We start from the raw sequence: 55,405 nt of genomic DNA on the forward strand, positions 1-55,405 counted from the left end.
CCGAACTCTCCAAGAGGTCGCGGTCGTGGCTGATCACGATCACCGTGCGCGGATAATGGGCGAGGTGATCCTCCAGCCACAGCGTGCCCTCGAGATCGAGATAGTTGGTGGGCTCGTCGAGCAGCAGCAAATCGGGGGCCGCGAACAGCGTCGCGGCGAGCGCGACGCGCATGCGCCAGCCGCCGGAGAATTCGGCGCAGGGGCGGAGCTGGTCGGCGGCGGAGAAGCCGAGGCCGGAGAGGATCGCGGCGGCACGGCTCGGCGCCGAATGCGCATCGATGTCGACGAGGCGGGTCTGGATTTCGGCGATCCGGTGCGGGTCAGTCGCGCTCTCGGCTTCGGTGAGCAGCGCGTCGCGCTCGAGATCGGCCTTGAGCACGACGGAGATCAGGCTTTCGGGTCCGTTCGGGGCTTCCTGTGCGAGGCTGCCGACTCGCCAACGCGGCGGCAAGGTCACCGAGCCGTGCTCGGCCGCGAGCTCACCGCGGATCACCTTGAACAGCGTCGACTTGCCGGTGCCGTTGCGTCCGACCATGCCGACGCGCGATCCGGGCGTGATCTGCACGGAACTCTGGTCAATCAGAAGGCGTCCGGCGAGGCGGATGGAGAGGTCGGTAATGGACAGCATGCGGCCTTGTCACCGCAGCCGGGATCAAACGCAACCCGTTTTTCCGGGCCCGCTGCTCAGTGTGGGTCGCGGTCGCGCCGCTGCAGCTCGTTCAGGAGCTGCTCGAGATGTGTGGGAAGTCGGGGCTCGGGCCGCAGGCTCTGCTGGAGCCGTTCGCCCACGGCATCGCAAATCGAGCGGCTGGTGCGCCGGTCAATCTGTTCGCTGTCATTGGCAAAAGGCCCAGCCATCGTGCGGTTCCGTGTGTTCAAAGCAATCACGGTACCAAGTCATTGACCCCCAAAATGGTTTCGCCATTCTTCGGGATCACCGGCATTCTCGTCAAAATTGTATGAATCCCGCCATGTCCGCCCAAAATGCGGAGCCCCGGCGGGGGGATCGCCGGGGCTCCTCTTGGAAGGTACCTGTGGGGGCGCAGATACCTGTCGGACTTTAGGAAGGTGCTGTCGGGCTCAGTAGCAGCGGTTGATCATCCGCCAGCGAGGTCCCCAGGGGGTCGGAACCAGCCGGCGCACGTAGCAGCCGCCATAACCGTGGGAGACGGGGCCGGCGGCATAGAAGCGCGGTCCGCCCCAGCGGTGGCCGTGGCCGTGGTGCCAGCCACCGCCGCCGCCGCCGTGCCAGCCCCCACCGTGCCAATGGGCGGAAGCCGAGGTCGGTGCCAGCGCGGCGCCCAGCGCAACCGCGGCGACAGCGGCAAGCGAAAGTTTCCTCAACATGGTGATCTCCTCAAAACTGCCGGCGCGGGGGCTATCCGCGTCGATGGAAAGGCCGCCGAAACGGTCCGCCTGCAGGTCAGGCTTTGGTTTCGATGGAAGGAGCTTAAGCCGGCGGGCTGAACCAAAGCCTGAATGGGGGTGTCAGAATGGGTTCATCTGGGTGAAATTGTCGTAATCCATGCTGATATCGCCGGCCCGGTCCTGCGGCGAACGTCTGTGACGTCGTCCTGGCGGTCGCTTGCCGGATCGCAAAGGCGCCGATATAAGCCCCGCAACTCCACAACCACCGCTTCTTTCCAGGGACAAGATTATGGCCATCGAACGCACTTTCTCGATCATCAAGCCCGATGCGACCGCGCGTAACCTGACCGGCGCCGTCAATGCCGTGATCGAAAAGGCGGGGCTGCGCATCGTCGCACAGAAGCGCATCCGCATGACCAAGGAGCAGGCCGAGACCTTCTATGCCGTCCACAAGGCGCGGCCGTTCTTCGGCGAGCTCGTCGAGTTCATGACCTCGGGTCCGGTCGTGGTCCAGGTGCTGGAAGGCGAGGGCGCCGTCGCCAAGTATCGTGACGTGATGGGCGCGACCGATCCGTCCAAGGCCGCCGACGGCACCATCCGCAAGCTCTACGCCAAGTCGATCGGCGAAAATTCCGCGCACGGCTCGGATGCGCCGGAGACCGCCGCGGTCGAGATCGCGCAGTTCTTCTCGGGCAACGAGATCGTCGGCTGATCCATCAGCCGATGAACTAGGTCGACACGCGCGAAAGGACGTATTGTGAGCTGGCTCTGGCAGATCTTCGATCCCGCTACGATCGGGGTATTCTTCACCCAGTTTCGCAACGAGATGGCCGAACCGACCTTCTGGATCGCGGTCGGCAAGATCATCTGGATCAACATCCTGCTCTCCGGCGACAACGCGCTGGTGATCGCGCTCGCGTGCCGCGGCCTCTCGCCGCGACACCGGATGTGGGGCATGATCTTCGGTGCCGGCGCAGCCGTGACGCTGCGGATCATCTTCACCGGCATCGTCGCCTCCCTGATGGAGCTGCCGTATCTCAAGCTGATCGGCGGACTTGCACTGATCGTGATCGCGGCCAAGCTCCTGGTGCCGGAAAACGAGGACGAGGACGACGTCGAGTCCGCCTCGCATCTGTGGCATGCCATCCAGATCGTCGTGGTCGCCGACATCGTCATGAGTCTCGACAACGTCATTGCGGTGGCCGCGGCCGCCAATGGCAGCGTGCCGCTCCTGATCCTCGGCCTTGCCATCAGCGTGCCGCTGATCGTCGCCGGTGCGGCGCTGATCATGGCGCTGCTCGAAAAGCTGCCGGTGCTGGTCTGGGCGGGTGCGGCGCTGCTCGGCTGGGTCGCCGGCGAGGTGATCTCGACCGATCCCGGCGTCGCGCCGAAGCTCCACACGCTGTTCGACGGTCCGTTCGGCGCTTCGCTCGACGCGATGCTCGGAGCCTTGCGCATCCCGCCGCAATTCGGCCATGGCGGTGCCGGCGGCGAATATCTCTGCGCGATGCTCGGCGTCGTCGTCGTGCTGGTGGTCGGCACCATCTGGCGCCGCCGCAGCCTGAGTGCCGCCGCACTGCAATCGTCTGAGCGGCACGCCAGGGCGTCGCTGGAGTAGGCTCCTCAGTCGATCGTGCCGAGTTCCGTCACCGGTATCGTCCAATAGACCAGCTTGGTTCCGGCGAACGAAACCCGCAAGCGGTCGAGCAGGCGGCTGGCGTCTTTCCCTGCCAGCGCCACCTGCACGATGGTCTGGTCGGCATGGCCTTTCACGCGTTCGGCAGCCGTATGCAATCGGACGTCGGCGCCGTGACCGGCTCCCTGGGAGGCCGTGAATCCGGAAACCAGATCGCTCTGTTCGGCGAGATAGTCGAACACCTCGTCGCGGAGCTGATGCGGCACGATCAGCGTGAGACAGACGGGCTGGTCAATCATTTCGCCACCTTCGAGGTCCCGCCATAGCGGCGATACAGGATCGGCAGCAGAATCAGCGTGAGCAGGGTGGAGGACAGAAGTCCTCCGATCACGACGATGGCGAGCGGACGCTGCACTTCGGACCCGGGGCCGGAGGCGAACAGCAGGGGGATCAAGCCAAGCGCCGTGATGCTCGCAGTCATCAGCACCGGCCGCAGCCTGCGCATGGCGCCTTCGACGACGATACGATCCTCGCTAACGCCGTGAGCGCGGAGCTGATTGAAGTAGGAGACCAGGACGACGCCATTGAGGACGGCGATGCCGAGCAGCGCGATGAATCCGACCGAGGCCGGCACCGACAGATACTCACCCGTCACGACCAGGGCGAAGACGCCGCCGATCAGGGCAAAGGGAATGTTGACGAGCACCAGCAACGCCTGACGGATGGCACCGAAGGTGGTGAACAGCAGCACGAAGATCAGGCCGATCGCGACGGGGACCACGACGGACAGGCGTGCCGCGGCGCGTTGCTGGTTCTCGAACTGTCCACCCCAGGTCAGCCGGTAGCCGTTCGGAAGCGGGAGTTCGGTCGCCACCTTCTGCCGCGCGGCTTCGACGAAGCCGACCATGTCGCGACCGCGAATGTTGGCGCGAACCACGCTCATGCGAGCGCCGTCCTCGCGGTCGATCTTCACCGGTCCATCCACCCGCTGGATTCGGGCGACCTGCGACAGAGCGACATGCTGTCCGGAACCGAGCGTCAGCGGCAGGCTGGCCAGCAGCGTCGGTGCTTCCCGCGTCGTCTCGCTGCCGCGGACGAGAATCGGCGTGCGGCGTCCCTCCTCAAGAGCTGTGCCGATCGTTCGGCCCTCGATCTGGGTACGGAGCGAATTGACGATCGAATCCACGGTCAAGCCCAGGCGGCCGGCCTCCATGCGATTGACCGCTACGGTGTAATATTGGGCGCCCTCGTTCAGTGTGGTGTAGACGTCCTCGGCACCGTCGATGCTGGACAGGATCGCCGACAATTTCGCCGCGGTTTCGTTCAGCCTGGCGATGTCGGGACCAAATATCTTGACGGCGACATCGCCGCGCACGCCGCTGATCATTTCCTGCACGCGCATGTCGATGGGCTGGGTGAAGCTGAGCGAGATGCCGGGAAAGCCGGTCAGGACCTCGCGAAGCTTCTGCAGCAGGGCCTCGCGATTGTCGGTCTGCCTCTCGGCAGCCGGCTTGAGCACGAGGAACGTGTCGGTCTGGTTGGGGCCCATGGGATCGAGGCCGAGCTCGTCCGATCCGGTCCGGGCCACGATGCCGGCGATATCAGGTAGGGCCAGAAGCGCAGTCTGGAGCCTTGCATTCATGGCAAGCGACTCGTCGAGGTTGACCGACGGAAGCGTCTCCACGCTGACGATGACGTCGCCTTCGTCCATCGTCGGCATGAAGGTCTTGCCGAGCTTCGTATAGGCGAAGCCCGCCGCGACCAGGCCGATCAGCGCCGCAGCCATTACCTTGCGCTCGTTGTTCAAGGCCCAGTCCAATGCCGGCGCGTAGACCCGCTGGGCCGCACGCACCAGCAGGGGATCGCGATGCGACGCCGATTTGAGCACGAAGGACGTTGTGACCGGGATCACGGTGAGCGCCAGCAGCAACGAGGCGGCCAGCGCGAAAATGATGGCCAGCGCGACGGGAATGAAGAGCTTGCCCTCCAACCCCTGCAGCGTCAGCAAGGGGACGAACACGATGATGATGATGAGCACGCCCGAGGCCACCGGCTCCAGGACTTCGCAAACCGAACGGTAAACCAAGTGGGTCAGCGGGAGACCCTTGCCCGGCTCGTGCTTGCCGAGGTTGCCGACGATGTTCTCGACAACGACGACCAGCGCGTCGATCAGCATGCCGATCGCGATCGCAAGTCCGCCGAGGCTCATCAGGTTGGCCGACATTCCCACCACGCGCATGATGATCAATGCGATGACGATGGCGAGCGGCAGGCTGAGCGCGATCACCAGCGAGGCCCGCCAATTGCCGAGGAAAAGTAGCAGGAGAACGATGACGAGGGCGGTGGCCTCGCCGAGGGCCCGCACCACGGTGCCGACGGCGCGGTTGACTAGGCGGCTGCGGTCATAGAACACGTTGATCGAAACGCTCTTCGGCAGCGAGCCTTGCAGCTCGGCGAGCCGAGCACGTACGTCGCGAATGAGCTGACCTGCGTTGGCGCCGCGCAAGCCGAGAACCAACCCCTCGACGGTTTCGCCGCGGCCGTCCGCCGTGACTGCGCCATAGCGCGTCAGCGTCCCGACTTTGACGGTGGCGACGTCGTTGACCAGGATCGGCACGCCCTCGCGGGTGTCGACGACGATGGCCTTGATGTCCTCGATCGAACGGATGCTGCCTTCGATGCGCACCAGAGCGCTGTCCTCGCCCTGGTTCACCCGCCCGGCGCCGTCGTTGCGGCTGTTGGCCTCGATGGCCCGGCGAAACAGGTCGTAGGAAATGCCACGCGCGGCAAGCGCATCGTTACGCGGCACGATCTCGAAGGCACGGACATAGCCGCCGAGGGCGTTGACGTCGGCAACGCCGGCGACCGTGCGCAGGGCGGGACGGATCACCCAATCGAGCAGGGTCCGGCGCTCGGCCAGCGATAGCTCGGGACTGTCGATCGTGAACATGAACATCTCGCCGAGGGGGCTCGTGATCGGCGCAAGACCTCCGCTCACCCCGTCCGGAAAATCGCGCGAGATGTTCGACAGCCGCTCCGAGACCTGGTTGCGCGCCCAGTAGATGTCGGTGCCGTCCTCGAAATCGACGGTGATGTCGGCCAGCGCATATTTCGTGGTCGAACGAAGCACCTTCTTGTTCGGCAATCCGAGCAGCTCGAGCTCGACCGGGACGGTGATGCGCTGCTCGACCTCTTCGGGGGTGAGGCCCGGCGCCTTCATGATGATCTTTACCTGCACCGGCGAGACATCAGGAAAGGCGTCGATCGGCAGGCCGGGCAGGAGGACGGCGCCGGCGCCGATCACCAACAGCACGCCCAGCAGGACGAAGAGCCGCTGTGACAACGCGAACGCAACCAGGCGCCGGAGCATCTATTGCCCCAGTCCCGACAGAATGCCGCGAAGCGCCGAGATGCCGCCGATCGCGATCGCGTCCTTGTCCACGATGGGGCCCGATACCACGACGTGGTCCTGATCTTCCGCAAGCAGCTTGACCGGAACCAGGCGGAAGCCGCCGTCGAAGGCGACGAAGACCGACGTCTGCTCGCCCCGCCGTATCAGCCCGCTGTAGGGAATCTCCCAGGCGCTTTCGCTCGCCGAGAGAAAGCCGATGCGGGCCGCGGTGGTCTGGCCGGGATGAAGCTCGCCGTCGTTGGGGACTTCCGCGCGCACCAGAATGGTCTGGGTGGCAGTGTCGATGGTCTCAGAGACCAGCACGACCTTGCCGGGGGTGGCGTAGCCTTCGATCTCGACTTTCGCTCCGGTGCGGATCGCTCGAATATTGGCGGCAGGAACCGCGATTTCGGCCCATAGCGGCGACAGCCGCGCCAGCTTGACGAGCGGGGCGGATTGTTCGAGCCGCTGTCCTGGCGACACCGCGATCTCGACCACGGACGCGGTTTGTGGCGCATTGACCGTGAGCGTCGCGCTGATCGCCGCTTCCTTGGCCAGCCGGGAAATGGCATCGTCGGACATCCCGCTCAGGTGCAGCATCTGACGCCGTTCGGCGACGACGAGAGCAGCTTGGCGCTCTTCGGCCTGGCTGGCCTCCAGCACGCGTTGCGGCACGGCCTTGCCCTCGAACAGATCGACGTTCCGCTTGAGTTGCTGGCTGGCGAGGTGCTCTTGCGCGATCGCCTGCAAGTAGTCGCGCTGCTGGGAGACGAAGCTCGGACTCTCCAGGGTGACCAGCGGCTGGCCGGCCGAGACGCGGTCGCCGCGTCCGACCAGAAGATTGGCGACCATGCCGGCTACCGGCGCGCTGACGACCCGCAATTGCTGCGTGGGGATCACGATCTGGACGGGATAGGGCAGCGTTAGATCGGTTCGGCTCGCGACCGGATGGGTCACGCGGACGCCGAGATTGCGCGCCTGCGCATCGCTGAGCTTGACCTCGTCCTGCGCCATCGAGACCGAGGGCAACAAAATCGATACGATCGCAAGAAGGGTACGCGCGAGCGCGCCCCCGGAAGAGGTGAGACGGAGATTTCCGTGGCGGACCCGCATGAGGAATGTCCCGCGCTCACCGGCGAGCGAAACGCTTCTCGATTTCAAGTTTCGCTTACTCCAGTTGCGCGCGGGTGAGTTGATTTGCCTCAATCGGCTGTCTTCGCCCCTCTCGGTGAGGCGGCGGCTGGGCCAAGCAGTCTCGCTCACAATGGACGCTTCCTGCCGGTGATCATCGCCTTCGCCAGGCTCTCTCGGTGCTCGAAGCTTGCCACCAGGACGCCAAGCACATGGACGACCACGAGGCCGATCGTGAGGTTGGCGAAGGTCTCATGGACCTCCTCCACCCATTTCGCTCCCCAGAAGCTGGCGGTCGTCATCATGTAACCGGTGGTGCAGGTGCCGATCAGTGTGACGATCAGCGTCACGACCATCATGCCGCCGGCTGGATTGTGGCCGAGATAGCGTGGCGCCCTGAGTAGCGCCACGTCGCGCATATACGCGAGCACTGTGCGCGGCGAGCGCACGAAGTCGCTGAAGCGCGCATGGCGCGGTCCCACGAAGCCCCACACGATCCGGAGCGCAAGCAAGCCGGCAATCGTGTAGCCGGCGGCGATATGGATATTTTCTATCTCATCACCGGTGCCATAAGCGAGCAGGAACAGCCCGGCCAGCGACCAATGGAACACGCGCACGAAAGGGTCCCAGACCCTGATTGAAGCCGGCGGCTTCGCGCCGCCGGCTTCGACCGTATCGTGAATGGCGCTCATGGTGCAGCTCTTTACAGCTGACCGATGATCTGGCCGTTGGTCGGGTCGACGAACAATTCGACCCGGCTGCCGGACTTGTCGATCGTGTAGAGTTCGCCACAGGCGTTCTTGAGCTTGGCCTTCTGAACCTTGTAGCCCTGGGCTTCGATCTTGGCCTGCAATTGCTCGAGCGGCAGCCAACTTGCCTGTGGCGCCGTAGTGCAAGGACGCCCGAGGCTACCGGCATGAGCGGTCGTGGTGGCGGCGAGCAAGGCGGCAGTGGCGGCGATGACAGTGATCTTGCGCATGGTTCTCTCCAGCTTTTGGCGTCCGGCCGCGTCATGCGGCGAGGCGATGAGCGGACATTGCCGGAAGAGCCCTGACCGGCGCCTGTTGATCCACGTCAGCATTTTGTCAGGTTGATTGGGGCATTCTCCACTGATGCGATCACCTGGCCTTCTGGAATTCCTTGCGGTGCCGCTGCTGGCCGGCGTCCTGCTCACGCCGATGCCTGCGGCCGCAGGCGACCACGATAAAGGCGCGCCCGACGCGGTTCGCCGCGCGGTCGAGGCAGGCGAGATCAAGTCACTTGCCGACATTCTCGCGTCGCTTCGTGGCAAGCTGCCGGGCGAGGTTGCCGGGGTCGAGATAGAGCGTGAGCGCGGCCGCTGGATCTACGAGTTTCGCCTCGTCGACAACAAGGGCCGCCTCTACGAAGCGCACGTGGACGCGCGCAGCGGCGAGATTGAACGCATCAAGGAGAAGTGATGCGCCTGCTGCTCGTGGAGGACGACCGACGGATCGCGGCCGATGTGGAAAGGGCGCTACGCGCGGCTGGTTACGTAGTCGAGACCGTCCGCAACGGCCAGGAAGCCTGGTTCCGCGGTGACACCGAGGATTACGGCGCGATCGTCCTCGATCTCGGTTTGCCCGGCATGGACGGTCTGGCGGTACTCAAGCGCTGGCGTGCGAATGGGCGGTCCATGCCGGTGCTGATCCTGACGGCGCGCGGCAGCTGGGCCGAGCGCGTCGATGGCATCGACGCGGGCGCCGACGACTACCTGCCCAAGCCATTCCGCATGGAGGAGTTGCTGGCGCGGTTGCGCTCGATCGTGCGCCGCTCGGCGGGGCATGCCTCCCCACGGATTGTCGCCGGCGACGTCGAGCTCGACGAGCGTCAGATGAGGGTGACGCTGCGCGGCGTACCCGTTGCGTTGTCGCCATTGGAATATCGCCTGATCGCCTTTCTGCTGCACCATCGCGGCCGCGTGGTGTCGCAGCAGGAGCTCGATGAAAACGTCTATGGCCACGGCGAGGACCACGAATCGAACGCGCTCGAAGTGCTGGTTGGCCGCGTGCGCAGGAAACTGGGCGCCGATCTGATCGAGACCCGGCGCGGCTTCGGCTATCTGGTACCGGAGACGGCGCCATGAGCTGGGGCTCGCTGCGGCTGCGACTGGTCGCTGGCGGACTCGTAGCTATCCTGATCGCGCTCACGATTGCCGGCGCCGGGCTGACGCTGCTGTTCGAACGCCACGTCACGCGCACCATCGGCGACGATCTCGACGTCTATCTGAAGCAGCTCGTCGCGGGTATCGACGTCGATGCGCAGGGCAGGCTGGTGGTGGGCCGGCCGCCGACCGATCCTCGTTTTGCCGACCCTCTTTCGGGCTTGTACTGGCAGGTATCGGACGATGGCGGTCAAGTGGTGCGTTCACGTTCGCTGTGGGACACGGCGTTGGACCTGCCGCAGGATGAGCCGTCGCCTGGCGAATTGCACCGTCACGTCATCCCTGGGCCCGCAGACGCACGGCTCCTGGTCAGTGAACGCCGCGTGCTGCTCACCCTAGGCGGCCGCCGCGCGCCGGTGCGGGTTGCCGTGGCGGCCGATTTCGCCCGCGTATCGGTCGCCGCCGCGCACTTCGCCAGGGATCTGGTGCTGGCACTCGGCGTGCTGGGCTTGGCGCTGGCGGCGGCCACCTCGATCCAGGTCGGGCTGGGCCTGCGTCCGCTGGACGCACTTCGCCGCGGCGTCGCGGACGTCCGTTCCGGGCAACGCAGGCATCTCCCCGCCGATGTCCCGACCGAGGTGAAGCCCCTGGTGGAAGAGGTGAACAGCCTGATCGACGCCCAAGAGCGCGAGATCGAGCGGTCGCGCAGCCGCGCCGCTGATTTGGCGCATGGTCTGAAGACGCCGCTTGCCGCACTCGCGGCCGATGTCGCGCTGTTGCGTCTGCGCGGTGAGCAGGACGTCGCGCAGGCAATCGAAGCCGTCGGCGAGACGATGAGTCGTCACGTCGACCGCGAGCTGGCGCGCGCCCGGGCGCGGGGGACGGCGCGACAGCGCGGCGGTGTTTCAACGCCCCTCAGACCACTGGTCCAATCCCTGATGCGGATGCTGGAGCGCACGCCCGCTGTACAGCGGCTTGAACTCGAGACCTGCATAACAGGCGAGCCGAGCGTGCCGCTCGATCGCACGGATCTGGCCGAAGTGCTGGGAAATCTCCTGGAAAATGCTGCCCGTCACGCCAGGAGCCAGGTGCGCATCAGCTCCGATGCCGCGAAACCGGCAATCACGGTCGAGGACGATGGTCCGGGCATCGCGCCCGCCGAACGTTCACGCGTGCTCGAACGCGGGGTCAGGCTGGATGAGCGTGGCGAAGGGGCCGGCCTCGGTCTCGCCATCGTTCAGGACGTGCTCAGTGCCTACGGATGGCAGCTTGTTCTTGCGGATTCCGAACTCGGTGGACTGAAAGCCATCGTCGCGCCAGAGGTCAGCGGCGATCGGATGGCCGCTGCTGGTTGAAGTCCCCCAGCTGCTCGCTTGGACGCACAGTTGCGGTCAGCGCCGCACGATCGAGCCCGCGCGGCCAATCAGGCGGGCGAGCTGACGGAAGCGGCTGCCGACGCGGTCGGCGACGAGGTCGCCGAGGCGGTGCTCGAACACCAGCATCAGTTTGCGTCCCAGGCTCCGGAAATGCGTGGCCGGCAGGACGCCAGGCCTCGCCGCCGAGATCAGATGCGCGACGCGGAATGCAGCGCCCAGGAGGCGCGCGCGCTCGAGCTGCGCCGGCGTCAGCAGCTCCTGCATGGTGACCGGCGGCTGGTTTTCCTCGCTCAGGCCCGCATAGCGATAGAACACCGACAGGCCGACGAACGCGCGCTCGGTGTGGGTGATCGCGCCGAAATTGCCGTTTACGACGAGGCTCAGCGTCTGCTCGCCGCGATGATCGGGATGCACGCGCCAGCCGATGTCGGACAGCAGGCACGCGGTGTGGCGCAGCCGCCGATCCTCCTCGGTCTCGCGCAGCTTCACCACGCGCGCAAGGCGGTCGGTCCATGCGATCAGCTCGTGGGCGTGCTTGGCCGAGCGTGACAGCAACTGGTTCAGCTCTTCGGCAGCGCAGGTCAGGCCGTCCTTGTTGCGTTCCGCCTCCGGCAGCTTCTCGTGCAGCAGGCCCTCGCGCACGCCGAAGGTCGAGAACACGATCGTCTTCGGCTTCGCCACCCGGATGATGTGCTCGAGCACCAGCGCCGCATAGGTGAGGAGCGGGCGGCGGGCGTCCGCAACGCTCTCGATGTCCGCGAGCATGTCCGCGGCCGCGAGGCGCCGGAGCCGACGCGAGAAATCGAGCGCTTCAACTGCGGAAATCGAATAACCGTGCATCACCTGGAGCGGATAGCCGCTCTGGATGATGTGAATGCGCGCGAGCGCGCGCCAGGTGCCGCCGACCGCGTAGAACGTGCGGCCGCGGCCCGCGGCGAGCTGCGGCACTCCGTCGAGCGCCTCGCGCACGATGCGGTCGGCGCGCTTGAGTGATTTGTGCGCGAGATCCTGCAGCGCAAGCCCGCCGAGCGGCAGCGTCACGCCGCTGCGCACGCTGTTCTTGCGCACGTCGATCAATTCGAGCGACCCGCCGCCGAGGTCGCCGACGATGCCGTCGGGATGGTGGATGCCCGAGATCACGCCGAGCGCCGACAGCCGCGCCTCGCGCGGACCGGACAGGATTTCGATCTTCACGGCGCAGATGCGCTCGGCCTTGGCGATGAAATCGGGGCCGTTGGAAGCGTCGCGGCAGGCGGCGGTGGCAATCGCGAACACGCGTCCGACCTGCATCACGCGGCACAATGCGCGGAATCGCTTCAGCGAAGTCAGCGCCTTGTCGACGGCGTCGGGGGCGAGCAGGCCGGTGCTCTGCACCTCGCGCCCGAGGCCGCACAGCGTCTTCTCGTTGAAGATCGGAATGAGGCTACGCGTCAGCCCCTCGTAGACGACGAGACGGACCGAGTTGGAACCGATGTCGATGACAGCGACGCTCGAGCCGCGCTTGCGCGGCCTCTTCACGTCGGAAATCCCCGATCAGGATGGATGGCGTTCGTTCCGGCGCGTGAGACGACGCGGCGAGGATTCCTTGAGCGACTTTCCACGGCCAGACAGACTCGGATTTGTCATGAAGTAGTTGTGGACATTGAAGGGCTCCTCGCCCTTCGCGGTCTTCATACGCGTTGAGGACCCGTCCGGCAACAATTGCCAGCTCTGCTCATTGTCCTTCAGGTTGGCGACCATGATCTGTTCGAGAACCTGCTGATGCACCGTCGGATTTTGCAGCGGACACAGCACCTCGACACGGCGGTCGAGGTTGCGCGGCATCATGTCGGCGGACGAGATATACACAGCCGCTTTGGCGCTCGGCAGGCCCTGGCCCATGCCGAAGCAGTAGATTCGGCCGTGTTCCAGGAAGCGTCCGATGATCGACTTGACGCGGATGTTCTCCGACAGGCCGGGAATGCCGGGGCGCAGGCAACAGATTCCGCGCACCACGAGCTCGACCTGCACGCCGGCCTGGGAGGCCTCGTAGAGCGCGTCGATGATATCGGGGTCGACCAGCGCATTCATCTTCATCCAGACCGCGCCGTGGCGACCGTGCCGCGCATGCGCGGTCTCGCCCTGGATGTGCTCGATGATGCGCTTGCGCAAGGTCAACGGCGACACCGCCATCTTTTCCAGATCGCTCGGTGCGGCATAGCCGGTGATGAAATTGAACACGCGCGCGGCATCGCGGCCGATGGTCGGGTCGGAGGTGAAGTAGGAGAGGTCGGTGTAGATGCGTGCGGTGACCGGGTGATAGTTGCCGGTGCCGGTGTGGACGTAAGTCGTGAGGCTGCCGCCCTCGCGGCGCACCACCATCGAGAGCTTTGCGTGAGTCTTCAGCTCGAGGAAGCCATAGACGACCTGCACGCCGGCGCGTTCGAGGTCGCGTGCCCAGCGGATGTTGGCTTCCTCGTCGAAGCGCGCCTTCAATTCGATCAAGGCCGTGACGGACTTGCCGGCCTCGGCGGCTTCCGCCAGCGCGCGCACGATCGGGGAGTTGTTGGAGGTGCGGTAGAGCGTCTGCTTGATCGCGACGACATCGGGATCGCGCGTGGCCTGCTGCAGGAACTGCACCACCACGTCGAAGGATTCGTAGGGGTGATGGACGACGAGGTCCTTCTGCCGGATCGCGGCAAAGATGTCGCCGCCGTGCTCGCGCACGCGCTCGGGGTGGCGCGGCACGTAGGGCGTGAATTCGAGATCTGGCCGGTCGAGGCGGGTGAGCTGCGAGAGCTCGTTCATGGCGAGCACGCCGTCGACCAGGAACACCTCGTCGTCGGCGGCCGAGAGCGCGTGTTGCACGAAGCTGCGCAGCTCCTCCGGCATCTTGGCGTCGATCTCGAGCCGGATCACCGATCCGCGACGGCGGCGCTTCAGCGCGGTCTCGAACAGGCGGACGAGGTCTTCCGCCTCTTCCTCGATTTCGAGCTCGGAGTCGCGGATGATGCGGAAGGCGCCCTGGCCGTGCAGGTTGTAGCCGGGAAACAGGCGGTTGATGAACAGCGCGGTCGCCTGCTCCAGCGAGATCAGCCGGACGACCTTGCCGTCAGCCGGCAGGCGGATGAAGCGGTCGATCTTGCCGGGCATGCGGATCAGCGCGTTCATCTGCTTGCCGTCGGCGGCGCGCGTGAGCTGGAGCGCGATGGTGAAGCCGAGGCTCGGGATGAACGGGAAGGGGTGGGCCGGATCGATCGCCAGCGGCGTCAGCAGCGGGAACACGTTGCTGAGGAAGTAGTCCTCGATCCAGGTCCGCTCCGCCTTGGTGACTTCCTTGCCCTCGACCAGCACGATGCCGACATCGGCCAGCGTGCTGCGCAGGTCGCGCCAGATCGCCTGCTGGTCGGAGGCGAGTTCGGAGACGGTGCGGTTGATCAGCGCGAGCTGCTCGGACGGGGTCAGGCCGTCGGGGCTGCGTTCGGCAATGCCCTCGCGCACCTGAGCCTTGATGCCGGCGACCCGGACCATGAAGAATTCGTCGAGGTTATTCGCTGAAATCGACAGGAATCGCACCCGCTCGAGCATCGGGTGGCTGGGATTGACCGATTCCTCCAGGACGCGGCGGTTGAAATGCAGCCAGGAGAGCTCGCGGTTGATGAATCGCTCGGGGCTGGAGGCGATCGCCGGCAAGCCCTCGGCCTCAGGCTCTTTCTCTTTAACTTCAATAGCTTGCGCAGAGTCCATCAGAAGTCGGTCCATCCAGTTCGCCCCAATTTGCGACTTACGCGCAAAACCGGCGGAAGCATGTGTTAGCGCGATGACGTTTCGATGACATTGATGTTCCGCCGCTTCGCGGCGTCAAGCCGCTCTGGAGCCCGCAACCGATCAGGCGTCCCGCAAGAGTTCGGCGGCCAGCGCCCTTGTGACGGGGCGGCCGAGCCGCAGGGCTTCACCGTCGAGCAGTTCCACGGCCCGGCGGGCGGCGGCTGAAGACCGCTCCAGGCGGGTGGCGAGGTAGCCGACCACGCTCTCGTCCACGGCGAGCTGGCGGTCGGCGCAGAATTTGACGATCAGGCCGCGGAAGAGCTGGTCGTCGGGCGGCAGCAACGCGACCACGGGCACGGCGCGCAGGCGCGAGCGCAGGTCGCGCAGCTCGATCTCCAGCGAGGCCGGCCCCTCGCGTCCGGTGAAGAGAACGTAGACGCCGTCCTCGCGGGCAAGGTTCATCAGGTGGAAGAGGGCGCGTTCGTCGAATTCCCCGGCCCTGAGGTCCTCGACGACCAGCGCGCCGGTGGCGAGCGCGCCCGGAACGCTTGTGGCGGTCAGTGCGTTGGCCGCGGTCGAGCGGGCACCTGATACCTCGGCCCAGATCGCGGCGAGATGGCTCTTGCCGCTTCCTTCCGGACCGGCGAGCCACATGATCCGGTTCGGCCATTCCGGCCAGCTCTCGATCAGGCCGAGACCGGCCGCGTTGGCGGGGCCTTCAAGGAAATTGTCCCGGCTGAGGCTCTCCGCGTGCGGAAGCGAAAACGCCAATTGTCGGGGATGGACGCGGCCTGGCACGCTTGCTTTGCTCCATGCCGGCGCGCCGGCTTGTTGGAAAGGATTCGCCTTCAACGAGCGGGAGTTGGCCTTTTGCGGGGCCGCATCCCCTCTCATTTGGCTTCGATCGTGCTACTTGGCCTCGATCGTACTCATGTGCCGCAGCCACTCGACCAGATAGAGCGACACCGAGGAGAGCGTGAAGACCGTGACGAGACCCATCAGGATGATATCATAAGGAGCCGGCTTGAAGCCGAAGGCAAGCGCCGCCAGTACAAGGGCGGCGAACGCCACTTGTACCACGGTGTTGAGCTTGGACACCTTCGACGGCTTCATCTCGACGGGCCGGTCGAACAGCCAGGATACGATCACGGCGGCGACGATCATGATGTCGCGCGACACCACCAGGATCACGATCCAGCGCGGAATTGCGCCCCAGATTCCCAGCGCCATGTAGATCGAGACCAGCAGCGCCTTGTCCGCGAGCGGATCGAGCAGGGCACCGAGCTCGCTCGTCATGTTGAAGCGCTTGGCCAGGAAACCGTCGACGGCATCGCTGATACCGGCGATCAGGAAGACGGCAAACGCCACCTCCATTTGGCTCGACACGATGGCCCAGACGATGATCGGGACCAGCATGATGCGGCCCAGGGTAATGATATTTGGAATACTCACGAAAGCGCTTCCCGGCACCCGGTCTGACCTCGAATCCGGCCCCTCGGGAGGCTGAACCGGTTGATATCTCTACATAGTATACGGCGGGGCGCCATGCGAGCCATTGCGCGTCCCCGGAATTCGACGTAACCAGCCGCAAACCCACTGGAAATCGGGCATGACCGACCGAAAAAACGGCCTCACTTACGCCGATTCAGGCGTCGATATCGATGCGGGCAACCGCCTGGTCGACCTGATCAAGCCGATGGTGCGCGCCACCGCACGGCCCGGCGCCGACGCCGAGATCGGCGGATTCGGCGGCCTGTTCGACCTCAAGGCGGCCGGTTTCAAGGATCCCGTCCTGGTCGCCGCGACCGATGGCGTCGGCACCAAGGTCAAGATCGCGATCGAGACCGGGCTGCACGGCGGGATCGGCATCGACCTTGTGGCCATGAGCGTCAACGACCTCGTGGTGCAGGGCGCCGAGCCGCTGTTCTTTCTCGACTATTTCGCCTGCGGCAAGCTCGACCCCGAGGCCACGGCCGCGATCGTCGCGGGCGTCGCGGAGGGCTGCCGCGAATCCGGCTGCGCCCTGATCGGCGGCGAGACCGCCGAGATGCCGGGCCTGTACAAGGATGGCGATTACGATCTCGGCGGCTTTGCCGTCGGCGCCGCGGAGCGGGGTACGCTCTTGCCGCGCAAGGACATCGCCGCAGGCGATGCCGTGATTGGCCTCGCTTCGTCGGGCGTGCATTCCAACGGCTTCTCGCTGGTGCGCAAGATTGTGGAGCAATCCGGCCTCGGCTTCGAGGCGCAGGCGCCGTTCGCGCCCGTGATGACGCTCGGCGGCGCGCTGCTGACGCCGACGAAGCTCTACGTCAAATCGTGCCTGCGCGCGATCCGCGAGACCGGCGCGGTGAAGGGGCTCGCCCACATCACCGGCGGCGGCTTCACCGACAACATTCCGCGCGTGCTGCCGAAGACCCTCGGCGTCGGCATCGACCTTGCGCGCCTGCCGGTGCTGCCGGTGTTCAAATGGCTGGCGGCGCAGGCCGGCATCGCCGAGCTGGAGATGCTGCGCACGTTCAATTGCGGCATCGGCATGATCGCGATCGTCGAACCGGACAAGGTCGACAAGGTGATCGAGGTCTTCACCGACGCCGGCGAGACGGTGGTGCAGCTCGGCACGGTGATCCCGGCCGACGGCGAGCACCGCGTCGTCTATAACGGCCACCTCGACATGGCACTGTAATGACTGGCGCTGTGATGAAGCGCCGCGTCGCCATCCTGATCTCCGGCCGCGGCTCCAACATGGCCGCGCTGATCAAGGCAGCCGCTGCTGCGGATTTTCCGGCCGAGATCTCGCTCGTCATCTCGAACAAGACCGATGCGCTCGGGCTCGAGCGCGCCAAGGCGGCCGGCGTGAACACGCTGGTGATCGAGAGCAAGCCGTTCGGCAAGGACCGCGCCGGCTTCGAGAAGCTGCTGCAGGCGGCGCTCGACCAGCACGGCATCGAGCTGATTTGTCTCGGCGGCTTCATGCGCCTGTTCACGGCCGAGTTCACCTGGGCCTGGTACGGGCGGATGCTCAACATCCATCCCTCGCTGCTGCCATCCTTCCCCGGCCTCGACCCGCACGGCCAGGCCTTGCGCGCCGGCGTCAAACTATCCGGCGCGACGGTGCACTTCGTCATCCCCGAGACCGATGCCGGCCCGATCGTGATGCAGGGCGCGGTGCCCGTCAGCGACCACGACACGGGAGACACGCTGTCCGAGCGCATCCTCGAAGTCGAGCACCGCATCTATCCCGAGGCGTTGCGGCTGCTTGCGACCGGCAAGGTCCGGATCGAGGGCGATGTGTGCAGGACGGAAGGAAGCGCGGCGTCGGAGAATTTTCTGGTTGCGCCGGTGGTGCGCTGAAGCGCTGTCCTCGCGGCGGTCTTTCCAAAACAAAATCCCCCGGCAGAGCCGGGGGCAACGTCATGATCTCTCGCGTCTCAGCCTTGAGAGAAATCAGGAGACCTTGAGGTTCTCCGCGGATGCTTTGCCGCGGTTCTCCACGAGGTCGTATTCAACCACCTGGTTCTCATTGAGGGTGGAGAGTCCGGCACGCTCGACGGCGGAGATGTGGACGAACACGTCCTTGTCGCTGCCGTTCGGCTTGATGAACCCATAGCCCTTGGTCGGGTTGAACCATTTGACGGTGCCCTTTTGCGGCATCGCTAGTCTCCTCCACTAGATATAAAAAAGACGCGGCCGCTTTTCGCGTGCCACGCCACAAACGGGCTTCCGGAAGTCTGTTCGAGTCTTGAGGCTCAATGTCGCAAAACACACAGCAGCGCGGCCAATTCCGATTGTGGCCGATATTGCAACATGAAAATCGCCCGTTAGCAAGCTGCGCGTAATTTTCAAGATGGGGGCGGGGGACCACCACCTGCTATTTGCGACCTGTGGCCGCGGAACCACAATCGAGGGCAATAGGCGCAGTGACAACGAGCCAACCGGTTGACCCTCCGTGGCAGTTCAGCACAAATCGCCGCATGTGCGAGCCGCTCGTGTTGTATTTTTGCGGGCGCCCTCCGCTTTGGGATGAGTCGTCATGTGCTGCACCTCGCAGCCCTCCGAAACACGGCAGATGATCGGGCTCGACCGCGTCGGCAGGGCCGTGGCAGCGATCGCGATGGCGTTTGCGATCGTCGCGACGATGTCGGCCGCATCGCCAGTCTTCGCGCAAAGCCCCACGCCCCCCACGCCGACCCCGACGCCCACGCCGTCGCCGACACCGATTCCGTCGCCGACCTCGATCAATTACGACCAGTCGGCCGGCAACAGCATGCTCAATCTCGGCTCCAACTTCCTGGAGCGGCTCGGCAACCAAGCATCCGGCGGCGTCAATCGGGCGTTCCGGACCAATCCCGGCGGCGGCGGCGCATCGGCGGCGACGGAAGATCCGCGCTATCGCACCTGGTTCGAGGGCTACGGCATCTCGGTGCGAACGGATGCGCAAGGCGATTTCGTCGGCGACAAGCGCAGGACTTTCGGCGGCGTCGCCGGCTTTGGCGCGCGCGTTGCGCCCGGCGTCAATCTCGGCTTTTCGGTCGACCAGAGCCACACCGACGTCGACGTGCCGCTGGCGCTCCAGTCGGCGACACTCGATCTGACCCAGATCGGCTTCAGCGGCTCCGTCGACAAAGGTCCCTGGACCTGGGCCTTCGCCGTGGTGCACGGTTTCGGCAAGGTCCGCTCCAGCCGCGACACTGGCCTTGGCCTTGCGACCGCAGGATATCGCGCCGCGGTCGACGGCGCGCTGACCGAGATCAGCTATTACTGGACCAAGGATCAGATGCGCATCGTGCCCAAGGGCGCGCTGGAATATGTGCGTGCCACCAGCGCGGCGTTCCAGGAGGCCGGCGGTCTCGACCCGCTCAACGTCGGCTCGACGGCGCTCTCTCGCGCGCGCGTGATGATAGGGGCCGAGATCGGCCGCTACTTCATCATCGATCAGAAAATCCTGGACCTGTCGGCCTACGGCAAGTTCGTCGACAATTTCCACCAGGACCTTGGATCGATCCAGGTCAGCCTGGGAACTCAGAGCATCGTCGTTCCCGGCATCGGCGAGAGCCGCTATGGCGCGGATGCCGGCGCCTCGGCTTCGCTCAACCTGACCAGCGTGGCGCGGCTCTACGTCAATTACGACGGCAAGTTCCGCAACGAACTGACGTCGCACCAGGGCATGGTCGGCTTCGAATACAAATGGTGAGCTGAAGCTCGCCTGGATTATTGTTTTGACGCGTTTTCTTGACGCGAACCGGTGTCCGCGTCGCTCGAAAACGCTCTAAGCCGGCGTCGCCGCGACATACCCCGTCAATCCAAACCCCTCGCGCGCGGCGGTCATCATCGGCACCAGTGCATTCGGATGGATGAACTCGTCGCGGAAGCACGGATAGGTCTTGGGATCGAAGATCTTCTTCAGCCAGTCGACCACGATCTTGTGGCGCTCGGAGGTTCGAAATTCCTTGTGATAGGTGAGCCAGAGATCGGCATGGTGGCTCACGCCGAGATCGACGGCAACAAGCGGCGCGCCGAGCGCGATCGAGACCGTCGGCAGAAAGCCGATGCCGGCACCGCGCTCGACGGCGTAGAGCACGCCGACCGAGGAATTGGTCTTGATCCCGACGATGCCGTCGAGCGACTTCAGTCCGAGCACGCGGGCATAGGCGCCGTCGTCGACCTGCGGGGCGCTCTGCTTGATGATGCGATGGTCCTTCAGCTCGGCCAGCGACGCCGGCACGCCGTAGAGGCTTTCGTACTCCTTGGAGACGAAGGGATAGATGTGCAGGCGGCCGAGCTTGGCGACGATCAGGTCGGGATTGGTCGGCGGCTCGAGCTGGATCGCGATGTCCGATTCAAGCCGTGCGACGTCGGCCTGCTCCATCGCACAGCGCAAATCGACGGTGATCCTGCGGTAGGTCTTCTGGAAGTCGATCAGTCGCGGCAGGATCCAGAAGTTGCCGGGGCCCTCCGTCACCGCGACACGCACGGTGCCCGAGGTGTCGTTGGACGATCGCGAGGCGCGGCGGAAGACGTTGAAGGCATGACGCTCCATATGCGTCACGTCCGCGATCATCGCGGTGCCTTCATCGCTGAGCGTGAGCCCGCTCTGGTCGCGCAGGAACAGCTTGCAGCCGATGCTCTCTTCCAGCCGGTCGATCCGCCGCATCAACGTGGTGGAGGTGAGCCCGAGCTCCTCGGCGGCGTTGCGAAAACTTTTATACTTTGCGCACGCTAAAAACAGCTTCAAATCGTCCCAGGACGCATCCAGGGCTTCTTCACGGTGCTGCATCATCGCAGCACCCCGGTGCAATAACTGTTGCATACTCCTGATCCCCAGCCGCTAAGCTCATTGGCATAGCGGGGCACGAAAGCCTCGGACGATAGAGGCGTGAAATGGCTATGGAAAGGGGCTCGTTTGCCGCAAGGCATGATTTCGATGCTTTGCCGCTGAGCCCGGATGTCGATGTCCGCTGCGCGCAATTTTCCGAAATTGCCGCGCTTTCGCAGATGGCGCACCGGCTGGTGCCGGGCGTCCAGATCGGGGCAGCCGCGCTTGCGCGATACTACACGTTCGATCCCCAGAGCATCCTGACGTTCAGCCGGAAGGGCAATCTCGTCGGCGGCATGGCCTTCCTGTTTCTCAATGACCGCGGGCACGATGCGCTGCTCCTCGACGAGATCTGCCTCACCGCGCCCGAGACGCACTATCTCGCTTCCGCGAAGGAAGACGTCGCCGCCATCTACATCTGGGCGATCGCGGCGACGGGGCGCGGCATCGCCGGTCTCGGCAAGGCCGCGGCGCATCTGCGACAGCTAAGGTTTCACAATGCGGATTGCTATGCGCAGCCGTCAACGGTGGCCGGACGCGACATCATGAAGGCGACCGGCTTTGCGCCGGTCCCGAGCTTCCAGCCCGATCTCTGGTGCTACGAGCGGCCCTGGCATCGGCAGCCGATGCGCATGCCGGGCGCGATCATCCAAGCAAGGAGTTTTGCAGATGCACGGTACTAGGATTCCTGTCGCCAAGTCCTGTTCCCGCGCCATCACCATCCGCCTCGCGCGCGATCCAAACGATCTCATGCTGGTCACAGCCATCCGCTCCGCGGTCTATCTCGCCGAGCAGGATTGTCCGTTCGAGGAGGAGTTCGACGGTAACGACATGGTCGCCGCACACTTCATCGGCTTCGTCGGCAACGAGCCTGCGGGCTGCCTGCGCGTGCGCTTCTTCGGCGATTTCGCCAAGGTGGAGCGGCTCGCGGTGCGCCACCAATACCGGCGCTCGCGCGTCTCGTTCAAGCTGGTGCAGGCCAGCGTCGACTACGTGAAACGCAAGGGCTTTCGCAAGATCTACGGTCAGGCGCAGGACAGGCTGGTCGACTTCTGGGCCCATTTCGGCGCCAAGCCGCTCGGCCACAATCGCAAGATCACCTTCTCGGATTTTTCCTACACGGAAATGCTGCTGGAGATCGAGCCGGGCCCGGACGCGATCACGCTCGACAGCGATCCCTATGTCATCATCCGTCCCGAGGGCGATTGGGACCGGCCAGGCGTGCTCGACGCCTCGGCGGGGCGGTCGGTGACCTCGCCGCTGCGGGACCTCGCGCTCGCAGATCGTTGAAATTGGTGCAGCTCTGCGCAACACGATGCTGGCTTCCATCCACGATGATCCGCCGATCCTGGTTTGCGCGGATCTCCAGGTCGAATACCTGACTCCCGGGCGCCGCCACGTCATCTTCGACGGTGATGCCGCCACGTCGCGTTGCCTGGAACTGCTGACGCTGTGGCGCGGCAATCTGTGGCCGGTGATGCATTTGAAGCGCATCGCGCAGGCCGCCTGGTTCAATCCGGCATCCAGGCTGACCGATTGGATCGAAGAGACGAGGCCGAGGCCGGGCGAGATGACGTTCGAGCACCCGCTGCCGTCCGCCTACAGCTCGTCGCGGTTTGTGGACCATATGTCCAATATCCGCGCCATGCGCTGCATTCTGATCGGTTTTTCCCTGGACGAGACCATTCTGGGCACCGCCGTGGACGGGTTTCACCGCAGCCATCGCTACAGCGTGATCACTGATGCCGTGGCTTGCCGGCAGCCGTGGACGGGCGATGCCGCCGCTTACAAGCATGCGGTAGTGAATGTCATTGGGAACTTTGCTACAATCCAATCCAGCGCCGAACTGATCAGAACCAGCGGCGCCGTTGCGGTCTAGGCGACCGCGACCGGTGGATGGGGTGAGGGATTGTCACGGGGAGACGAGCTCAAGGAGCTGGCGAGCGATCTGTCGCATGCCGCCGAGAAGGCGCGCAGGCTTGGCCTGCCGACGACGGTCTATCTGCTTTCGATGGCGCTGGTGGAGGTGAGGGAAGCCGCTGCCGGTGCCAACGACGGGCATGACGACGACGCGGTGTGAGCGCTGCCGAACCCCGACATGCGGCTTTGTGCAACGCTGCTGAGCGCTTGCTGCCGAAGAATTAGCGTTGCAAGCTTCGCGCTGTCGCAATAGCCAAGGTGCTTGATCATCGAGTGATGACGCCGGCTCCGCCTGCGACGTGACGCTTTCAAGGATCTTCGCAAATGTCCATGCTGCCCAATTCGCAAGAGGCCCGGGATGTGGCCTATCAGCTCCATCCCTATACCAACGCGCGCACGCATCAGCAGGCAGGTCCGCTGGTGATCGAACGCGGTGATGGTCCCTACGTCTTCGATGCGTCGGGAAAGCGCTATTTTGAGGCGATGGCCGGGCTGTGGAGCGTCGGGCTCGGCTTCAACGAGAAGCGGCTGGTCGAGGCCGCGCACAAGCAGATGCAGGCTCTGCCGTTCTATCACACGTTCTCCGCCAAATCGCACGGGCCCTCGATCGATCTTGCCGAGAAGCTGGTCGCGCTCGCGCCTGTGCCGATGAGCAAGGTGTTTTTCACCAATTCCGGCTCGGAAGCCAACGATACCGTGTTGAAGCTGATCGCCTATCGCTCCAACGCGCTCGGCCAGCCCCAGCGCAAGAAGGTGATCAGCCGGATGCGCGCCTATCACGGCGTCACCATTGCCTCCGCCAGCCTCACGGGTCTGCCGAACAATCACCGCTCGTTCGACCTGCCGCTGCCGAACATCCTGCACACGGGCTCGCCGCATTTCTACAAGGACGGCGCCCCCGGCGAGAGCGAGGAGGCCTTTGCGACCCGCCGGGCCGAGGAACTCGACGCGCTGATCCAGAAGGAGGGACCGGATACGATCGCGGCCTTCTTCGGCGAGCCTGTGATGGGCGCGGGCGGCGTCATCGTGCCGCCGGCGACCTATTGGGACAAGATCCAGGCGGTCTTGAAGAAGTACGACATCCTGCTGGTCGCCGACGAGGTGATCTGCGGCTTCGGCCGCACCGGCAAGATGTTCGGCTGCGAGACCTACGGCATCAAGCCCGACGTGCTCGTGGTCTCCAAGCAGATCACCTCGAGCTATTTTCCGTTCTCGGCGATCATCATGAACGACCGCATGTTCGAGCCGATCGCGGACGAGAGCAACAAGATCGGCGTGCTCGGCCACGGTTTCACCGCGGGCGGCCATCCCGTCGGCTCGGCGATTGCGCTGGAAAACCTCAAGATCATCGAGGAGCGCGGCCTGGTCGCGCATGCCGCCGAGCTCGGTGCCTACATGCAGGGCCGCTTGCGCGAGCTCACCAGCCATCCGCTAGTCGGCGAGGTCCGCGGTGTCGGCATGATCGCGGCGATCGAGCTCGTGCTCGACAAGGGCCGCAAGAGCGCGGCCGCGACGCCCGGCGCGGTCGGCGGTATCGCCAGCCGCATGCTCCAGGAGCGCGGCGTGATCTCGCGCAACATGCTCGACGCCATCGCCATCTGCCCGCCGCTGATCGTCACCAAGGCTCAGATCGACGATCTGGTCGGTGCGATCTCGGGCGTGCTGGACGACATGAAGGCGGAGGTGGCCAAGCTGACGCCGGCGTAAGCTTGCGTTCATGGCGAACGGAGCGGCCCACCACACTCGCGGTATGGGTCCCGGCGAAGGCCGGGACCCATACCGCGTGATCTATCGATTTATGGTGGTCGGAGTACCGAACGCAGGGGCTTCGCCAAACTCCTCCCTGGGGTCATGGGTCCCGGCCTTCGCCGGGACGACGCCCTGGGAGGGAGCGGGAACTATTCCGACCGCTGCACCCCGATCACGCGGCCCTTCTCGACCGCCAGCGCCAGCTCGCCGCGCTTCAGCTTCAGTGCGGCTTCGCCGAACAGCTCGCGGCGCCAGCCGCGCAGGGCGGGGACGTCGGCCTCGTCGTCGGCTGCGATCTCTTCGAGATCGTCGACCGTCGCGATCACCTTGCTGGCGACCGCGTGGCGCTCGGCGGTCATGCGCAGCAGCACCTTCAAGAGCTCGACGATGGCGGCGCCATTGTTGTTGTTGCGCGGCTTTTCCAGCTTCGGCAGCGTGGAGTGGTCCCGCGCCAGCCCGCGCTCGACGGCAGCGACGATATCCGCGCCCCATTTGGATTTCTCGAACCCCTTCGGCACGGAGCGCAAGTTAGCGAGCTTCTCCAACGTGTTCGGCGCATGCGTTGCGATGTCGGTGATCGCCTCGTCGCGCAGCACGCGGCCGCGGGGGACGTCACGGCTCTGGGCTTCCTGCTCACGCCAGGCGGCGACCTCCATGAGGACCGCGAGGTCCTTCGGCTTGCGTACCCGCGTCTTCAGCCGCTCCCAGGCGCGCTCGGGGTGAAAGTCGTAGGTCCTGGGCGAGGTGAGAACCTCCATCTCGATGGAAACCCACTCGCTGCGGCGGCGCTTCTTGAGGTCGGCGTCGAGCGCGGCGAACACGTCGCGCAGGTGCGTGACGTCGGACACCGCGTAGTGCATCTGCTCCTTGGTCAGCGGTCGGCGCGACCAGTCGGTGAAGCGGTGGGTCTTGTCAGGACGGTGACCGGTGACCTTTTCGACCAGGGCGTCGTAGGCGATGCTGTCGCCATACCCCAGCACCATCGCCGCCACCTGGGTGTCGAACACCGGATGCGGGATGATGCCCGCCTGGTGCCAGATGATCTCGATGTCCTGGCGGGCGGCGTGAAACACCTTCAGCACGCCCTCATTGCCCATCAGTTCGAAGAAGGGCTTGAGGTCGATGCCCTCGGCCAGGGTGTCGATGACCACGGCCTCTTCGGCGCTGGCCATCTGCACCACGCACAGCAGCGGGTAATAGGTGGTCTCGCGCAGGAACTCGGTATCGACTGTTATGACGGGGTGCTTGGCCAGCCGGCTGCAGGCAGCCGCGAGGTCAGCGGTGGTGGTAATCAAATCCATGAACGGCCCATGACACTTGGTATCAGCCGTTCTGCCGAAAGCGCTGTGATGTCAAGGGGCTCGATGCGAATTCGAGCCTTGCATTTGGGCCGGAATCGCTTTTTCCGACGAAAATCCTATTCGTAGCGGACCCGCTGCGAGGATTTTCGCGCACAGGGCAGCGCCACCACGAGCACACACATGGCGACCAGTGCCAGTCCCAGGAACTCGATAACCAACAGATCCACGGCGAAATCTCCAGAAACATTGATAGATTTGTCGGGGGTGCGTTGAGGGTCTGTTAATTGTCGTGGTTACCGGCGGTGCAGGCCCCCGAATGGTGGACGGGGGGTTAATGGCTCCATTCCGTTCAATCGTCATGGCCGGGCTTGTCCCGGCACGTTCTTTTTCGTCCGCGCGCAAGCTCGTCATGCCCGGGACAAGCCCGGGCACGACGATCTTAGGCTTACGGCAGCTTCAGCGACGTCTCCGCATTGTACGGCTTCAGCGTCTCGTCGGCGGCCTTCTGGGCGGCGGCGAGGGCTTCCTTCGGCTGCTTCTTGCCGTTGAGGACCAGCATCACCTCGTCCTCGAGGTTCTTGCGCACGGGCACGGTCTTGTAGGTCGCGAACCAGGGTTTTGCGACGTCGAGCTGCTCGACGGCGGTCTTGGCGTCCGGGTTCTTGTTCAGGAAGTCGACCATGTCAGGCGTCTTGTATGCGGCCATGTTGGGCGCGAAATAGCCGGTGGCGCGGCTCCACCAGCCGCTCTTTTCGGGCGAGGTCATCCACTTGATCAGCGTCCAGGCAGCCTTTTGCTTGTCGGCCTCCAGGCCTGCCGGAACGATCAGCGAGGCGCCGCCGATCGGCACGGCGTTGCGGACGTTGCGTGGGATGAAAGCGACCTTGTAGTTGAACTTGGCGTTGTCGCGCACATAGGTCAGCGAGCCCGTCGACAGCATCATCATCGCGGCGTTGCCCGAGATGAAGGAGGTGCTGACGGCCGGGCCGGCGGTGGCGCCGGGGGCGTGGACCTTGTGCTTGGTGACGAGATCGTTCCACCAGGTCAGCGCGCCGAGCATCGATGGCGTGTCGTAATAAACCTCGCCGCCGAACTCCTCGTTGTAATAGCGCCCGCCATTGCTCATGGTGAGCGTTTCCATCATCCAGCCGCAATAGTCATAGGCGCAGGGGATCGCGATGCCCCATTGGGTGACCTTGTCGCCCTCGCGCTTGGTGAGCTTCTTGGCCCAGTCGGTGAGCTCGGCCCAGGTCTGCGGCGGCTTGCTCGGATCGAGGCCGGCTTCCTTGGCCTTGTCGGCGTTGATGTAGAGCAGCGGCGTCGAATTGTGGAACGGCACGCCGTAGACCGAGCGGCTGATCACCGCATTGCCGTGCAGCGCCGGGAAGAACTGGCCGAGGAATTGCTCCTTGGTGGTGCCGTCGGCCTTGATCAGCGCATCGAGATTGGTGAGCTCGTTCTCGATCTGCATGTCGAGCAGGAAGTTCGCCGATATGATCACGGCTGAGGGCGGCTTGCCGGCCTTGATCGCGGCGCGCGTCTTGATCAGCGTGTCGTCGTAGGAGCCGGTGTAGACCGCGGTCGCCTTGATGTTCGGATGACCCTCGTTGAATTCCTTGATCAAGGTGCCCATGTCGCGGGCGAGCTTGCCGTCGACGGGGACCGGGAAGAACAAATCGATCTCGGTCGGACCTTCGGCCTGCGCCGGGAAGGCGAGGGTGCTAGCTAGGGAGCCTGCCATGGCAAGTCCCAGCATGAGCCTGCGGGAAAACAGCATCGGAAAATCTCCTATTTGATGCCTGAGGTGACGAAAGAACTGATGAAGCGCTTCTGGAAGATCAGGAAGGTGACGAGCAATGGCGCGATCACCATCAGCGTGCCCGCGGCGATGGTGCCCCAGGCCTGCGTGCCCTCGGCGGTCTTGGTGAAGACGGACAGGCCGACCGTGAGCGGCCGCTTGTCCGGCGAGTTGATCACCATCAGCGGCCACAGGAAGTCGTTCCAGTGGCTGGTGACCGAGATGATGGCGAAGGCCGAGAAGCTCGGCATCGACAGCGGCACGTAGATGTGGCGGATGCGCTGGATGAGGCTCGCGCCATCGATCAGGGCCGCGTCCTCCAGCTCGGTCGGAATGGCCTCGAAAGCCTGGCGCATCAGGAAGGTGCCGAAGGCCGAGGCGAAAAACGGCATCATCACGCCGGTGAGCGTGTCGTAGAGGCCGAGCTGCGCCACCAGCGACAGATTTGGCACGATCAGCAGCACCGGCACCAGCATCAGCTGCATCAGGAACAAATAGAAGATCAGCGTCTTGCCGACGAAGGCGAGGCGCGCAAAGGCAAAGCCCGCCAGCGTGATCGTGACGAACTGCACCAGCAAAATGCCGGCGCAGATGATCGTGGTGTTGAGCGTGTAGCGCGGGAAGTCGCCGATCTCCCAGGCATCCCTGACGTTGTCGAGCGTCGGCTTCAGGCTCGGCATCAACTCAGCCATGGTGTTGATGCCGTCGGATGCAGGGCGCAGCGTCGCCACGACCATCCACAGGAACGGGATCAGCCAGACGATCGCGAGCAGCAAGGTCAGCAGAAAGCCGAGCTTTGGGGTGATCTCGCCCCTTGTGGCGAGCGGGACGTCCTTGCTGAGCCAGTCGATCAGCTTCATGGCCCGTCCTCGCGGGTCGCCATGGTGCGGAACGAGAGGGCGGTCAGGCCCATCAATGCCGCCAGCGTCAGCAGCGTTGCCGCCGAGGCCTTGCCGACGTCGTAATGCTCGACCGCCTGCTGGTAGATGTAGAACAGCACGAGATTGGTCGAATTCGACGGACCGCCCTGGGTCATGACGAAGACGTGGTCGACCTGCGTCACCGCGTTTAGGATCGCGATGACGGTGACGAACAGGAAGGTGGGCTTCAGCTCCGGCAGGATGATGTGGCGCAGGCGCATGTAGGGCCCGGCGCCGTCGAGATGGGCTGCTTCCATCACGTCCTCTGGCACGGCCTGGAGGCCGGCGAGGAAGAACAGCATGTAATAGCCGGCATTCTTCCAGATCGTGATGATCATGATCGCGTAAAGCGCGATGTCGGGGTCGCCGAGCCAGTTCGGCAGCACCGGAAGCAGGCGGCCGATATAGTAATCGAGCAGGCCGACATTGGGCAGGAAGATGAACATGAACAGCGCGGAGGCAGCGACCATCGGGATCAGCACCGGCAGGAACAGCGCGGCGCGCAGCGCGCTGCTCACGACATGGGTGCGCGACAAGGTCAGCGCGAATAAAAGCGCGAGGCCGATGCTCGGGATCGCCGTGCCGACCGCATAGACGAGATTGTTGACGACCGCGCCGGAGAAGGCGGGATCGGCCAGCACCGCTGCGATGTTGTCGAGACCGACGAAGCGGACCGGGGCCTTCGGCGTGGCGCGCTGGTAGAGCGCATCGATCAACACGCGGCCCATGGCGCCATAGGTGAACAGCGCGAGGAAGACCAGCGAGGGCAACAACAGGAGATAGGCGGGCAGCGAAGCTTTGAAGCGCGTGACGAGGCGCTTCAGCACGTCCAGGCGCGGCGCCGCCGAGGTTGCGACCGGAAAAGCCGCGGGTTCGGCGAGGCTCATCTCACCGCGCCGAAAAGCTGAGTGCATAGTCGCGGCCGTCCACCCCCGCTGGTGGTTCGAAGGGGAAGCGCAGACTGGTGTCGAGGAAGTCGTGGCTGTGCACGACGAGGTTCTCGTCGTCGATCAGCACCACGCCGTAGGCGGGCGGCTCGTGGCTGGCGAGGTGCGGCGCGTTGGCATCGAGCTCGAACCAGACCTGGTGATTGGTGCCGCGTAGCGTCGAGAACGGGACCTTGCCCCAGCTGCCGAAGATCGGCCGGTGCACGTGGCCGAAGAAGAGGTGGCGGATGCGGCTGCGATAGGGCGCGATCACCTCGGCGAATTCCGCGCTCTGCTTGAGCGAGATCTCGTCCATCGCGAGCACGCCGACCGGGAAGGGCGGATGATGCATGAACACGACGAGCGGCATGTCCGCCGGTGCGGCTGCGAGCGTGTTCGCGAGCCAGCCGAGACGTTTTGAGCACATCTCGCCGGCGTGGCTGGTCTCGTCCAGCGTGTCCAGGAAGACGAACAAGCCGTGCTCGGTGGTGCGGGTGCCCTGCACGAAGCCATTGGAATCGCGAGGCGCCGCCTTGAGCGCGTCAAGGCAGGTGACGCGGCGGTCGTGATTGCCGACCATGGCGATGTAGGGAATCTTCAGCGCGGCCATTGCGTCGGCGAAATTGGCGTAGGATTCCGCCTCGCCCCAATGGGTGAGATCGCCGGTCACGACCGCGAACGCCGCATCGGACTGATGCTTGTTGATGTCGGCAATCGCAGCATCCAGCCGGGCGCGCGGGTCAAGCCCGTAAAGCTTCAAGCCGGGGTTGGCCAGATGCGTGTCGGTGAGGTGGATGAATTTGAAGGGCATGGCGCTTGTCAGGATGGTTGGAGGACGGACGTCTCCGGCAAGACGACCCTGACAGGCGGTTAGAGCGCGTGTGTTTCAGTTTGATGACAGCGGTTCCCGCGCACGGGACGTGTCCACAACGCCCGCGGGACGAGGATGCGCCGCGCAAGGCGCAATCCACGTGGTGAACCAATTAGAGATGGTCGTGCGCGGTCGTGCCCGCCTCACGTCCCGCAGAACGTCCGCAGCACCCGCTGGTCCGGCAGCGGCGGGTCGGCATAAGCCGCGTAGTCCGGTTGGTCCTCGAACGGCTTTGCCAGCACCTGCACCAATTCCTCGAACGGCGCGTAGTCGTTGTCGTGCACGGCAGCCTGGATCACGGCTTCGACGCGGTGGTTGCGCGGGATGAAGACCGGATTGACGGCGTGCATCGCGGCTTGCCGCTCGGCTGCGCTTTGCTGCTCCAACGCGATGCGCGCGCGCCAGCGGCCGGCCCATTCGTCGAAGGACGCAGGCTCCATGAACTGCGCGCGGACGTCGGCGGCGTCGTCGGCCGCGGCGTCGCCAAGCTTGCGGAAGGTGAGGGTGAAGTCGGCCTGGTTCTTGGCCATGGCATCGAGCAGGTCCTGGATCAGCGCCTCGTCGCCGTCGCGCTCCGTGAACAGGCCGACCTTCTTGCGCAGGCCCGCATGATAGGCGGCACTGAACTGGTCCGAGAAGGCGCCGAGAATGTCCTGGGCTTCGGCGACCGCCTTCTCTTGGTCATCGGAAAACAGCGGCAGCAGGCATTCGGCGAGGCGCGTCAGATTCCACAACGCGATGCGTGGCTGGTTGGCATAGGCGTAGCGGCCCATCTCGTCGATCGAGGAGAACACCTGTGCGGGGTTGTAGGCGTCCATGAAGGCGCAGGGGCCGTAATCGATGGTCTCACCGGAGATGGAGCTGTTGTCGGTGTTCATCACGCCATGGATGAAGCCGACCAGCAGCCAGCGCGCGACGAGCTCGGCCTGACGCGCGACCACGCCGGCGAGCAGCGCATGATAGGGGCGCTCCGCCTCGCGCAGCTGCGGATAGTGCCTGACAATGACATGATCGGCGAGGGCGCGGATCGCGTCGGTGTCGCGGCGGGCGGCGAAGAACTGGAAGGTGCCGACCCGGATATGGCTGGAGGCGACGCGCGTCAGCACCGCGCCGGGCAGCGCGGTCTCGCGAATGACGTGCTCGCCGGTGACGACGGCGGCGAGCGAACGCGTGGTCGGAATCCCCAGCGCATACATCGCCTCGCTGACGATGTATTCGCGCAGCACCGGCCCGAGCGCGGCGCGGCCGTCGCCGCGGCGGGAGAACGGGGTGGGGCCGCTTCCCTTGAGCTGGATGTCGCGGCGGACGCCGTCTTTGTCGATGACCTCGCCGAGCAGGATGGCGCGGCCGTCGCCAAGCTGGGACACGAACTGCCCGAACTGGTGACCGGCATAGGCCATGGCGATGGGGTCGGCGCCCTCGGGAACCGTCTTGCCGGCCAGGATCGCCGCGCCTTCCGCCGTCTCCAGCATGTCGGGATCGAGCCCGAGTTGAACCGCCAGCGGCCGGTTCAGCTTGATCAGCCTGGGGGCCGCGACCGGGGTCGGCGCGACGCGCGCGAAGAAGCTGTCCGGCAGCGCCGAATAGGAGTTCTGGAAGGGGAAATGGACCGTCATGGCCTCAAGATAGGGTTGGAACGCCGGATGGCAAAGGCTCGGCCTCCGATATGCCAAAAATGGACGCTTCCGGCCCAAAACAGGCCGTTCCCTTGGTTGCCGCCTTGGGTCTCGTCGGGTAAACCCTGCCGCAATCTCGGACCCGCCATGACAGGCGGTTCGATTCGCTTCCTCCGACATTGATTTTGGGACGACCATGCATCGCTACCGGTCACATACATGCGGCGCGCTCCGCGAGAGCAACATCGGCGAGACGGTCCGCCTGTCAGGCTGGGTCCATCGCGTTCGCGACCATGGCGGCGTGCTGTTCATCGACCTGCGCGACCATTACGGCCTGACTCAGTGCGTGGTCGACCCGGACTCGCCGGCGTTCTCGCTGGCCGAGAAGCTGCGCTCGGAATTCGTGGTGCGGATGGACGGCAAGGCCCGCCGCCGCCCCGAAGGTACCGACAATGACGATCTGCCGACCGGCAAGATCGAGATCTATGTCACCGAGATCGAGGTGCTGGGCCCGGCCGGCGACTTGCCGCTGCCGGTGTTCGGCGACCAGGAATACCCTGAAGACATCCGCCTGAAGTACCGCTTCCTGGATCTGCGCCGCGAAAAACTGCACCAGAACATCATGACGCGCGTCGAGATCATCAAGTCGATGCGCCGGCGGATGGAGGGGCAGGGCTTCTTCGAGTTCAACACGCCGATCCTGACCGCGTCCTCGCCGGAAGGCGCGCGCGACTTCCTGGTGCCCTCGCGCATCCATCCCGGCAAGTTCTACGCGCTGCCGCAGGCGCCACAGCAGTACAAGCAGCTCTTGATGATGTCGGGCTTCGACCGCTACTTCCAGATCGCGCCATGTTTCCGCGACGAGGATCCGCGCGCCGACCGTCTGCCCGGCGAATTCTACCAGCTCGACGTCGAGATGAGCTTCGTCACGCAGGAGGACGTGTTCGCGGCGATGGAGCCTGTCATCACCGGCGTGTTCGAGGAGTTCGCCAAGGGCAAGCCGGTGACGAAGGGCTGGCGCCGCATCCCGTTCGCCGAGGCGCTGCGCAAGTATGGCAGCGACAAGCCGGATCTGCGCAACCCCATCGAGATGCAGGACGTCTCCGAGCATTTCCGCGGAAGCGGCTTCAAGGTGTTCGCGCGCATGCTTGAAGACCCCAAGAACCAGGTCTGGGCGATCCCGGCGCCGGGCGGCGGCAGCCGCGCATTCTGCGACCGCATGAACTCGTGGGCGCAAGGCGAGGGCCAGCCCGGTCTCGGCTACATCATGTGGCGCGAGGGCGGCGAGGGTGCAGGTCCGCTCGCGAACAATATCGGGCCGGAGCGCACCGCCGCGATCCGTGCGCAGATCGGCGTGAAGGAGGGCGATGCTGCCTTCTTCGTGGCCGGCGATCCCGACAAGTTCTGGAAGTTCTCGGGCCTTGCCCGCAACAAGGTCGGCGAGGAACTGAACCTCACCGACAAGGAGCGGTTCGAGTTCGCCTGGATCGTCGACTTCCCGATGTACGAGTACAACGAGGAGGACAAGAAGGTCGACTTCTCGCACAACCCGTTCTCGATGCCGCAGGGCGGGCTCGAGGCGCTGAAGGGCCAGGATCCGCTGACCATCAAGGCGTTCCAGTACGACATCACCTGCAACGGCTACGAGATCGCCTCGGGCGGCATCCGCAACCACGTGCCGGAAGCGATGGTGAAGGCGTTCGAAATCGCAGGCTACGGTGAGCAGGAGGTGGTCGACCGCTTCGGCGGCATGTACCGCGCGTTCCAGTACGGCGCGCCACCGCATGGCGGCATGGCGGCCGGTGTGGACCGCATCGTGATGCTGCTGTGCGGCACCAACAATCTGCGCGAGATCTCGTTGTTCCCGATGAACCAGCAGGCCATGGACCTCCTGATGGGCGCCCCGTCGGACGCCACCACCAAGCAGCTCCGCGAGCTACATGTACGGGTGAACCTGCCGCAGAAGTGAGGCTGCACACACAGTCTCGTGCCCCGGAGGCAGCGCAGCACCTAGTGATGCGCTGTTGGGCCGGGGCCCGTGTCGCGGTGAACCGCAAGCTTGCTGGGTCCCGGCTCTGCGTCGCGTCATTTTCATGCCGCGCCGCGTCCGGGACACGAGACCAAACTACAACCCCGTCGACGCCTCGATGCTGAACTGTGCCAGCGAGCTCTCCGGGTCGGTCTGGATCAGCTGCATCAATTGCATCAGCGGCACCTTGGCGCGCGGCGCGAGCTTGATGGTCAGCGTCTGTCCTGACGTCGCGACGAAACCGGCGAGTGCATCGACCGCCGCCCTGGCATCGAGATTGGAGGCCGTGACCTTCTCTCCCTGCGCCCGGATCATCTCGACGATGGCGCTGCGGGCGGCATCGCGGCTGACATTTTGCATGCGCGAGAACTGCGCCACGAGGAGGTCGACTGCGCCGCTGTCGCGCAAGGACAGCTCAATCGCCCCGGTCTCGATCTTTCCGGCATCGCTCAGGGCCTGCACCGGATCGGTCGTGAACACACCGCGCGGCACGTTGGCGAGCGCGAGGCGGGCTTGCGCCGTGGCGAGGTTGCCGACATCGATCGTGGCTGGCGCGAGCGCGAACGCACCCGATGACTCCGTCCAGGCGGCACCGAGATCGAGGTTGATCGCGAGCTTGTCGATGCCCGCCATGATCAGCGGCCGCTGCGCCGGGTTGGCGGGATCGGTGGGCGTGACCATCTTCACGACCAGATTGGCCTTGCTCGGAATCGATCCGACCAATTGGCCCCAGTTCAGGCTGATCGTGTCGATGGTGACGAACTGCCGCGTGGACTTGTAGGGCGCTACCACGCCCTTGATCTCGGCGCCTTCGAGCACCCGGAACAGGCCCAGCATCTGATCGGGCGAGGGCGGTTGTCCGTGGGGGCTGAGCCCTGCCGCCCAGCGCATCAGGTTTGCCGCGCTGAACGATTTCACCGCGAAGCGCTCCATCTTGAACTGCCCCTGCGGCGACGGCGCGTCGATGCCTTCGACCGCGAACTCGCCCTCCCGGTATCTGACGGCATTGATCCTCGCCGTCCCCTGCGGCGTGCCCATCGAGGTCTTGCCGACCTCGATCTTGCCGATGCGAAAGCCCTCATAGAATCCCGCGAGCTTTTCCAACATCTCGCGCGATTGTGCGGGCGTCGGCGCCGAATTGTCCGCCGGCATGAGCGCGATGATCTCGGCCGGCCGGAATTTCGAGGGCTGCACCGCGATGTCCTCGAAGGTGATCCCGTGGATGTCCATCCGCATGCCCTGGGTCGATTTGAGCACATAGGGGCCGGTTGCGATCTGCCGGTAGACGCGATGGTAGCTGTCATCGCCGGTTTTCTGCGGATCGAGCGCCGCGGCGATCGCGGTCGCGTCGAAATCGTTGACGATGACGTCGGAGAGCTCGCCGGTCAGCTTGTCCTGCTTGCCCGGCTGCGGCACGTCGATCGTGAAGACGGCGCGGTCCGCCTTCATTGCGTCGATCTTGCCGCGCTTGAGATTCTGGATCGCCAGCCCGGAATAGGCGACCTCGCCGCTGCCGGCGCCGCTGCCGCTCGCATCGAAGGTCATCGTCAGCGTCGCCGCCGTGACGGACGATGCCGTGACACTGGCGTACTGATCGAGCACATAGCGGTAAATCTCGATCAGGTCGCCGCCCATCGGCGCGTTGCCGGCGTGAACGGGGCCGGCATAGTCACGCAAGGTGAGTTGCGGGATCTTGTAGGACGCCTTCAGCTTCGCGGCGCCGACCTGGTCCAGCGCGACTTCGAAACCGGTGACGTCGATGCTGTCGGCCGAGAAGCTGCTCTTGTCGATCAGGCGAACGCCCACGCCCTTGATGCCGGCGATCTTGATCTGGGCCTGCGGCTGCTCGCCGGGAGCGATCGCGATATCCTCGATCGTCAGCGTCCGGGTCGCGAGCTCGAACCCGATCTTGCCATGGCTCGCCTTGCCGCCGCTCGAACGGATCCGTTCGAACGCCGCCTCGACCTCGGCGGTGGCGCGATGCTGAACGTAGAGGTTGAAGCCGAACCATCCGCCCGCGCCGAGCACGAGGAGTGCGATCAGGCCGATCAGGATTCGCTTCATTCCATTGCTCCGATTGCCCGTTTTGCACCGCGCAACCTGCCATATTCGGGAAACGTCATGCGGTCCAGAGAAAGCTATGGTTTTCAAATATTTGACCGCGCGTCCTGTTGATGGGCGCGCAATCGGATGTTGCCACCGGGGCGCCCGGCGTGCTTCATCCCGTTTCCATGACCCGGAAATACGGTCGGCTCGGACAGCCGCTCTGGATCGTGCATTTTGAGGGTAACGCGAGGCGAGACACCGCATGTCGTCCTATTCTGATGATCTCCACCAGGCGGCGCTTGCCTATCACCGTCTGCCGCGCCCCGGAAAGCTCGAGATCCAGGCGAGCAAGCCGCTTGCCAACCAGCGCGACCTCGCGCTGGCCTATTCTCCGGGTGTCGCCGCCGCCTGCACCGAGATCGCCAAGAACCCGGCGGAAGCCGCCACCCTGACCACCCGCGCCAATCTGGTGGCCGTGGTCTCCAACGGTACCGCCGTGCTCGGCCTTGGCAATATCGGCCCGTTGGCTTCGAAGCCGGTGATGGAGGGCAAGGCCGTCCTGTTCAAGAAGTTCGCCGGCATCGACGTGTTCGACATCGAGATCGCCGCCGACACGATCGACCGCGTGGTCGAGACCGTGGCGGCGCTCGAGCCGACTTTCGGCGGCATCAATCTGGAGGACATCCGCGGACCGGAGTGCTTCGAGATCGAGACGCGCTTGAAGGAGCGCATGAAGATCCCGGTCTTCCACGACGACCAGCACGGCACCGCGATCATCGTCGCCGCCGCCATCACCAATGGTCTCAGGCTGAACGGCAAGAAGCTGTCGGACGTCAAGATCGTGGCGTCGGGGGCTGGGGCCGCCGCGATCGCGACGCTCAATCTCCTGGTGTCGATGGGCGCGCAGCGCAAGAACATCTGGGTCTGTGATATCGATGGGCTCGTGCACGAGGGCCGCAACACCTCGATGGACCGCTGGAAGGCGGTCTATGCGCAGAAGACCGACAAGCGTACGCTCGGCGATGTCATCGGCGGCGCCGACATTTTCATCGGCCTCTCGGCGCCGGGCGTTCTCAAGCCGGAGATGGCCAAGGCGATGGGTGACAAGCCCTTGATCATGGCGCTCGCGAACCCGACCCCCGAGATCATGCCGGAGGAAGCGCGCAAGGTGCGCCCCGACGCCATGATCTGCACTGGGCGCTCCGATTACCCGAACCAGGTCAACAACGTCCTGTGCTTTCCCTTCATCTTCCGCGGTGCGCTCGACGTCGGCGCCAGCGCCATCAACGAGGAGATGAAGCACGCCGCCGTCGAGGCCATCGCCCAGCTCGCGCGCGAGGCGCCGTCGGATGCCGTCGCACAAGGTTTCGACACCGGCGAGACGCAAGGCTTCGGTCCGGGCTCGCTGATCCCGAGCCCGTTCGATCCGCGCCTGATCCTGCGCATCGCGCCTGCCGTGGCGAAGGCGGCGATGGAATCCGGCGTCGCGACGCGGCCCATCACCAATTTCGACGAGTACACCGCGCTGCTCGAGCGCTTCGCCTTCCGTTCCGGCCTCGTCATGAAGCCGATGTTCGCCAAGGCCAAGACCCAGCCGGTGCGCGTGATCTACGCCGAAGGCGAGGACGAGCGCGTGCTGCGCGCCACGCAAGTGGTGCTGGAGGAGAAGCTGGCGCGGCCGATCCTGGTCGGCCGTCCTTCGGTGGTCGAGGCGCGCATCAAGCGTTTCGGCCTCTCGATCCGGGCCGGCAAGGATTTCGACCTCGTCAATCCCGAGGATGATCCGCGCTACCGCTCCTACGTGCAGTCCTATGTCGAGGTCGCCGGCCGCCGCGGCGTGACGCCGGATGCGGCGCGCACCGTGGTGCGCACCAACAACACGGTGATCGCCGCGCTCGGTGTCACGCGCGGCGAGGCGGACGCCATGCTCTGCGGCGTCGAGGGCCGCTACATGAGCCATCTGCGCCATGTGCGCGAGATCGTCGGCTTCTCGCCGGGAATCAGCGATTACGCGGCGCTGGCCCTGCTGATCACCAGCAAGGGCGCCTTCTTCATCGCCGACACCCAGGTTCGGCCCAATCCGAGCGCGGAGGAACTCGCCGAGATCGCATCGCTCGCCGCGGTCCACGTCCAGCGCTTCAACATCAAGCCGAAGATCGCCTTCGTCTCGCACTCGGATTTCGGCAGCTACGACACCGAATCCTCGCTCAAGATGCGGCGAGCGACGCAGTTGTTGAAGGACAAGCATCCGGAGATCGAGGCGGACGGCGAGATGCAGGGCGACACCGCGCTCTCCGCTGCTGCGCGAAAAATGGTGCTGCCGCACTCCCAGCTGGAGGGCGAGGCCAACATCCTGCTCATGCCGACGCTCGACACCGCCAACGTCGCCTATCAGATGATCAAGTCGTTGGCGGACGCGCTTCCCGTCGGCCCGATCCTCATCGGCCCTGCGCGCCCGGCGCATATCCTGACGCCGTCGGTGACGGCGCGCGGCATCCTCAACATGACGGCTGTCGCCGTGGTGGAAGCGCAGGAGCGCGCGGCGCGGCAGCAGCCGACGTTGTTTACATAGGGGCGGTGTCGCGCTCGCCCTCTTCCCTTGTGGGAGAGGGTGGCTCGCCGCGAAGCGGCGAGACGGGTGAGGGGTCTCTCTCCGCGAGCACCTCTCACAATTGGATTGGCGGATGGATACCCCTCATCCGGCGCTTCGCGCCACCTTCTTCCACAAGGGGGAAAGGGGGGCGTTCCACGTGGGACGTGTCTTGAATTCCTTTCAGTTTGCATTTCCCCGTTTGTAAACCGGAGCGCGACTCTTCATAATCGCGCCGAGCATCCCCACGCTCCGAGCTTGCCAAGAGGCCGATCATGCCAGCGTTCGTGACTTTCGGGCGAATCCTGTTCGCCGTGCTGTTCATCTACACGGGCGCTACCAAGCTCTTTGCCATCCAGGCGACGGCCGACTTCATCGCCACCAAGGTCGTGGTGCCCGAGGCGATCGCGCCTTACGCCCAGCAGGTCGAGGCCGCGACCGCGATGACCACGCCGCAACTGCTGGCGATTGCCGTCGGCGGGCTCGAGATCATCGCTGGCTTGATGATCGCGCTGAATTTCGGCGCGCGTTTTTTCGCGCTGTTGATGATCATCTATGTCGCGGTCGCGACCGTGTTGTTCTACGACTTCTGGAATATGGCGGCGCCCGACAACGCGAAGATGCTGGTCGATGCGCTCAAGAACCTGTCGATCATCGGCGCATTGTTCATGATCATGGGGTATGGGCGCACCACGCGTCCGGCCGAGGCGGCATACGGGGACGTGTAGCGCTACGCCCTGCGCCACGGCGTGACGGTGACGTCATGCGCCGCGTCGAGCACGTAGGGCGCATCCGGCTTCATCCCGTGTGAAGCCAGCACCTCGTGCGGAGTCTGCTGGGGCACGCCGACGAAACAGCCTTCGCCGCCGGGCAGGCGGACATGTGGGGCCTCCGACAGCCAGAACGTGTCGTAACGGTCCATGAATATGTCGAACACAACGGGGCCGCCGATGATGGCGACCATGCCGGAGGCGACATCGGCAAAGGCGCAGGCGTCCTCGAAGCTGGCGTGTTCCGGATTCCACAGTGTCGCGTTCGGCATCTCTGGATCGACGGTGAGCGCTTTGATCTTGCGCGTCAGGATCAGCCGCTTGCGCTTCGGCGAGTTCGGCTGCTGCTCATGCGAGTTGCGGCCATGCACGATCAGCGTGGCGCGATCGAGCGCCTGCTCGAAGAACAGCTTGTCACCGTCGAACTTCAGCCTGTCGGGCATGACGTGCCCGGCGTCGGCGAGCATGCCGTCCGCTGAGACGATGACGTAGCCTTCGATGCGGAAAGACAATGGCCGTCTATTCGGAAACGGTCGTCACCACGGAATTGACCGGGCGCTGACTCACAGTCGGCAGCTTGAGGTCCTTGACCAGCTCCTGGTCGTACTCAGGCAGGGTCGAGGCGGGAAACTTCGCGCGCATCGCCACCACCTTGTAGCCGCCGGCCTTCAGGCGCTTGAGCAGCTCGGGCAGGGCTTCCGCAGTGTGCTTCTGGAAGTCGTGCATCAGGACGATACCCTTGCCCTTGGTGTCGAGCTTCTTCATCACGGTCTCGACGATCTTCTCGGGTTTTGAGGCCTTGAAGTCGAAGGAGTCGATGTCGCAGGAGAAGATCCCGACGTTGCGGTTGCCGAGATAGGTGACCATCTCCGGCGGATGCTGGAGGGCGGGGAAGCGGAAGAACGGTGCCGGCGAGACACCGCCGAGCGCCCACTTCACTGCCGCAAAGCCCTTCTCGATCTCTTCCTTGCGCTGCGCCTCGGTGAACTTCTTGTTGTTGAGGTTGGCGTGCGACCAAGTGTGGGCGCCGACCGTATGGCCGGCCGCGTAGACCTGCTTCAGGATCTCCGGCTCGTAAGTCGCGTGCTTGCCGATGATGAAGAAGATGCCGGTGGTACATTCGTCCGCAAGTGCCTTGAGCACTGCGGGCGTGTTGCGGGGCCAGGGACCGTCGTCGAAGGTCAGGACCACCTCCTTGTCGCGCAGGAAGTCGAGCTCCTTGAAATGCTCGAAGCCAAAGCCGGGACCACCCGTGGTGTCGATCTCGACGGTGCGGGCGACACCGAGCGCGCCTGGCGTGTTGCAGGCTGCGCGGGCCGGCTGCGGCGCTTGCTTGGGCGGAGGCGGATTGACGAAGCCGGCTGGTGCGGCGGCTGCGGCGGGAGCGGCGGCCGGAACCGGGGCGGGCGTCGCCGCAGCTGGTGCTGGCGCGGGTGCGGCTTGCGTCGCCGCTGCGGGCTTTGCCGCCGGAGTCTGTGACCATGCTGCGCCGGACATCGCCAGAGATACCGCGCTCGCCAAAATCAGTCCTGCCGCCACGCGCATGGTGTTGTCCTCGAGATTGATCCCATTGTTCTGCCGTGGCTTTTCGCCTCCGGCAAGAACCCATCCTGCCCAAACGATCCTAGCCTAGATGGTGGGCCATCGCCATTGCAACGGCTGTTTGGCATCCCGCCCCAATTGTGCCCAACCGGATTGGGCGGCGTCAGCGTCAACTGTCTGCCAGCGCCTTGGCAACGGCAGTCTTGATCCGCGTGTCGGCCGGTTCGACCGCGGACGGAAAGACGTCGGCGATGTAACCGTCGCGGCCGATCAGGTATTTGTGGAAGTTCCAGCGCGGAACTTCCCTTGGTCGCGCCTCGGCGGCCCATTTGTAGAATGGATGCGCCTTCGCTCCGACCACGACGGCTTTCGCCGCGACCGGGAAGGTAACACCATATTGGTGGTGCGCGGTCTGAGTGATCTCGCTGCTGCCGCCGGGCTCCTGACCGCCGAAATCATTCGACGGCACGCCGATCACGGTGAGCCCGCGGGCGCGAAACTCGGTCCAGACCTCCTGCAATCCGGCATATTGCGGCGTGTAGCCACAAAGCGAGGCGGTGTTGACCACCAGCAGCGGTTTGCCGGTGAAAGCGGCCAGACGGATGTCGTCGCCCGACAAAGCGGGGAATGAGAAGGCATAGGCCGAGATCCGGCTCATGCCACCCTCGGCGAAAGCACGCGTGACCGGCACCAGCGTGCCGGCAAGCGCCATGGTGAGCATGGTCCTGCGATTCATCATGACGGCGTCCCCCGAAATGATCCGGAGCACATGTTACTCCGCCAGTGCGATCCACCTCGTCAACACCGCGTTATCTGGCGGGGCGAGCGGGCCTAATAGAGGCGCACTATGAAGTCGGTGCCTTCGCCGGTCTCGCCCTGGTTGATGCCCTGGTCGGAGATGATGATCGAGCCGCCAGTGGTCAGCATCTCGTTGATCTTCGCCATGGTGTCGGCGGGGATCGAGATGCGGTCGAGGGCTGCAGCCGGGCTGTCCGGCGTGACCACCGGCTTGGCAGTCACGGGCTTGGCGGCGACGGGGATCACGGCAGCGCCGCGCTGGCCGCGCGTGAGGCGGCCATCGTCCTCGCGTGCCGCGGAACGGGCGGAGACGGGCAGAGACACCACCGACCAACGCAGCGCATTGGTATCGATCTTGTCGAGTTCAGCGGTGAAGATATGCGTGCCGAGCGGCCGGTCGCTTGGGGCGATCGTGACCGGCACCTCGAACAGCGGCGCAAAATTCTGCCGCACGTAGAGCTTGGAATCCTTGCGGCTGATGAAGACGGCGATCTGGCCGGCCCGCTTGGGTGCCTCCGGCTTCGCGGCCGGCGCCGGCTCGGCCATGCGGCTCTCGTCCTTCTTCGCATCGGGCGGGGCGGCGAGCGCAGGTGCCGGTACATCTGGCGTCTTCGCGGAGCCCGCCGCTTCCGTCCTGATCGGCTCGGCCTTGTCGGCGGGCTTGTCCTCGTTGGCCGGCTTGGCGGCATCTGCCGACTGCGGCTTGGTCGCGTCGGTTGCCTCAGCCGTCCTGACCTTGTCGGCGGCTTCCTCGTGGGCGGCCGCATTCCCCGTGGTCACATCCGACATCACGGCATGGCCGACGGAGGTGCGTAGCTCGACCACGCTGTCGGCGCTGGCGGTCTTGGTTTCGACAGGCTTGATCTCGGTGGCTTTGGTTTGCGCGGCGCCCTTGTCTGCCTTGTCGCCCACATTGGTCTGCGGCTCTAGGTTGGCGACAGGCTGCGGCGGCACGCGCACGGAGGCGAGCAGGGGATGGGAGAAGCTGTGCGGCGTCACCTCGCCGGGTGCGACGATGACGCGCGCGCCCATCCTGGTCCAATTCCACATCTTCATCGCGAACGCCATCGGCATGCGGATGCAGCCATGCGAGGCCGGATAGCCTGGCAACGCGCCGGCATGCATGGCGACCCCGGACCAGGTGATCCGTTGCATGTACGGCATCGGCGCGCCGCTATAGATGTTGGAGCGGTGGAATTTGTGCTTCTGGATGACGCTGAACACACCCATCGGCGTCGAATGGCCCTTCATGCCTGTCGACACCGGAGATTCCGCAAACAGGCCTTTGGTGTCGTAGACCGTCACCTTCTGTCGGTCGATCGAGACGACGATGACCAATGGCCCTTGTGGCTTGGTGCCGGCTTCCTTCTCGGCGACAGCGTCTTTCTTGCCGGCCGCGCCACGCTTCTGGGGCTTCTGGCGCTGTATCTCGGGATGCCGGCTCTGCCGGGCGTAATAGGATCCGTCGGAATAATCCGTCCAATAATAATAGGCCGCGTCTGCCTGGCTGGTCGCGCCGATTGCACCCGCCGCCGTCAAGATGGCGACCTGCCAAAGCCGCGCCGGCTTGGCAGAAAAACCCGACCCGTTCACGCTGAACATCCTCGAATCCATAATCCAAATCAGACGTTAGTCTCGCAAAGGGGATACGCGTTCACCAGCAGCGCGGTTCTGCCGTCAGCTACTTTTGTTCAAGACGTAGCAAAAAAGCCTCACAGAGCGGTAAACAGCGGCCACCGCCGGCTGCCTGTCGTCTTCCTGTCGGGCGGACGCGTTCCTACATTGCACGGACTTGTTACCGGAGAACTTCATGTCATCTCGTTTCCCTGGTCTTGCCGGCATCCGCTTGAAAGGGCTTGCCTTATTCCTCCTGGCCTTGGCTGTGCCGGCGGCGTCCGTCCAAGCTGCCGACGAGCCCGATCTGATCTTCCGCCGCTCCACCGTTTTCAAATGGATGAGCCCGAACGACAAGCTTGCGACCTATGGTCTCGACGATCCCGAAGTCGAGGGCGTCGCCTGTCATTTCACGGTGCCGGAGAAGGGAGGCTTCAAGGGTTGGCTGGGCCTTGCCGAGGAGGTCTCGGACATCTCACTGGCCTGCCGCCAGGTCGGCCCGATCAAGTTCAAGAACAAGATGGAGCAGGGCGACGACATGTTCCGTCAGCGCCGTTCGCTGTTCTTCAAGAAGATGCAGATTGTCCGCGGCTGCGACGCCAAGCGCAACGTGCTGGTCTACATGGTCTATTCGGACAGGCTGATCGAAGGCTCGCCGAAGAACTCGACCTCGACCGTGCCGATCATGCCGTGGGGACCGGCGGACGCAAACGTCCAGAAGTGCGGCGAGTTCTTCACGCACTGACGCGCTTTCGCCAGTGATAGAGGCGCGGCTGGCCTAGGGTTTGACGAGATGCGAGCCGGTCAGCCGCACGAATGCCTGTGGCGCGGCCTCAAAGCCGCGGCCAGATTGCAGCGACATCGCGCCGGCTGAGGCGACGCGACTGGGTCGTCGATCTCCGCTCTCCGTCCGTTGGTCCGCCTCGCGCGGCGTTGCGCGATCTTGCGCCACCATAATGGCCATCCTCAAGTCAACGCGCCCGGTGCTCCGGGCGTCCAGGTTTCGATGGCTTGGGTCGCAGCGAACGCGCCCCCGGTTCGATAAGACCCAGCCTTCGTTTGCCAGCCTCTTCAGCAGAAAAACGTAAAATGCGTGTGAAGCGCGTGAGGCGGGAGCATGACGGCGGCTGCGTCGGGTGTGTTCGCGTACCGGTGCCGGAACTTGGCAGGCCACCTTGATCTCCGGCGAGACCTTCCTGAAATGATTGGTATTTTCGGAGAATTGTGTCGTCGGCTAGGACCGGACGAAACAATTCTCACGCAAGATGAAACCATTTTGCGCGTTTGGCGCATCACGGGCGAAACCGCCCATGGTTATCAGCTTCACAACGACGAACGGCGCACCGCCGGCCACGGAATTCGGAGACAAGACCATGCGCACGCTCAGCTTCATCCTTGCTTTCGCTTTCGTGGTTGCGGGTTCCTCGTTCGCGGGCTCGCCGGACGGCAATCTGCCCGGCGTCGGCACCTTCCAGTACAGCGGCTCGCCGGTCATCACCGCGACGTCGCAGCCGATCGTGGTTGCAGCGCGCTTCTGATCGACAACAAGAGATTCAGCCGATAAAGGCCTTCATGATCGTCCGATTTTGCGCCGCTGTATTCGTCTCTGTTCTCGCGATCACTGCCGCTCAGGCGCAGGTGCGCGCGCCCACGAGGTTGCCGGATCCCCGCAGCGAATTCGTGCGCCAGTGCGCGCCGCACATGACCGGGCGCTGGGAGCACCCGGAGCAAGTCTGCGGCTGCTTGCACGATCACGCCGCGGCCGCCGTCGAGGACCGCGACCTGCGCGAAGCGCTGTTGCGTGGCATCAGCGAGACCGGTGTGCCCACCATCGAAACCGACTGGGTTCCGGTCTCAAAGCAGGGCGAGATTGGCCCGACCTTCACGAAGATCGCCAAGCCGACCTTGCAGTGCATGTTCGATCCAGCGAAGTAGCTTCTCAGGCCATCATTTTATTTTCGGCCCGTGCCGCGGCACGCAGGAGCTCGTGCGCGAGACGCCCTTGTCGGTCATCCTTGCGCCGCGCACTTCCCTGACTTGTCCCGCGGGACAGGTTCCGTCATCCACCAGCACGCGCTGGCCGAGCTTCAGATCCACGATGTCCTGCTCACGCCCGATGGTGGCGGCGCGCGCCGTCGAGGCGAGCGCGAGGGAAACCAGGAGCGAGAGGCAGGTCGCGCGGCGGAGTGACATCATGAAGGCTCCCGAAAGCTGCGAGGCAATGTAGGGAGCGGTCAGCGATTCTGATAGTGAAGCTTGGTTATGCCGGCCGAACCGACCTGCTTTTCGCGCGCAGGGCCGACCCTGATTCCCGCGCGAGCCGTTCGGCAGATGCCACGAGCTGTGGAACTGCATGCCCTGAAAATCCCAGCACGAAGCCTGGCAGAGGGCGCGCGCGCGAATAGGTATCCGCCAACAGCCAGCCTTCCGCGCCGGCGGCCTGCTTTGCCCGCGCGGCCACCGACAGGTCGACCGAGGGATCGAACCGGGCGACCAGATGCAGGCCTTGTGACGGCACCGGCACCGATAGCGCGCCATCGGATGCGGCTTCCAGTGTTTCGGCCAGCACGTCCCGCGCCTCTCGGTAGAGCTTGCGGACGCGCTTGAGGTTTGCGGCGAACGCGCCCGAATTGAGCATGTCGGCCACCGCGCCTTCCATCAGCGTTCCGGGGAAGCGGTCGAGCGCCGCGCGCGCGGCCGTTACGTCCGTGATCAGGCGTTCGGGCAGAGCGCAATAACCGATGCGCAGACCTGGAAACAGCGTCTTGGCAAAGGTGCCCAGGTAGATCACGCGCTGGAGACGATCAATGCCGGCGAGCGACATCAGCGGTGCGCCGTCGTAGCGAAACTCGCTGTCGTAGTCGTCCTCCAGCACGAAAGCACCGGCTTGCCTGGCCCAGTCCAGCAGCTCGAGCCGCCGCGGCATCGACATCTGCACGCCCAGCGGAAACTGGTGCGACGGCGTGACATAGGCTGCTCGCGCCGACGGCGCTGCGGCGCGGCCCTTGGCGACGCGCATGCCGTGCACATCGACGGGAATGGGCACGGCGCGATAGCCGCAATGCGCGACAGTGTTGCGCGCGGCGGGATAGCCGGGGTCCTCGCACCAGACCTGGTCGCCCGCTTTGAGGATCGCGCTCAGCACGATGCGCAGGGCGTGCAGGGTGCCCGACGTCAGCATGATCTGGTCGGGATCGCAGCGCAGCCCGCGCGCCGACAACAAATGATCGGCGATTGCCTCGCGCAGCTCACGGCTGCCGCGTGGATCGCCATAGTGAAGGTGCTCGGCGCCGAAGGCGCGCATGCGGCGACCGACGAAGGCGCGGAAGCGCTGCACCGCGCGTTCGTCGACATGCGTGCAGCCGAGTGCGAACGCGCCTTGCCCGGGCGTTGCGACAGCCGCCCTCGGCCTGGTCGGCTCGGCCGCACGCGCGGGGATGCGCGCGGCGACGAACGTTCCGGAGCCAACGGTGGCCTCGGCAAAGCCATCGGCGATCAGGCGCTCATAGGCGGCGACGACGGCATTGCGCCGAAAGCCGGTCTGCCTGGCCAGCGTGCGTGACGGCGGCAGCGCCTCGCCGGGCTTGACGAGGCCGGAGACGATCATCTCGCACAGCGCCTGATAGAGCCGGTGCGCGGCGGAGGCGCCCGGCGTGACGTGCGGGCCGGCGAGGTCGAGCGGCAGCTCGGTCCTGGCCGGAGAGGGGAGCGAATTGGTCGGAATTTTTTGCATGGAATTGGAACTATCGCAGACCAAATGCTCCGCTACAACTGCTCCCAGAGTCTTTCAATCCGAGCAGGAGCCGTCGTGAGCCAGACCGAGACCCCGAATTCCTATCCGACATCGGCGCGCAACCAGGTGAAGCGCCGTCACGACCGCGGCTTCTATGATCACGAAACCGTCCATCGCATCCTGGATTCCTCGATGCTCTGCCACGTCTCCTACGCCATTGACGGCCAGCCCTATTGCACGCCGACCTTCTTCTGGCGCGAGGGCACGAAGCTGTACTGGCACGGCTCGAGCGCCAGCCGGATGCTCCGCAATCAGACCAAAGGCGAGCGCGTGTGTCTCACGGTCGCCCATCTCGACAGCCTCGTGCTGGCGCGCTGCGGATTCAACCACTCCGCCGACTACCGGGCGGTGATGGCGTTCGGCACCGCCTATCTCGTCACCGATCCCGCGGAGAAGGAACGCGCGGTCATCGCGATGGTCGACCGCTTCTTCCCGGACCGCACCGCCGGCCTCAGGGCGAGTACCACGCAGGAGATCAAGGCGACGTCCTTCATTGCCATGGAGATCGAGGAAGCCTCGGCCAAGATCCGCGCCAAGGGCGTCGCTGACGACGACGAGGACTATGCCTTGCCGATCTATGCCGAACGCATCCCGGTGCGCACCGTGATCGGCACGCCGGAACCGTGCCCGCGCCTGCTCGACGACGTCACGCGCCCGGCGACATTGAGTGGCTATTCCGAGGGCCGGCTGCTCGAAGATGCATTGCGGGATGCTTATTTTGTGGAGTACCCGAACGGCTGAAATCGGCTAGTTTGCGCACTCCTTGGGACCATTGGAATGCCTGGAGTTGCCTGATGAATGCCGAAATGCAGCAGAGGATTCTCGACGCCGTCGACGTCGGCTTCGAAGCCCAGCTTGCCACCACACGCGATTTCGTCGCGATCCCTTCGACACGAGGGGCGGAGGGGCCGTGCCAGGACATGATAGGCGACCTCCTGCGCGAGCGTGGCTATGAGGTCGACGATTGGCACATCAACGTCGACGACCTCAAGGATCTGCGCGGCTTCGGCCCGATCGAGCATGATTTCTCCAGGGCGCGCTCGGTGGTGGGGACCTACCGCCCGCAAACGAACGGCGGCAAATCGCTGATCCTCCAGGGGCACTGCGATGTAGTGCCGGCCGGGCCGCTGGAATTATGGGACACGCCGCCGTTTTCGCCCGTCGTCAAGGACGGCAAGATGTTCGGCCGCGGCGCGTGCGACATGAAGTCGGGGACCATCGGCGCGCTCTATGCGCTGGACGCAATCAAGGCTGCGGGCTTCAAGCCGACGGCGCGGATCCATTTTCAATCCGTGATCGAGGAAGAGAGCACCGGCGTCGGTGCGCTTTCGACGCTGCAGCGCGGCTACCGTGCCGAGGCCTGCTTCATTCCGGAGCCGACCGGCGGCAAGATGGTGCGCTCGCAGGTCGGCGTGATCTGGTTCCGCCTGCGCGTGAAGGGCCATCCGACTCACGTGGCCTTCGCCGGCTCCGGGGCGAATGCGATCATGGCGGCGTACCATTTGATCCAGGCGCTGCAAAAACTCGAGATCGAATGGAACGAGCGTGCGAAAGCCGATCGGCACTTCAAGACATTGAACCATCCGATCAACTTTAACCCCGGCATCATCAAGGGTGGCGACTGGGCTTCCAGCGTGCCGGCCTGGTGCGACGTCGATTGCCGGATCGCGGTGCTACCGGGATGGTCGATCGCCGATCACCAGAAGGAAATCACGGCCTGCGTCGCCGCTGCGGCGCGCAACCACCGTTTCCTCGCCAACAATCCACCTGAGATCGTGTGGTCGGGCTTCCTGTCGGAAGGCTATGAGCTGACCGACGCTGCCGCGCCGGAGGCCGCGTTCGCCAGCGCGTTCGGCAAGGTCTACGGCGGCGTGCCGGAGGATCTCGTCTTCACCGCGCTCACCGACACCCGTTTCTACGGCCTCAACGAGGGCATCCCAAGCTTGTGCTTCGGCGCCAGCGGCGGCGAAATGCACGGCTTCAACGAATTCGTCGAGCTGGAGTCGCTCAAGAAGACGACCAAGGCGATGGCGCTGTTCATCGCGGAGTGGTGCGGCGTGGAGAAGGCGTAGCGAGCAAGATCTCGCGGTGCCCCAGGGTGGGCAAAGGCGCGAAGCAACACGCCCACCCATTTTCTCCGCCATGGCCAAATGCGTGGGCACGCTCCGTTTTGCCCACCCTGCGGCACCTCGGCCGAAGCGCCCGGTGCGCAAATCATCGGCCTCTCCAAATCCTTTAAGCTTAAAATAAAGACTAGGATGCCGCCCGCGCCGGTGGCAGACTGGCGGCCGGTTCGGTGGACGAGTGGAGTCACAATGCGCGATTGGGATGATGCTTATGCCAATTCGGCCCACATCCCGGGCTCGGACAAGATGCCAGGACTGTGGACGGAGCGAGCCGCGGCCTATCGTGCCGGGCTGAAGGATTTTCGTGCCGACATCGCCTATGGCCCGGGCGAACGCCAGCGCCTCGACCTGATCCTGCCTGACGGTGACAGCAAGGGTCTCGTCGTCTTCGTGCATGGCGGCTATTGGATGCGGTTCGACAAGTCGACATGGACCGATCTTGCCGAAGGTGCGCGCCAACACGGCTGGACGGTGGCGTTGCCGAGTTACACGTTGACGCCGGCTGCGAGCATCTGCGACATCACCGCCGAGATCACTGGCGCGATCGGCAAGGCGGCTTCGCTCGTCGCAGGGCCGATCCGGCTCGCCGGCCATTCCGCCGGCGGCCACCTCGTCACGCGCATGCTGTGTGACGACAGCCGGCTCGAGCCTGCCGTCTTCAACCGTATCGCAGGCACGCTCTCGATCAGCGGCCTGCACGACCTTCGTCCGCTGCTCAAGACGAAGATGAACGAGACGCTCGGCATGACGATGGAGGAGGCGACGCTGGAAAGCGCCGCGCTGCATCTGCCGCGCGGGCATTCGCCTGTCACCGCCTGGGTCGGTGGCGGCGAGCGGCCCGAATTCATCCGCCAGTCCGATCTGATGGCAAATATCTGGATCGGATTCGACGTGCCGACCGGCCTCGTCGTCGATCCCGGGCTGAACCATTTTACCGTGATCGACGGACTGAAGGATCCGTCGTCGCCGATCACCGCGCGCCTGATCGGCCTCGACTGAGCAACGCCGGGGACGATCATTCGAAAGGGCCTGCCCATGACGTCCAGCGATTACGATCCCACGAGCGAAGGCGCCGAGACCGATTTCGCCCGGCGCATGTCCTATGGCGACTATTTGGCGCTGGATGCGATCCTCGGCGCGCAGCATCCGCTCTCCGAAGCGCATGACGAGATGCTGTTCATCATCCAGCATCAGACCACGGAGCTGTGGATGCGCCTTGCCATCCACGAGCTCAGCGCCGCGCGCCGCGCCATCGCCAGCGACGAGGTGCAGCCTGCCATGAAGATGCTGGCGCGGATGTCGCGGATCTTCGAGCAGCTCAACAATGCCTGGGACGTGCTGCGCACGATGACGCCGAGCGAGTATACGCGCTTCCGCTCGCAGCTCGGACAATCCTCGGGCTTTCAGTCGCGGCAATACCGGCTGATCGAATTCCTGCTCGGCAACCGCAACAGCGCCATGCTCAAGCCGCACGCGCACGATGTGGAGACGACGAAGCTGCTCGAAGCCGAGCTCGCGACGCCCAGCCTCTATGACGAAGTGCTGCGGCTCGCCGACCGCAACGGACTCGAGATGCCGGCCGCGGTGTTGGCGCGCGATGTCCGCGAGACCCACAGCTTCAACGAAGGCGTTCTGCAGGCCTGGCGCGTCGTCTACGAGGCACCGGAGAAGCATTGGATGCTCTACGAGCTCGCCGAAAAACTGGTCGACTTCGAGGATTACTTCCGCCGCTGGCGCTTCAATCACGTGACGACGGTCGAGCGCGTCATCGGCTTCAAGCGCGGAACCGGCGGTACCGGCGGCGTCAGTTATCTCAAACGCATGCTGGAGGTGGAGCTGTTCCCCGAGCTCTGGCGCGTGCGGACAATTCTGTAGAAATGCCCAAGAAATATCCATGACCAAATATCGCGTCTATGACGACACCAAGGTTCTGTTCCACTTGCCCGATGGCGTGATCTATCTCGACGGCAACTCGCTTGGCGCGCTGCCATCCGGCGTTGCCGAGCGCGTCAACCGCGTCATTACGACGGAGTGGGGCGATGAGCTGATCCGCGCCTGGAACACCGCAGGCTGGTACGCCCAGCCGCGCCATGTCGGCGATCGCATCGCGCGGCTGATCGGCGCGGAAGCCGGCTCGGTGATGGTCGGAGACACGTTGTCGCTCAAGGTCTATCAGGCGCTCGCCGCCGCGCTCGACATGAATGCGTCGCGAAAGATCGTCCTGTCGGACACGGGCAACTTCCCGACCGACCTCTACATGGCCGAAGGCCTGATCGCCACGCTCGGGCGCGGCCATGAATTGCGTCTGGTCGCGCCGGAGGAGATCGAATCCGCGCTGTCGGAGGAGGTGGCGGTGCTCTACATCACCGAGGTCGACTACCGCACCGGCCGCCGCCACGACATGGCGCATCTGACTGCGAAAGCGCATGCACTCGGCATCGTTACGGTCTGGGATCTCGCGCATTCGGCCGGCGCGTTGCCGGTCGATCTCGCCGGGAGCGGCGCCGATTTCGCTGCGGGGTGCACCTACAAATACATCAATGCCGGCCCGGGCTCGCCGGCCTTCCTCTACGTCGCACCGCGACACGCCGACAGCGCGCGCGCTGCGCTGTCGGGGTGGATGGGCCACGCCAAACCCTTCGCATTCGAGCTTGCCTATGCGGCCGCAGGTGGCGTCGAGCGAATGCGGGTCGGCACGCCGCCGGTGCTGGCGATGGCGGCGCTGGAGGCCTCGCTCGACATCTGGGACCGTGTCGACATCGCGGAGGTGCGTGCGCGCTCGCTGGCGCTCGGCGATCTTCTCATTGCGGAGGTCGAACGCCGTTGCCCGCAACTCGAGCTCGTCACCCCGCGCGCGCACGATCGCCGCGGCTCGCAGGTCTCCTTCGCCTTCGGCGGCGGCTACGCCGCCATGCAGGCGCTGATCGCCCGCGGCCTCATCGGCGATTTTCGCGCGCCCGACATCATGAGATTCGGGATCACGCCGCTGTATATCGGTGAGAGCGAGATCATCCGTGCCGCCGAGATCATCGAGGAGGTGATCGCAGGCGAGGTGTGGCGACGGCCGGAATATCAGGTCGTGAATGCGGTGACGTGAAAATCCATCACCGTCACCCTGAGGCGTGAGCCCGGTGGCGCCGATGCGCCGCTGAGGAGCTCGACGGGCGACGGCCCGGCTGCATCGCGGCCGTTCATCCTTCGAGGCCTTCTGTACGGCGTGCGCATCGCGCAGCTCGCGCCTCAGGATGACGGAACCGGGAGGGCCCATGCACTGTGGCGCCGATGTCAGCACGGCCTTTACCTCAGACGTCATTGCCTTGCCGCCCGGAACAATTCACGCTGAAACGACAAGGTTTTGAGAGGACATCTGATGACGCAGCTCGAGAAACTCAAAGCGATGAAGATGCCGTTCGCCGAGCTCAAGGGCGTCGAGTTCGTCGAGGCCGAGAAAGACCGCGTGGTGGCGCGGATGACGGTCCGGCCCGATCTCTGCACGCTTCACCACACCATCCATGGCGGGGCCGTGATGGCGCTGGCCGATTCCGTTGGCGCGGCCGCGACCGTGATCAACCTGCCTGACGATGCCAAGGGCACGACCACGCTCGAGAGCAAGACCAATTTCATTGGTGGGGCCAAGGAGGGAACCACGGTTATTGCGACTGCAACCCCGGTCCATCGTGGCCGCCGGACCCAGGTCTGGACCACCCGGCTGGAGACCGAAGACGGCAAGCTGGTCGCGGTGGTGACCCAGACCCAGCTGGTCCTCGTATGACTACGGGGCCTTGATCTCATTAACGAATTGGTCGCCCCTCATGCCCGAAACTTGGGCAGGTTCCCGACTTGAAATGTATGTTGCGATGCACAATATTGGGGGCCTAGGGATTCGAACGCCTCCTCGAGGGACACCAAGAGGAGTTTTTGACGTGGCACTTGAAGACACGACCCGCATGACGTCCGTTCCGGGCTATGTGCGGACCTTGAGCCAGCAGGAAGAATTGCCGCTTCTGCGCGATCACCTGCTGAGACTCGATGCCGAAAGCAGGCATGATCGCTTCAACGGTTTTCTCGACGACAGCTTCATCGAGCGATACGCCGCACGCTGTGCCGAGGATGGCACGGTGATCGTCGCCTACATCGTCGACGGCGTTGTCCGCGGTGCGGCCGAACTGCATCCGGAGGAAGATGGTTCTTTGCCCGAAGTCGCCTTCAGCGTGGAAGCCTCTGCGCGCCGCCAGGGTGTCGGCACCGTGCTGTTCCGCCGCCTGGTCGCCGAGGCGCGCTGGAAAGGCTATAAGCGCCTGCGCATCACCACGGGCGCCGAGAACCACGCCATGCGGGCGCTCGCCAGGAAGTTCGGCGCGCATCTGGCTTTCCGCCACGGGGAATCGACCGGTACCATTGATCTGGCCAAGTCGCCTGAGGCCGAGTTCGCCGATCTCGCGGCGTCGCCCTTCATGGCCGGGCGCGCTCTTCTCAGCTTCAACTCGACTTGCTGGAAGATCATCTCCAGCATGTACGGCAATCGCGCCGCCTGACTTAAAAGAGCAGGGCCGGAATCAAAAAAGCGGACCGGGAAAACCGGTCCGCTTTTATATTAGGTGGACAACCAGGCGCTCAGGTGCCCGTGCGCTTGTCGTTGCCGAAGCGGCGGACGACGCGGCGTTCGACCACGACGGAGCGCTGTGCACCCTGTTCACCGGCGATCACGCGGGTCGCAGTGACGCGGCTGTTGGTGCGCGCCTGCTTCTTCACCTCGGCCTGCACGACATCGAGCGGCATCCCCATCAAGGCTGCGGCGATCTCGGCCTGCTGCTCCTGATCATCGGTGATGCCGATGGCGGCGAAGATCGCCTCGTCCAGGGTGGGCGGATCATGGCGGACGCGCCGCGTGCCATATTTGGTATTCCAGTCTGCGTTCATAACGGCCTCGTTTGATGCCGGGATACCTAGTGCCGCTAATGCTGCATTGCAATATGAAATTGGTGTGGCATCTCAGCTATGCACCGGTCGGGTGTCATGGAAGTGACGCAACGCCGGCATCGACCTCAACCCGGTGCTGTGGCCAGCGTTTCAGAGCCGCGTGTCCGGCTTCGGTGAGTCCGTAAATCCCCCGGTCGGCCCGTTCGAACCAGCCATACACATTGTTAAGCAAGATCTTGCCGGCATCGGGACAGCGTTCGCGCAATTCGCCCACCCGCCGCGGCCCCTCAGCGAGCGCCGAGGCGCAGACCAGCGCCTGCTGCCGGTAGGCCGTCATGATCGGCGCGCGGGTGCCGCCGCCAAGCACGGGATCGCCCTGGCGGCGCTGGTGCTCGGCGACGAGGCGCGAACGAACCTTCGGCTCGCGGCGCGGCGCAGAAGTCGGCGGCTTCACCAGCACCTCGACCTGGCCGCGATCGGTGACACCCAGCATGCCGAAGCCAAGGCGGCGGCAGAGGTTGCGGTAACGCGCATCGCTCTCGCGCCCCTTGCCGCGGATCGACATCTTCGCCGCGATCCAGACTTCGTCGGCAGCCGATGCGCGATCGACCGCCTGCAGGATCAGCTCGAGATTGAAGGCGAGCTTGAGCTCGCCGATCACCACCACGGGCGGATCGCCGGCGCTGAGGCCCACGAGATCGCAGCCACCGATCTCGCCCTTCACGGTGAAGCCAAGCTCTTCGAGGAAGCGTTTGACGGGCAGGTAGAGTGCGGTTTCCAAGGGAAAAGTTCCGGGTGACATCCGATCGGAGAATCAGTTGTCGGCAGTTTAGCCGGGATCGGACGCGGGGATCTGCACCATTTGATCGGAGCCGGATGGTCCAGTTATCCTGCGGGCGGGGACCGCCGGGCGTGACGAAGATGACAATCAGGAACGGGCTCTATCATATCCGTATCGAAATGCTCGATGCTGTGCAGGGCGGCAATCAGGG

The 55,405-nt window shown here is 64.8% G+C and carries 55 protein-coding genes (2 of these 55 cut by a window edge); 27 read left to right on the forward strand and 28 right to left on the reverse strand.

Annotated elements, in window-relative coordinates; genetic code table 11:
• Both ACFDR6_RS10025 and ACFDR6_RS10030 read right to left on the reverse strand, forming a co-directional pair.
• Positions 1-628 carry the 5' end (the start) of an ABC-F family ATP-binding cassette domain-containing protein gene (locus tag ACFDR6_RS10025; protein ID WP_375858166.1) on the reverse strand. It extends 1,235 nt beyond the left edge of the window, so only the first 628 of its 1,863 coding nucleotides appear in the window; the start codon lies at positions 626-628; the stop codon falls past the left edge of the window.
• Positions 629-1,080: 452 nt separating this feature from the next.
• Entirely contained in the window at positions 1,081-1,347 is a 267-nt protein-coding gene (locus ACFDR6_RS10030; protein WP_375858167.1) for a sulfur globule protein precursor, read from the reverse strand.
• A gap of 310 nt (positions 1,348-1,657) precedes the next feature.
• Here ACFDR6_RS10030 and ndk point away from each other — a divergent pair, with 310 nt between their 5' ends.
• Positions 1,658-2,080: a nucleoside-diphosphate kinase gene (ndk, locus tag ACFDR6_RS10035; RefSeq protein ID WP_375858168.1), complete on the forward strand. Its 423-nt coding sequence runs from the start codon at positions 1,658-1,660 to the stop codon at positions 2,078-2,080.
• Positions 2,081-2,125: 45 nt separating this feature from the next.
• On the forward strand, positions 2,126-2,986 hold the full coding sequence (locus ACFDR6_RS10040) for a TerC family protein (RefSeq protein WP_212086177.1): 861 nt from the start codon (positions 2,126-2,128) through the stop codon (positions 2,984-2,986).
• 5 nt (positions 2,987-2,991) lie between these two features.
• Here the strand turns inward: ACFDR6_RS10040 and ACFDR6_RS10045 are convergent, their stop codons facing one another.
• From ACFDR6_RS10045 to ACFDR6_RS10065, 5 genes are all read right to left on the reverse strand, one after another.
• The gene (locus ACFDR6_RS10045) at positions 2,992-3,303 is read right to left on the reverse strand and encodes a DUF3240 family protein (protein WP_317239761.1); all 312 of its coding nucleotides are present in this window, start codon (positions 3,301-3,303) and stop codon (positions 2,992-2,994) included.
• Positions 3,300-6,374, reverse strand: a complete 3,075-nt coding sequence (locus ACFDR6_RS10050) for an efflux RND transporter permease subunit (RefSeq protein WP_375858169.1) — start codon at positions 6,372-6,374, stop codon at positions 3,300-3,302. Before ACFDR6_RS10050 ends, ACFDR6_RS10045 begins: the two co-directional genes overlap by 4 nt.
• Positions 6,375-7,508, reverse strand: a complete 1,134-nt coding sequence (locus tag ACFDR6_RS10055; protein WP_212086170.1) for an efflux RND transporter periplasmic adaptor subunit — start codon at positions 7,506-7,508, stop codon at positions 6,375-6,377.
• Positions 7,509-7,654: 146 nt separating this feature from the next.
• On the reverse strand, positions 7,655-8,218 hold the full coding sequence (locus ACFDR6_RS10060; RefSeq protein ID WP_212086168.1) for a cytochrome b/b6 domain-containing protein: 564 nt from the start codon (positions 8,216-8,218) through the stop codon (positions 7,655-7,657).
• Positions 8,219-8,229: 11 nt separating this feature from the next.
• Positions 8,230-8,505, reverse strand: a complete 276-nt coding sequence (locus ACFDR6_RS10065; RefSeq protein ID WP_317239758.1) for a PepSY domain-containing protein — start codon at positions 8,503-8,505, stop codon at positions 8,230-8,232.
• A 172-nt stretch (positions 8,506-8,677) separates the two neighbouring features.
• On the opposite strand from ACFDR6_RS10065, the gene ACFDR6_RS10070 reads away from it, so the two are divergent.
• Genes ACFDR6_RS10070 through ACFDR6_RS10080 form a run of 3 tightly spaced genes read left to right on the forward strand, consistent with a single transcriptional unit; the run spans position 8,678 to position 11,003 of the window.
• The gene (locus tag ACFDR6_RS10070; protein WP_375858555.1) at positions 8,678-8,965 is read left to right on the forward strand and encodes a PepSY domain-containing protein; all 288 of its coding nucleotides are present in this window, start codon (positions 8,678-8,680) and stop codon (positions 8,963-8,965) included.
• Entirely contained in the window at positions 8,965-9,630 is a 666-nt protein-coding gene (locus ACFDR6_RS10075) for a response regulator transcription factor (RefSeq protein WP_375858170.1), read from the forward strand. Before ACFDR6_RS10070 ends, ACFDR6_RS10075 begins: the two co-directional genes overlap by 1 nt.
• On the forward strand, positions 9,627-11,003 hold the full coding sequence (locus ACFDR6_RS10080; RefSeq protein WP_212086137.1) for a sensor histidine kinase: 1,377 nt from the start codon (positions 9,627-9,629) through the stop codon (positions 11,001-11,003). The genes ACFDR6_RS10075 and ACFDR6_RS10080 overlap by 4 nt, the downstream gene beginning before the upstream one ends.
• A gap of 36 nt (positions 11,004-11,039) precedes the next feature.
• Here ACFDR6_RS10080 and ppx read toward each other — a convergent pair whose 3' ends face one another.
• The 4 genes from ppx to ACFDR6_RS10100 all read right to left on the reverse strand — a co-directional run bounded on the left by ppx (position 11,040) and on the right by ACFDR6_RS10100 (position 16,223).
• Entirely contained in the window at positions 11,040-12,542 is a 1,503-nt protein-coding gene (ppx, locus tag ACFDR6_RS10085; RefSeq protein ID WP_212086134.1) for an exopolyphosphatase, read from the reverse strand.
• Positions 12,543-12,557: 15 nt separating this feature from the next.
• Entirely contained in the window at positions 12,558-14,750 is a 2,193-nt protein-coding gene (locus ACFDR6_RS10090; protein WP_212087309.1) for an RNA degradosome polyphosphate kinase, read from the reverse strand.
• A 141-nt stretch (positions 14,751-14,891) separates the two neighbouring features.
• Positions 14,892-15,569 (reverse strand): P-loop NTPase family protein, encoded by a 678-nt coding sequence (locus tag ACFDR6_RS10095; protein ID WP_375858171.1) that lies wholly within the window; start codon positions 15,567-15,569, stop codon positions 14,892-14,894.
• 111 nt (positions 15,570-15,680) lie between these two features.
• Complete coding sequence (locus tag ACFDR6_RS10100) at positions 15,681-16,223, reverse strand: CDP-alcohol phosphatidyltransferase family protein (protein WP_212086128.1); 543 nt, start codon at positions 16,221-16,223, stop codon at positions 15,681-15,683.
• Positions 16,224-16,380: 157 nt separating this feature from the next.
• Between ACFDR6_RS10100 and purM the strand changes: the two genes are divergently transcribed.
• Positions 16,381-17,454 carry a phosphoribosylformylglycinamidine cyclo-ligase gene (gene purM / locus ACFDR6_RS10105; protein ID WP_375858172.1) on the forward strand — a complete coding sequence of 358 codons (1,074 nt, stop codon included), beginning with the start codon at positions 16,381-16,383 and terminating at the stop codon, positions 17,452-17,454.
• A 14-nt stretch (positions 17,455-17,468) separates the two neighbouring features.
• Positions 17,469-18,122, forward strand: a complete 654-nt coding sequence (gene purN, locus ACFDR6_RS10110) for a phosphoribosylglycinamide formyltransferase (RefSeq protein ID WP_212087306.1) — start codon at positions 17,469-17,471, stop codon at positions 18,120-18,122.
• A gap of 93 nt (positions 18,123-18,215) precedes the next feature.
• Here the strand turns inward: purN and ACFDR6_RS10115 are convergent, their stop codons facing one another.
• Entirely contained in the window at positions 18,216-18,422 is a 207-nt protein-coding gene (locus ACFDR6_RS10115; protein WP_007591938.1) for a cold-shock protein, read from the reverse strand.
• 379 nt (positions 18,423-18,801) lie between these two features.
• Here ACFDR6_RS10115 and ACFDR6_RS10120 point away from each other — a divergent pair, with 379 nt between their 5' ends.
• Positions 18,802-19,962 (forward strand): autotransporter outer membrane beta-barrel domain-containing protein, encoded by a 1,161-nt coding sequence (locus tag ACFDR6_RS10120; RefSeq protein ID WP_212086122.1) that lies wholly within the window; start codon positions 18,802-18,804, stop codon positions 19,960-19,962.
• A 75-nt stretch (positions 19,963-20,037) separates the two neighbouring features.
• Here the strand turns inward: ACFDR6_RS10120 and ACFDR6_RS10125 are convergent, their stop codons facing one another.
• The gene (locus ACFDR6_RS10125; RefSeq protein ID WP_212086119.1) at positions 20,038-21,078 is read right to left on the reverse strand and encodes a LysR family transcriptional regulator; all 1,041 of its coding nucleotides are present in this window, start codon (positions 21,076-21,078) and stop codon (positions 20,038-20,040) included.
• 71 nt (positions 21,079-21,149) lie between these two features.
• Between ACFDR6_RS10125 and ACFDR6_RS10130 the strand changes: the two genes are divergently transcribed.
• The 5 genes from ACFDR6_RS10130 (at position 21,150) to ACFDR6_RS10150 (ending at position 24,711) form a co-directional block, all read left to right on the forward strand.
• Positions 21,150-21,767: a hypothetical protein gene (locus tag ACFDR6_RS10130; RefSeq protein WP_375858173.1), complete on the forward strand. Its 618-nt coding sequence runs from the start codon at positions 21,150-21,152 to the stop codon at positions 21,765-21,767.
• On the forward strand, positions 21,754-22,374 hold the full coding sequence (locus tag ACFDR6_RS10135; RefSeq protein ID WP_375858174.1) for a GNAT family N-acetyltransferase: 621 nt from the start codon (positions 21,754-21,756) through the stop codon (positions 22,372-22,374). The genes ACFDR6_RS10130 and ACFDR6_RS10135 overlap by 14 nt, the downstream gene beginning before the upstream one ends.
• A gap of 25 nt (positions 22,375-22,399) precedes the next feature.
• Positions 22,400-22,963 (forward strand): cysteine hydrolase family protein, encoded by a 564-nt coding sequence (locus ACFDR6_RS10140; RefSeq protein ID WP_375858175.1) that lies wholly within the window; start codon positions 22,400-22,402, stop codon positions 22,961-22,963.
• Positions 22,964-22,993: 30 nt separating this feature from the next.
• Positions 22,994-23,164: a hypothetical protein gene (locus tag ACFDR6_RS10145; protein WP_375858176.1), complete on the forward strand. Its 171-nt coding sequence runs from the start codon at positions 22,994-22,996 to the stop codon at positions 23,162-23,164.
• A 164-nt stretch (positions 23,165-23,328) separates the two neighbouring features.
• Positions 23,329-24,711 (forward strand): aspartate aminotransferase family protein, encoded by a 1,383-nt coding sequence (locus ACFDR6_RS10150; RefSeq protein WP_212086104.1) that lies wholly within the window; start codon positions 23,329-23,331, stop codon positions 24,709-24,711.
• A 191-nt stretch (positions 24,712-24,902) separates the two neighbouring features.
• Here ACFDR6_RS10150 and rnd read toward each other — a convergent pair whose 3' ends face one another.
• The 6 genes from rnd to ACFDR6_RS10180 form a co-directional block, all read right to left on the reverse strand.
• Positions 24,903-26,054: a ribonuclease D gene (rnd, locus tag ACFDR6_RS10155; RefSeq protein WP_317239751.1), complete on the reverse strand. Its 1,152-nt coding sequence runs from the start codon at positions 26,052-26,054 to the stop codon at positions 24,903-24,905.
• A 445-nt stretch (positions 26,055-26,499) separates the two neighbouring features.
• On the reverse strand, positions 26,500-27,831 hold the full coding sequence (locus tag ACFDR6_RS10160; protein ID WP_375858177.1) for an ABC transporter substrate-binding protein: 1,332 nt from the start codon (positions 27,829-27,831) through the stop codon (positions 26,500-26,502).
• Between the two features lie 11 nt (positions 27,832-27,842).
• Positions 27,843-28,712, reverse strand: coding sequence for a carbohydrate ABC transporter permease (locus tag ACFDR6_RS10165; protein ID WP_375858178.1), 870 nt, complete (start codon positions 28,710-28,712; stop codon positions 27,843-27,845).
• Positions 28,709-29,659, reverse strand: a complete 951-nt coding sequence (locus ACFDR6_RS10170) for a carbohydrate ABC transporter permease (RefSeq protein ID WP_375858179.1) — start codon at positions 29,657-29,659, stop codon at positions 28,709-28,711. The genes ACFDR6_RS10165 and ACFDR6_RS10170 overlap by 4 nt, the downstream gene beginning before the upstream one ends.
• Position 29,660: 1 nt before the next feature.
• Complete coding sequence (locus ACFDR6_RS10175) at positions 29,661-30,509, reverse strand: phosphodiesterase (RefSeq protein ID WP_375858180.1); 849 nt, start codon at positions 30,507-30,509, stop codon at positions 29,661-29,663.
• A 203-nt stretch (positions 30,510-30,712) separates the two neighbouring features.
• The gene (locus ACFDR6_RS10180) at positions 30,713-32,185 is read right to left on the reverse strand and encodes a protein adenylyltransferase SelO (protein WP_375858181.1); all 1,473 of its coding nucleotides are present in this window, start codon (positions 32,183-32,185) and stop codon (positions 30,713-30,715) included.
• A gap of 196 nt (positions 32,186-32,381) precedes the next feature.
• Between ACFDR6_RS10180 and aspS the strand changes: the two genes are divergently transcribed.
• Entirely contained in the window at positions 32,382-34,154 is a 1,773-nt protein-coding gene (aspS, locus tag ACFDR6_RS10185) for an aspartate--tRNA ligase (RefSeq protein ID WP_375858182.1), read from the forward strand.
• Positions 34,155-34,310: 156 nt separating this feature from the next.
• Here aspS and ACFDR6_RS10190 read toward each other — a convergent pair whose 3' ends face one another.
• Positions 34,311-36,278, reverse strand: a complete 1,968-nt coding sequence (locus tag ACFDR6_RS10190) for an aq_1923 C-terminal domain (RefSeq protein ID WP_375858183.1) — start codon at positions 36,276-36,278, stop codon at positions 34,311-34,313.
• 244 nt (positions 36,279-36,522) lie between these two features.
• Here ACFDR6_RS10190 and ACFDR6_RS10195 point away from each other — a divergent pair, with 244 nt between their 5' ends.
• A complete protein-coding gene (locus tag ACFDR6_RS10195) occupies positions 36,523-38,832 on the forward strand; it encodes an NADP-dependent malic enzyme (RefSeq protein ID WP_212086075.1) in 2,310 nt (769 codons plus the stop codon).
• A 293-nt stretch (positions 38,833-39,125) separates the two neighbouring features.
• Positions 39,126-39,578 (forward strand): DoxX family protein, encoded by a 453-nt coding sequence (locus ACFDR6_RS10200; protein ID WP_317239744.1) that lies wholly within the window; start codon positions 39,126-39,128, stop codon positions 39,576-39,578.
• A 2-nt stretch (positions 39,579-39,580) separates the two neighbouring features.
• Here the strand turns inward: ACFDR6_RS10200 and ACFDR6_RS10205 are convergent, their stop codons facing one another.
• From ACFDR6_RS10205 to ACFDR6_RS10220, 4 genes are all read right to left on the reverse strand, one after another.
• Positions 39,581-40,132 carry a dihydrofolate reductase gene (locus tag ACFDR6_RS10205; RefSeq protein WP_375858184.1) on the reverse strand — a complete coding sequence of 184 codons (552 nt, stop codon included), beginning with the start codon at positions 40,130-40,132 and terminating at the stop codon, positions 39,581-39,583.
• A 7-nt stretch (positions 40,133-40,139) separates the two neighbouring features.
• On the reverse strand, positions 40,140-41,165 hold the full coding sequence (locus ACFDR6_RS10210) for a polysaccharide deacetylase family protein (RefSeq protein WP_212086059.1): 1,026 nt from the start codon (positions 41,163-41,165) through the stop codon (positions 40,140-40,142).
• Positions 41,166-41,331: 166 nt separating this feature from the next.
• Positions 41,332-41,901, reverse strand: a complete 570-nt coding sequence (locus tag ACFDR6_RS10215; protein WP_375858185.1) for a glutathione peroxidase — start codon at positions 41,899-41,901, stop codon at positions 41,332-41,334.
• A gap of 92 nt (positions 41,902-41,993) precedes the next feature.
• Positions 41,994-43,562 carry a L,D-transpeptidase gene (locus ACFDR6_RS10220; protein WP_375858186.1) on the reverse strand — a complete coding sequence of 523 codons (1,569 nt, stop codon included), beginning with the start codon at positions 43,560-43,562 and terminating at the stop codon, positions 41,994-41,996.
• Between the two features lie 208 nt (positions 43,563-43,770).
• On the opposite strand from ACFDR6_RS10220, the gene ACFDR6_RS10225 reads away from it, so the two are divergent.
• The 3 genes from ACFDR6_RS10225 to ACFDR6_RS10235 all read left to right on the forward strand — a co-directional run bounded on the left by ACFDR6_RS10225 (position 43,771) and on the right by ACFDR6_RS10235 (position 45,509).
• Positions 43,771-44,319: a CreA family protein gene (locus tag ACFDR6_RS10225; protein WP_212086051.1), complete on the forward strand. Its 549-nt coding sequence runs from the start codon at positions 43,771-43,773 to the stop codon at positions 44,317-44,319.
• 628 nt (positions 44,320-44,947) lie between these two features.
• Positions 44,948-45,112, forward strand: coding sequence for a hypothetical protein (locus ACFDR6_RS10230; RefSeq protein WP_375858187.1), 165 nt, complete (start codon positions 44,948-44,950; stop codon positions 45,110-45,112).
• Positions 45,113-45,146: 34 nt separating this feature from the next.
• Entirely contained in the window at positions 45,147-45,509 is a 363-nt protein-coding gene (locus ACFDR6_RS10235; RefSeq protein ID WP_375858188.1) for a hypothetical protein, read from the forward strand.
• 12 nt (positions 45,510-45,521) lie between these two features.
• On the opposite strand, the gene ACFDR6_RS10240 is transcribed toward ACFDR6_RS10235, so the two are convergent.
• Together ACFDR6_RS10240 and pdxR are read right to left on the reverse strand one after the other, a co-directional pair.
• Entirely contained in the window at positions 45,522-45,767 is a 246-nt protein-coding gene (locus ACFDR6_RS10240) for a DUF6719 family protein (protein WP_375858556.1), read from the reverse strand.
• A 67-nt stretch (positions 45,768-45,834) separates the two neighbouring features.
• The gene (pdxR, locus tag ACFDR6_RS10245; RefSeq protein WP_375858189.1) at positions 45,835-47,307 is read right to left on the reverse strand and encodes a MocR-like pyridoxine biosynthesis transcription factor PdxR; all 1,473 of its coding nucleotides are present in this window, start codon (positions 47,305-47,307) and stop codon (positions 45,835-45,837) included.
• 75 nt (positions 47,308-47,382) lie between these two features.
• On the opposite strand from pdxR, the gene ACFDR6_RS10250 reads away from it, so the two are divergent.
• From ACFDR6_RS10250 to ACFDR6_RS10280, 7 genes are all read left to right on the forward strand, one after another.
• The gene (locus ACFDR6_RS10250; protein ID WP_375858190.1) at positions 47,383-48,108 is read left to right on the forward strand and encodes a pyridoxamine 5'-phosphate oxidase family protein; all 726 of its coding nucleotides are present in this window, start codon (positions 47,383-47,385) and stop codon (positions 48,106-48,108) included.
• Between the two features lie 53 nt (positions 48,109-48,161).
• Entirely contained in the window at positions 48,162-49,439 is a 1,278-nt protein-coding gene (locus tag ACFDR6_RS10255) for an ArgE/DapE family deacylase (protein WP_375858191.1), read from the forward strand.
• Between the two features lie 243 nt (positions 49,440-49,682).
• Positions 49,683-50,492 (forward strand): hormone-sensitive lipase, encoded by an 810-nt coding sequence (locus ACFDR6_RS10260; RefSeq protein ID WP_375858192.1) that lies wholly within the window; start codon positions 49,683-49,685, stop codon positions 50,490-50,492.
• A 36-nt stretch (positions 50,493-50,528) separates the two neighbouring features.
• Complete coding sequence (kynA, locus tag ACFDR6_RS10265; protein ID WP_212086020.1) at positions 50,529-51,368, forward strand: tryptophan 2,3-dioxygenase; 840 nt, start codon at positions 50,529-50,531, stop codon at positions 51,366-51,368.
• A gap of 19 nt (positions 51,369-51,387) precedes the next feature.
• Positions 51,388-52,590 (forward strand): kynureninase, encoded by a 1,203-nt coding sequence (gene kynU / locus ACFDR6_RS10270; protein WP_375858193.1) that lies wholly within the window; start codon positions 51,388-51,390, stop codon positions 52,588-52,590.
• Positions 52,591-52,863: 273 nt separating this feature from the next.
• On the forward strand, positions 52,864-53,265 hold the full coding sequence (locus ACFDR6_RS10275) for a PaaI family thioesterase (RefSeq protein ID WP_212085998.1): 402 nt from the start codon (positions 52,864-52,866) through the stop codon (positions 53,263-53,265).
• Between the two features lie 151 nt (positions 53,266-53,416).
• Positions 53,417-54,028: a GNAT family N-acetyltransferase gene (locus tag ACFDR6_RS10280; RefSeq protein WP_375858557.1), complete on the forward strand. Its 612-nt coding sequence runs from the start codon at positions 53,417-53,419 to the stop codon at positions 54,026-54,028.
• Between the two features lie 79 nt (positions 54,029-54,107).
• Here the strand turns inward: ACFDR6_RS10280 and ACFDR6_RS10285 are convergent, their stop codons facing one another.
• Both ACFDR6_RS10285 and ACFDR6_RS10290 read right to left on the reverse strand, forming a co-directional pair.
• Positions 54,108-54,413: a hypothetical protein gene (locus ACFDR6_RS10285; protein WP_212085992.1), complete on the reverse strand. Its 306-nt coding sequence runs from the start codon at positions 54,411-54,413 to the stop codon at positions 54,108-54,110.
• A 94-nt stretch (positions 54,414-54,507) separates the two neighbouring features.
• Entirely contained in the window at positions 54,508-55,194 is a 687-nt protein-coding gene (locus ACFDR6_RS10290; protein WP_212085988.1) for a DUF2161 domain-containing phosphodiesterase, read from the reverse strand.
• A gap of 140 nt (positions 55,195-55,334) precedes the next feature.
• On the opposite strand from ACFDR6_RS10290, the gene ACFDR6_RS10295 reads away from it, so the two are divergent.
• Positions 55,335-55,405: the beginning of a GrlR family regulatory protein gene (locus tag ACFDR6_RS10295; RefSeq protein ID WP_212085985.1), read on the forward strand. The gene runs 277 nt beyond the window's last position; the window shows 71 of its 348 coding nt (coding positions 1-71); it begins with the start codon at positions 55,335-55,337; its stop codon lies beyond the right edge, outside the window.

The organism is Bradyrhizobium tunisiense, assembly GCF_042263385.1.
GTDB lineage: Bacteria > Pseudomonadota > Alphaproteobacteria > Rhizobiales > Xanthobacteraceae > Bradyrhizobium > Bradyrhizobium tunisiense.

Excerpts from the sequence above, each read along its gene's own strand:
- ACFDR6_RS10030 (WP_375858167.1), bottom strand. The coding sequence starts at position 1,347 with ATGTTGAGGAAACTTTCGCTTGCCGCTGTCGCCGCGGTTGCGCTGGGC.
- ndk (WP_375858168.1), top strand. The coding sequence starts at position 1,658 with ATGGCCATCGAACGCACTTTCTCGATCATCAAGCCCGATGCGACCGCG.
- ACFDR6_RS10045 (WP_317239761.1), bottom strand. The coding sequence starts at position 3,303 with ATGATTGACCAGCCCGTCTGTCTCACGCTGATCGTGCCGCATCAGCTC.
- ACFDR6_RS10050 (WP_375858169.1), bottom strand. The coding sequence starts at position 6,374 with ATGCTCCGGCGCCTGGTTGCGTTCGCGTTGTCACAGCGGCTCTTCGTC.
- ACFDR6_RS10055 (WP_212086170.1), bottom strand. The coding sequence starts at position 7,508 with ATGCGGGTCCGCCACGGAAATCTCCGTCTCACCTCTTCCGGGGGCGCG.
- ACFDR6_RS10060 (WP_212086168.1), bottom strand. The coding sequence starts at position 8,218 with ATGAGCGCCATTCACGATACGGTCGAAGCCGGCGGCGCGAAGCCGCCG.
- ACFDR6_RS10065 (WP_317239758.1), bottom strand. The coding sequence starts at position 8,505 with ATGCGCAAGATCACTGTCATCGCCGCCACTGCCGCCTTGCTCGCCGCC.
- ACFDR6_RS10075 (WP_375858170.1), top strand. The coding sequence starts at position 8,965 with ATGCGCCTGCTGCTCGTGGAGGACGACCGACGGATCGCGGCCGATGTG.
- ACFDR6_RS10080 (WP_212086137.1), top strand. The coding sequence starts at position 9,627 with ATGAGCTGGGGCTCGCTGCGGCTGCGACTGGTCGCTGGCGGACTCGTA.
- ACFDR6_RS10090 (WP_212087309.1), bottom strand. The coding sequence starts at position 14,750 with ATGGACTCTGCGCAAGCTATTGAAGTTAAAGAGAAAGAGCCTGAGGCC.
- purM (WP_375858172.1), top strand. The coding sequence starts at position 16,381 with ATGACCGACCGAAAAAACGGCCTCACTTACGCCGATTCAGGCGTCGAT.
- purN (WP_212087306.1), top strand. The coding sequence starts at position 17,469 with ATGAAGCGCCGCGTCGCCATCCTGATCTCCGGCCGCGGCTCCAACATG.
- ACFDR6_RS10115 (WP_007591938.1), bottom strand. The coding sequence starts at position 18,422 with ATGCCGCAAAAGGGCACCGTCAAATGGTTCAACCCGACCAAGGGCTAT.
- ACFDR6_RS10120 (WP_212086122.1), top strand. The coding sequence starts at position 18,802 with ATGTGCTGCACCTCGCAGCCCTCCGAAACACGGCAGATGATCGGGCTC.
- ACFDR6_RS10125 (WP_212086119.1), bottom strand. The coding sequence starts at position 21,078 with ATGCAACAGTTATTGCACCGGGGTGCTGCGATGATGCAGCACCGTGAA.
- ACFDR6_RS10130 (WP_375858173.1), top strand. The coding sequence starts at position 21,150 with ATGGCTATGGAAAGGGGCTCGTTTGCCGCAAGGCATGATTTCGATGCT.
- ACFDR6_RS10135 (WP_375858174.1), top strand. The coding sequence starts at position 21,754 with ATGCACGGTACTAGGATTCCTGTCGCCAAGTCCTGTTCCCGCGCCATC.
- ACFDR6_RS10140 (WP_375858175.1), top strand. The coding sequence starts at position 22,400 with ATGCTGGCTTCCATCCACGATGATCCGCCGATCCTGGTTTGCGCGGAT.
- ACFDR6_RS10150 (WP_212086104.1), top strand. The coding sequence starts at position 23,329 with ATGTCCATGCTGCCCAATTCGCAAGAGGCCCGGGATGTGGCCTATCAG.
- rnd (WP_317239751.1), bottom strand. The coding sequence starts at position 26,054 with ATGGATTTGATTACCACCACCGCTGACCTCGCGGCTGCCTGCAGCCGG.
- ACFDR6_RS10160 (WP_375858177.1), bottom strand. The coding sequence starts at position 27,831 with ATGCTGTTTTCCCGCAGGCTCATGCTGGGACTTGCCATGGCAGGCTCC.
- ACFDR6_RS10165 (WP_375858178.1), bottom strand. The coding sequence starts at position 28,712 with ATGAAGCTGATCGACTGGCTCAGCAAGGACGTCCCGCTCGCCACAAGG.
- ACFDR6_RS10170 (WP_375858179.1), bottom strand. The coding sequence starts at position 29,659 with ATGAGCCTCGCCGAACCCGCGGCTTTTCCGGTCGCAACCTCGGCGGCG.
- ACFDR6_RS10175 (WP_375858180.1), bottom strand. The coding sequence starts at position 30,509 with ATGCCCTTCAAATTCATCCACCTCACCGACACGCATCTGGCCAACCCC.
- ACFDR6_RS10180 (WP_375858181.1), bottom strand. The coding sequence starts at position 32,185 with ATGACGGTCCATTTCCCCTTCCAGAACTCCTATTCGGCGCTGCCGGAC.
- aspS (WP_375858182.1), top strand. The coding sequence starts at position 32,382 with ATGCATCGCTACCGGTCACATACATGCGGCGCGCTCCGCGAGAGCAAC.
- ACFDR6_RS10190 (WP_375858183.1), bottom strand. The coding sequence starts at position 36,278 with ATGAAGCGAATCCTGATCGGCCTGATCGCACTCCTCGTGCTCGGCGCG.
- ACFDR6_RS10195 (WP_212086075.1), top strand. The coding sequence starts at position 36,523 with ATGTCGTCCTATTCTGATGATCTCCACCAGGCGGCGCTTGCCTATCAC.
- ACFDR6_RS10200 (WP_317239744.1), top strand. The coding sequence starts at position 39,126 with ATGCCAGCGTTCGTGACTTTCGGGCGAATCCTGTTCGCCGTGCTGTTC.
- ACFDR6_RS10210 (WP_212086059.1), bottom strand. The coding sequence starts at position 41,165 with ATGCGCGTGGCGGCAGGACTGATTTTGGCGAGCGCGGTATCTCTGGCG.
- ACFDR6_RS10215 (WP_375858185.1), bottom strand. The coding sequence starts at position 41,901 with ATGATGAATCGCAGGACCATGCTCACCATGGCGCTTGCCGGCACGCTG.
- ACFDR6_RS10220 (WP_375858186.1), bottom strand. The coding sequence starts at position 43,562 with ATGTTCAGCGTGAACGGGTCGGGTTTTTCTGCCAAGCCGGCGCGGCTT.
- ACFDR6_RS10225 (WP_212086051.1), top strand. The coding sequence starts at position 43,771 with ATGTCATCTCGTTTCCCTGGTCTTGCCGGCATCCGCTTGAAAGGGCTT.
- ACFDR6_RS10230 (WP_375858187.1), top strand. The coding sequence starts at position 44,948 with ATGCGCACGCTCAGCTTCATCCTTGCTTTCGCTTTCGTGGTTGCGGGT.
- ACFDR6_RS10235 (WP_375858188.1), top strand. The coding sequence starts at position 45,147 with ATGATCGTCCGATTTTGCGCCGCTGTATTCGTCTCTGTTCTCGCGATC.
- ACFDR6_RS10240 (WP_375858556.1), bottom strand. The coding sequence starts at position 45,767 with ATGTCACTCCGCCGCGCGACCTGCCTCTCGCTCCTGGTTTCCCTCGCG.
- pdxR (WP_375858189.1), bottom strand. The coding sequence starts at position 47,307 with ATGCAAAAAATTCCGACCAATTCGCTCCCCTCTCCGGCCAGGACCGAG.
- ACFDR6_RS10255 (WP_375858191.1), top strand. The coding sequence starts at position 48,162 with ATGAATGCCGAAATGCAGCAGAGGATTCTCGACGCCGTCGACGTCGGC.
- ACFDR6_RS10260 (WP_375858192.1), top strand. The coding sequence starts at position 49,683 with ATGCGCGATTGGGATGATGCTTATGCCAATTCGGCCCACATCCCGGGC.
- kynA (WP_212086020.1), top strand. The coding sequence starts at position 50,529 with ATGACGTCCAGCGATTACGATCCCACGAGCGAAGGCGCCGAGACCGAT.
- kynU (WP_375858193.1), top strand. The coding sequence starts at position 51,388 with ATGACCAAATATCGCGTCTATGACGACACCAAGGTTCTGTTCCACTTG.
- ACFDR6_RS10275 (WP_212085998.1), top strand. The coding sequence starts at position 52,864 with ATGACGCAGCTCGAGAAACTCAAAGCGATGAAGATGCCGTTCGCCGAG.
- ACFDR6_RS10285 (WP_212085992.1), bottom strand. The coding sequence starts at position 54,413 with ATGAACGCAGACTGGAATACCAAATATGGCACGCGGCGCGTCCGCCAT.